Origin of the sequence: Pseudomonas paraeruginosa PA7, assembly GCF_000017205.1 — a bacterium.
Taxonomy (GTDB): Bacteria; Pseudomonadota; Gammaproteobacteria; order Pseudomonadales; family Pseudomonadaceae; genus Pseudomonas; species Pseudomonas paraeruginosa.
Genome location: NC_009656.1, coordinates 615,081 through 668,837 on the forward strand (window position 1 = coordinate 615,081; position 53,757 = coordinate 668,837).

Annotated in this window: 56 protein-coding genes and 1 pseudogene (2 of these 57 running past the window's edge); 34 read left to right on the forward strand and 23 right to left on the reverse strand. The window is 68.3% G+C overall.

Annotated elements, in window-relative coordinates; translation table 11 throughout:
- The 14 genes from PSPA7_RS02830 to PSPA7_RS02895 form a co-directional block, all read left to right on the forward strand.
- On the forward strand, positions 1-142 hold the 3' portion of the coding sequence (locus PSPA7_RS02830; RefSeq protein ID WP_003157984.1) for a 5-oxoprolinase subunit PxpA. 617 nt of this gene lie to the left of the window's left edge; 142 of the gene's 759 nt are visible here — the last part of the coding sequence; its start codon lies off the left edge, out of view; its stop codon occupies positions 140-142.
- Between the two features lie 64 nt (positions 143-206).
- Positions 207-455 (forward strand): acetyl-CoA carboxylase, encoded by a 249-nt coding sequence (locus tag PSPA7_RS02835; protein WP_003157983.1) that lies wholly within the window; start codon positions 207-209, stop codon positions 453-455.
- A gap of 10 nt (positions 456-465) precedes the next feature.
- Positions 466-1,839 carry an acetyl-CoA carboxylase biotin carboxylase subunit gene (locus PSPA7_RS02840; protein WP_012074066.1) on the forward strand — a complete coding sequence of 458 codons (1,374 nt, stop codon included), beginning with the start codon at positions 466-468 and terminating at the stop codon, positions 1,837-1,839.
- Position 1,840: 1 nt separating this feature from the next.
- Complete coding sequence (locus PSPA7_RS02845; RefSeq protein WP_012074067.1) at positions 1,841-2,719, forward strand: 5-oxoprolinase subunit B family protein; 879 nt, start codon at positions 1,841-1,843, stop codon at positions 2,717-2,719.
- A complete protein-coding gene (locus PSPA7_RS02850; protein WP_012074068.1) occupies positions 2,709-3,686 on the forward strand; it encodes a 5-oxoprolinase subunit C family protein in 978 nt (325 codons plus the stop codon). The genes PSPA7_RS02845 and PSPA7_RS02850 overlap by 11 nt, the downstream gene beginning before the upstream one ends.
- A 188-nt stretch (positions 3,687-3,874) precedes the next feature.
- Positions 3,875-4,933 (forward strand): biotin synthase BioB, encoded by a 1,059-nt coding sequence (bioB, locus tag PSPA7_RS02855; RefSeq protein WP_012074069.1) that lies wholly within the window; start codon positions 3,875-3,877, stop codon positions 4,931-4,933.
- Between the two features lie 105 nt (positions 4,934-5,038).
- Positions 5,039-6,244: an 8-amino-7-oxononanoate synthase gene (bioF, locus tag PSPA7_RS02860; RefSeq protein ID WP_012074070.1), complete on the forward strand. Its 1,206-nt coding sequence runs from the start codon at positions 5,039-5,041 to the stop codon at positions 6,242-6,244.
- Positions 6,237-6,959 (forward strand): alpha/beta fold hydrolase, encoded by a 723-nt coding sequence (locus PSPA7_RS02865; RefSeq protein WP_012074071.1) that lies wholly within the window; start codon positions 6,237-6,239, stop codon positions 6,957-6,959. The genes bioF and PSPA7_RS02865 overlap by 8 nt, the downstream gene beginning before the upstream one ends.
- The gene (gene bioC, locus PSPA7_RS02870) at positions 6,952-7,776 is read left to right on the forward strand and encodes a malonyl-ACP O-methyltransferase BioC (RefSeq protein WP_012074072.1); all 825 of its coding nucleotides are present in this window, start codon (positions 6,952-6,954) and stop codon (positions 7,774-7,776) included. The genes PSPA7_RS02865 and bioC overlap by 8 nt, the downstream gene beginning before the upstream one ends.
- Before the next feature lie 3 nt (positions 7,777-7,779).
- A complete protein-coding gene (gene bioD, locus PSPA7_RS02875; RefSeq protein WP_012074073.1) occupies positions 7,780-8,466 on the forward strand; it encodes a dethiobiotin synthase in 687 nt (228 codons plus the stop codon).
- A gap of 109 nt (positions 8,467-8,575) precedes the next feature.
- Positions 8,576-8,806, forward strand: coding sequence for a hypothetical protein (locus tag PSPA7_RS02880; protein WP_003153351.1), 231 nt, complete (start codon positions 8,576-8,578; stop codon positions 8,804-8,806).
- A 337-nt stretch (positions 8,807-9,143) separates the two neighbouring features.
- Positions 9,144-10,949 (forward strand): phenylacyl-CoA dehydrogenase, encoded by a 1,806-nt coding sequence (locus tag PSPA7_RS02885; RefSeq protein ID WP_003153352.1) that lies wholly within the window; start codon positions 9,144-9,146, stop codon positions 10,947-10,949.
- A gap of 212 nt (positions 10,950-11,161) precedes the next feature.
- Entirely contained in the window at positions 11,162-12,958 is a 1,797-nt protein-coding gene (locus PSPA7_RS02890; RefSeq protein WP_012074074.1) for an acyl-CoA dehydrogenase C-terminal domain-containing protein, read from the forward strand.
- Positions 12,959-13,229: 271 nt separating this feature from the next.
- Entirely contained in the window at positions 13,230-15,008 is a 1,779-nt protein-coding gene (locus PSPA7_RS02895; protein WP_012074076.1) for an acyl-CoA dehydrogenase C-terminal domain-containing protein, read from the forward strand.
- A 244-nt stretch (positions 15,009-15,252) separates the two neighbouring features.
- Here PSPA7_RS02895 and nirN read toward each other — a convergent pair whose 3' ends face one another.
- Genes nirN through nirS form a run of 11 tightly spaced genes read right to left on the reverse strand, consistent with a single transcriptional unit; the run spans position 15,253 to position 24,242 of the window.
- Positions 15,253-16,734, reverse strand: a complete 1,482-nt coding sequence (nirN, locus tag PSPA7_RS02900) for a dihydro-heme d1 dehydrogenase (protein WP_012074077.1) — start codon at positions 16,732-16,734, stop codon at positions 15,253-15,255.
- Positions 16,725-17,564, reverse strand: coding sequence for a uroporphyrinogen-III C-methyltransferase (cobA, locus tag PSPA7_RS02905; protein WP_012074078.1), 840 nt, complete (start codon positions 17,562-17,564; stop codon positions 16,725-16,727). Before cobA ends, nirN begins: the two co-directional genes overlap by 10 nt.
- A 10-nt stretch (positions 17,565-17,574) precedes the next feature.
- Positions 17,575-18,738 (reverse strand): heme d1 biosynthesis radical SAM protein NirJ, encoded by a 1,164-nt coding sequence (nirJ, locus tag PSPA7_RS02910; protein WP_012074079.1) that lies wholly within the window; start codon positions 18,736-18,738, stop codon positions 17,575-17,577.
- Positions 18,732-19,247, reverse strand: coding sequence for a siroheme decarboxylase subunit beta (gene ahbB, locus PSPA7_RS02915; protein WP_012074080.1), 516 nt, complete (start codon positions 19,245-19,247; stop codon positions 18,732-18,734). Before ahbB (PSPA7_RS02915) ends, nirJ begins: the two co-directional genes overlap by 7 nt.
- Positions 19,222-19,665, reverse strand: coding sequence for an Lrp/AsnC family transcriptional regulator (locus PSPA7_RS02920; protein ID WP_003157620.1), 444 nt, complete (start codon positions 19,663-19,665; stop codon positions 19,222-19,224). Before PSPA7_RS02920 ends, ahbB (PSPA7_RS02915) begins: the two co-directional genes overlap by 26 nt.
- Positions 19,658-20,182: a siroheme decarboxylase subunit beta gene (gene ahbB, locus PSPA7_RS02925; protein ID WP_003157621.1), complete on the reverse strand. Its 525-nt coding sequence runs from the start codon at positions 20,180-20,182 to the stop codon at positions 19,658-19,660. Before ahbB (PSPA7_RS02925) ends, PSPA7_RS02920 begins: the two co-directional genes overlap by 8 nt.
- Complete coding sequence (locus tag PSPA7_RS02930; RefSeq protein ID WP_003157622.1) at positions 20,179-20,631, reverse strand: AsnC family transcriptional regulator; 453 nt, start codon at positions 20,629-20,631, stop codon at positions 20,179-20,181. The genes ahbB (PSPA7_RS02925) and PSPA7_RS02930 overlap by 4 nt, the downstream gene beginning before the upstream one ends.
- An 8-nt stretch (positions 20,632-20,639) precedes the next feature.
- Entirely contained in the window at positions 20,640-21,818 is a 1,179-nt protein-coding gene (gene nirF, locus PSPA7_RS02935; protein ID WP_012074081.1) for a heme d1 biosynthesis protein NirF, read from the reverse strand.
- Complete coding sequence (gene nirC / locus PSPA7_RS02940; RefSeq protein ID WP_012074082.1) at positions 21,815-22,174, reverse strand: cytochrome c55X; 360 nt, start codon at positions 22,172-22,174, stop codon at positions 21,815-21,817. The genes nirF and nirC overlap by 4 nt, the downstream gene beginning before the upstream one ends.
- Positions 22,171-22,485, reverse strand: coding sequence for a cytochrome C-551 (gene nirM / locus PSPA7_RS02945; RefSeq protein WP_012074083.1), 315 nt, complete (start codon positions 22,483-22,485; stop codon positions 22,171-22,173). Before nirM ends, nirC begins: the two co-directional genes overlap by 4 nt.
- Positions 22,486-22,535: 50 nt before the next feature.
- A complete protein-coding gene (gene nirS / locus PSPA7_RS02950; RefSeq protein ID WP_012074084.1) occupies positions 22,536-24,242 on the reverse strand; it encodes a nitrite reductase in 1,707 nt (568 codons plus the stop codon).
- Positions 24,243-24,457: 215 nt separating this feature from the next.
- On the opposite strand from nirS, the gene nirQ reads away from it, so the two are divergent.
- The 6 genes from nirQ (at position 24,458) to PSPA7_RS02980 (ending at position 29,834) form a co-directional block, all read left to right on the forward strand.
- Entirely contained in the window at positions 24,458-25,240 is a 783-nt protein-coding gene (nirQ, locus tag PSPA7_RS02955; RefSeq protein ID WP_012074085.1) for a transcriptional regulator NirQ, read from the forward strand.
- 34 nt (positions 25,241-25,274) lie between these two features.
- Entirely contained in the window at positions 25,275-25,802 is a 528-nt protein-coding gene (locus PSPA7_RS02960; RefSeq protein ID WP_079262226.1) for a cytochrome c oxidase subunit 3, read from the forward strand.
- A gap of 7 nt (positions 25,803-25,809) precedes the next feature.
- Positions 25,810-26,067, forward strand: a complete 258-nt coding sequence (locus PSPA7_RS02965; RefSeq protein ID WP_003084879.1) for a cytochrome C oxidase subunit IV family protein — start codon at positions 25,810-25,812, stop codon at positions 26,065-26,067.
- Between the two features lie 89 nt (positions 26,068-26,156).
- Positions 26,157-26,597: a nitric oxide reductase subunit NorC gene (gene norC, locus PSPA7_RS02970; protein WP_003157079.1), complete on the forward strand. Its 441-nt coding sequence runs from the start codon at positions 26,157-26,159 to the stop codon at positions 26,595-26,597.
- A complete protein-coding gene (norB, locus tag PSPA7_RS02975) occupies positions 26,597-27,994 on the forward strand; it encodes a nitric-oxide reductase subunit NorB (RefSeq protein ID WP_003157077.1) in 1,398 nt (465 codons plus the stop codon). The genes norC and norB overlap by 1 nt, the downstream gene beginning before the upstream one ends.
- Before the next feature lies 1 nt (position 27,995).
- Positions 27,996-29,834, forward strand: a complete 1,839-nt coding sequence (locus PSPA7_RS02980; protein WP_012074087.1) for a nitric oxide reductase activation protein NorD — start codon at positions 27,996-27,998, stop codon at positions 29,832-29,834.
- Positions 29,835-29,840: 6 nt separating this feature from the next.
- Here the strand turns inward: PSPA7_RS02980 and PSPA7_RS02985 are convergent, their stop codons facing one another.
- The 3 genes from PSPA7_RS02985 to PSPA7_RS02995 all read right to left on the reverse strand — a co-directional run bounded on the left by PSPA7_RS02985 (position 29,841) and on the right by PSPA7_RS02995 (position 32,033).
- On the reverse strand, positions 29,841-30,035 hold the full coding sequence (locus PSPA7_RS02985; protein ID WP_012074088.1) for a hypothetical protein: 195 nt from the start codon (positions 30,033-30,035) through the stop codon (positions 29,841-29,843).
- Between the two features lie 83 nt (positions 30,036-30,118).
- Entirely contained in the window at positions 30,119-30,802 is a 684-nt protein-coding gene (gene dnr, locus PSPA7_RS02990; RefSeq protein ID WP_003157327.1) for a transcriptional regulator Dnr, read from the reverse strand.
- A gap of 352 nt (positions 30,803-31,154) precedes the next feature.
- Complete coding sequence (locus PSPA7_RS02995; protein ID WP_012074089.1) at positions 31,155-32,033, reverse strand: LysR family transcriptional regulator; 879 nt, start codon at positions 32,031-32,033, stop codon at positions 31,155-31,157.
- Positions 32,034-32,134: 101 nt separating this feature from the next.
- On the opposite strand from PSPA7_RS02995, the gene PSPA7_RS03000 reads away from it, so the two are divergent.
- From PSPA7_RS03000 to PSPA7_RS03015, 4 genes and pseudogenes are all read left to right on the forward strand, one after another.
- Positions 32,135-32,836 (forward strand): MOSC domain-containing protein, encoded by a 702-nt coding sequence (locus tag PSPA7_RS03000; RefSeq protein ID WP_012074090.1) that lies wholly within the window; start codon positions 32,135-32,137, stop codon positions 32,834-32,836.
- Positions 32,833-33,069 (forward strand): hypothetical protein, encoded by a 237-nt coding sequence (locus PSPA7_RS03005; protein ID WP_003157330.1) that lies wholly within the window; start codon positions 32,833-32,835, stop codon positions 33,067-33,069. The genes PSPA7_RS03000 and PSPA7_RS03005 overlap by 4 nt, the downstream gene beginning before the upstream one ends.
- On the forward strand, positions 33,062-34,258 hold the full coding sequence (locus tag PSPA7_RS03010) for an aspartate aminotransferase family protein (RefSeq protein ID WP_012074091.1): 1,197 nt from the start codon (positions 33,062-33,064) through the stop codon (positions 34,256-34,258). Before PSPA7_RS03005 ends, PSPA7_RS03010 begins: the two co-directional genes overlap by 8 nt.
- Positions 34,258-34,975: pseudogene (locus PSPA7_RS03015) on the forward strand (type 1 glutamine amidotransferase). Before PSPA7_RS03010 ends, PSPA7_RS03015 begins: the two are co-directional and overlap by 1 nt.
- A gap of 74 nt (positions 34,976-35,049) precedes the next feature.
- Here PSPA7_RS03015 and PSPA7_RS32340 read toward each other — a convergent pair.
- Entirely contained in the window at positions 35,050-35,313 is a 264-nt protein-coding gene (locus PSPA7_RS32340; RefSeq protein WP_012074094.1) for a DUF1652 domain-containing protein, read from the reverse strand.
- A 285-nt stretch (positions 35,314-35,598) separates the two neighbouring features.
- Between PSPA7_RS32340 and PSPA7_RS03025 the strand changes: the two genes are divergently transcribed.
- The 3 genes from PSPA7_RS03025 (at position 35,599) to PSPA7_RS03035 (ending at position 39,284) form a co-directional block, all read left to right on the forward strand.
- Positions 35,599-37,089, forward strand: coding sequence for a helix-turn-helix transcriptional regulator (locus tag PSPA7_RS03025; RefSeq protein WP_012074095.1), 1,491 nt, complete (start codon positions 35,599-35,601; stop codon positions 37,087-37,089).
- Between the two features lie 332 nt (positions 37,090-37,421).
- Positions 37,422-38,711: an NAD(P)/FAD-dependent oxidoreductase gene (locus PSPA7_RS03030; RefSeq protein ID WP_012074096.1), complete on the forward strand. Its 1,290-nt coding sequence runs from the start codon at positions 37,422-37,424 to the stop codon at positions 38,709-38,711.
- 18 nt (positions 38,712-38,729) lie between these two features.
- Positions 38,730-39,284: a helix-turn-helix domain-containing protein gene (locus PSPA7_RS03035; protein WP_012074097.1), complete on the forward strand. Its 555-nt coding sequence runs from the start codon at positions 38,730-38,732 to the stop codon at positions 39,282-39,284.
- A 148-nt stretch (positions 39,285-39,432) separates the two neighbouring features.
- Here PSPA7_RS03035 and PSPA7_RS03040 read toward each other — a convergent pair whose 3' ends face one another.
- The 3 genes from PSPA7_RS03040 to PSPA7_RS03050 form a co-directional block, all read right to left on the reverse strand.
- Positions 39,433-40,464: a TPM domain-containing protein gene (locus tag PSPA7_RS03040; RefSeq protein WP_012074098.1), complete on the reverse strand. Its 1,032-nt coding sequence runs from the start codon at positions 40,462-40,464 to the stop codon at positions 39,433-39,435.
- Between the two features lie 3 nt (positions 40,465-40,467).
- Complete coding sequence (locus PSPA7_RS03045; protein ID WP_003157094.1) at positions 40,468-41,076, reverse strand: LemA family protein; 609 nt, start codon at positions 41,074-41,076, stop codon at positions 40,468-40,470.
- An 87-nt stretch (positions 41,077-41,163) separates the two neighbouring features.
- Positions 41,164-41,673, reverse strand: coding sequence for a disulfide bond formation protein B (locus tag PSPA7_RS03050; RefSeq protein ID WP_003157093.1), 510 nt, complete (start codon positions 41,671-41,673; stop codon positions 41,164-41,166).
- A gap of 226 nt (positions 41,674-41,899) precedes the next feature.
- On the opposite strand from PSPA7_RS03050, the gene PSPA7_RS03055 reads away from it, so the two are divergent.
- The 3 genes from PSPA7_RS03055 to PSPA7_RS03065 all read left to right on the forward strand — a co-directional run bounded on the left by PSPA7_RS03055 (position 41,900) and on the right by PSPA7_RS03065 (position 43,753).
- Positions 41,900-42,730: an EamA family transporter gene (locus tag PSPA7_RS03055; RefSeq protein ID WP_003157092.1), complete on the forward strand. Its 831-nt coding sequence runs from the start codon at positions 41,900-41,902 to the stop codon at positions 42,728-42,730.
- Positions 42,731-42,795: 65 nt separating this feature from the next.
- Positions 42,796-43,182: an MAPEG family protein gene (locus tag PSPA7_RS03060; protein ID WP_003157091.1), complete on the forward strand. Its 387-nt coding sequence runs from the start codon at positions 42,796-42,798 to the stop codon at positions 43,180-43,182.
- Between the two features lie 112 nt (positions 43,183-43,294).
- Positions 43,295-43,753 carry a c-type cytochrome gene (locus tag PSPA7_RS03065; RefSeq protein WP_003157090.1) on the forward strand — a complete coding sequence of 153 codons (459 nt, stop codon included), beginning with the start codon at positions 43,295-43,297 and terminating at the stop codon, positions 43,751-43,753.
- A gap of 115 nt (positions 43,754-43,868) precedes the next feature.
- Here the strand turns inward: PSPA7_RS03065 and PSPA7_RS03070 are convergent, their stop codons facing one another.
- Positions 43,869-44,288: a DUF1090 domain-containing protein gene (locus tag PSPA7_RS03070; RefSeq protein WP_012074099.1), complete on the reverse strand. Its 420-nt coding sequence runs from the start codon at positions 44,286-44,288 to the stop codon at positions 43,869-43,871.
- A gap of 248 nt (positions 44,289-44,536) precedes the next feature.
- Here PSPA7_RS03070 and PSPA7_RS03075 point away from each other — a divergent pair, with 248 nt between their 5' ends.
- Positions 44,537-45,505 carry an extracellular catalytic domain type 1 short-chain-length polyhydroxyalkanoate depolymerase gene (locus tag PSPA7_RS03075; RefSeq protein WP_012074100.1) on the forward strand — a complete coding sequence of 323 codons (969 nt, stop codon included), beginning with the start codon at positions 44,537-44,539 and terminating at the stop codon, positions 45,503-45,505.
- Positions 45,506-45,508: 3 nt separating this feature from the next.
- Here PSPA7_RS03075 and PSPA7_RS03080 read toward each other — a convergent pair whose 3' ends face one another.
- Positions 45,509-46,252: a metallophosphoesterase gene (locus tag PSPA7_RS03080; protein WP_012074101.1), complete on the reverse strand. Its 744-nt coding sequence runs from the start codon at positions 46,250-46,252 to the stop codon at positions 45,509-45,511.
- Between the two features lie 204 nt (positions 46,253-46,456).
- On the opposite strand from PSPA7_RS03080, the gene PSPA7_RS03085 reads away from it, so the two are divergent.
- The gene (locus PSPA7_RS03085) at positions 46,457-47,761 is read left to right on the forward strand and encodes a ferredoxin reductase family protein (RefSeq protein WP_012074102.1); all 1,305 of its coding nucleotides are present in this window, start codon (positions 46,457-46,459) and stop codon (positions 47,759-47,761) included.
- Positions 47,762-47,818: 57 nt separating this feature from the next.
- On the opposite strand, the gene metK is transcribed toward PSPA7_RS03085, so the two are convergent.
- Together metK and PSPA7_RS03095 are read right to left on the reverse strand one after the other, a co-directional pair.
- Complete coding sequence (gene metK / locus PSPA7_RS03090; protein ID WP_003084948.1) at positions 47,819-49,009, reverse strand: methionine adenosyltransferase; 1,191 nt, start codon at positions 49,007-49,009, stop codon at positions 47,819-47,821.
- A 15-nt stretch (positions 49,010-49,024) separates the two neighbouring features.
- Positions 49,025-50,026, reverse strand: coding sequence for an ArsR/SmtB family transcription factor (locus PSPA7_RS03095; protein ID WP_023443089.1), 1,002 nt, complete (start codon positions 50,024-50,026; stop codon positions 49,025-49,027).
- A 245-nt stretch (positions 50,027-50,271) separates the two neighbouring features.
- Here PSPA7_RS03095 and tkt point away from each other — a divergent pair, with 245 nt between their 5' ends.
- Together tkt and PSPA7_RS03105 are read left to right on the forward strand one after the other, a co-directional pair.
- Entirely contained in the window at positions 50,272-52,269 is a 1,998-nt protein-coding gene (tkt, locus tag PSPA7_RS03100; protein WP_033999542.1) for a transketolase, read from the forward strand.
- On the forward strand, positions 52,269-53,333 hold the full coding sequence (locus PSPA7_RS03105; RefSeq protein ID WP_012074104.1) for a hypothetical protein: 1,065 nt from the start codon (positions 52,269-52,271) through the stop codon (positions 53,331-53,333). The genes tkt and PSPA7_RS03105 overlap by 1 nt, the downstream gene beginning before the upstream one ends.
- Here PSPA7_RS03105 and otnI read toward each other — a convergent pair.
- A protein-coding gene (gene otnI, locus PSPA7_RS03110) for a 2-oxo-tetronate isomerase (RefSeq protein WP_012074105.1) crosses the window boundary here: on the reverse strand, positions 53,314-53,757 show its 3' portion. It continues 354 nt past the right edge of the window; only the last 444 of its 798 coding nucleotides appear in the window; its start codon lies beyond the right edge, outside the window; it ends in the stop codon at positions 53,314-53,316. The two genes, PSPA7_RS03105 and otnI, sit on opposite strands and share 20 nt — an antisense overlap.

The following is a 53,757-nucleotide window of genomic DNA, read 5'->3' on the forward strand; positions in this document are numbered from 1 at the left end:
ACGCACCGTCGAGGGCGAGGACCTCGACATCGCCTTCGACTCGGTGTGCATCCACAGCGACACCCCCGGCGCCCTGGAACTGGTCGCCGGCACCCGCGCGCACCTGGAGGCGGCGGGCATCCGGATCAAGGCGCCGCGCTGAGCGCCCGTCCCGCGAACGGCTTTTTCTGCCATTTCCTACAACGTTCGAATAATGAGGATTCGTCATGGCCGAACATAACGTGCAGTCCCCCTTGCCCGGCACCTTCTATCGCAAGGCCAGCCCCGACGCGCCGCCCTACGCGGAAGTCGGGCAGGCGGTCGAGGCCGGCAGCGTGATCGGGCTGATCGAGGTGATGAAGCAGTTCTCCGAGGTGCAGGCCGGACAGGCTGGCGTGCTCCAGGCGTTCCGGGTGGCCGATGGCGAGGCCATCGAGCCGGGCCAGGTGCTGGCGGTAATCGCCAGCGCGGAATGAGGAGCCTGCCATGCACAAGCGACTGAACAAGCTGCTGGTGGCCAATCGTGGCGAGATCGCCGTGCGCATCGTCCGCGCCGCCCAGGCCCTGGGCATTCCCACGGTGGCGGTATGCAGCGAGGCGGATCGCGATTCGCTGGCCGCGCGGCTGGCCGACGAAGTACGCCTGATCGGCCCGGCGCGGGCCGACCAGAGTTACCTCGACAGCGAGGCGATTCTCGCGGCGGCGCGGGAGACCGGCGCCGACTCGATCCACCCCGGCTACGGCTTCCTGTCGGAAAACCCTGCCTTCGCCGAGGCGGTGCAGGCCGCCGGCCTGGTCTTCGTCGGCCCGGACGCGCAGACCATCCGTCGCATGGGCGACAAGGCCGAGGCGCGACGCACCGCGATGGCCGCCGGGGTGCCGGTGGTGCCGGGTTCGCCCGGCGAGCTGGACGACCTCGACGCGGCGCTGGCCTGCGCCGAAGAGGTCGGCTACCCGCTGTTGGTCAAGGCTTCCGCCGGCGGCGGCGGGCGTGGCATCCGCATCGCCCGCGACGCCGACGAACTGCGTCGGGAATTCCCCATCGCCCAGCGCGAGGCGCAGGCCGCCTTCGGTTCGCCGGCGGTGTACCTGGAGCGCTTCATCCGCCAGGCGCGGCACATCGAAGTGCAGATCCTCGGCGACGGCGAGCGCGTGGTGCATCTGTTCGAACGCGAATGCTCGCTGCAGCGGCGCCGCCAGAAGGTCTTCGAGGAGGCACCTTCGGCGGCGCTGGACGGGGCGCAGCGCCAGGCCCTCTGCGAGAGCGCCGTGCGCCTGGCGCAGAGTCTCGGCTATCGTGGCGCGGGCACCCTGGAATACCTGTTCGACGCGCACAGCGGCGAGTTCTTCTTCATCGAGATGAACACCCGTATCCAGGTCGAGCATCCGGTCAGCGAGATGGTCACCGGTATCGACCTGGTCCAGGCCATGCTGCGCATCGCCGCCGGCGAGGCGCTGCCCTGGCGCCAGGAAGAGATCCGCCTGAACGGCGCGGCGCTGGAGATGCGGATCAACGCCGAGGATCCGGCGCGCAATTTCTTCCCCAGCCCCGGCACCGTGGAGCGCCTGGCATGGCCGAAGGGCGAGGGCGTGCGGGTCGACAGCCACCTGTATCCCGGCTACCGGGTGCCGCCGTACTACGATTCGTTGCTGGCCAAGCTGATCGTCCACGGCCGCGACCGCAGCGAGGCGTTCACCCGCGCGCGCCAGGCGCTGGAGCGCACCGAACTGGCCGGCATGGCCACCACCCTGCCGCTGCATCGCTGGCTGCTCGCCGATGCGCGGGTGCAGGCCGCGCAGTTCGATACCGGCACCCTGGAAACCTGGCTCGCCGAGCGGGCCGTCGCCCTGGAGACCTGAGATGCACGCGAATATCCGCTACAGCTTCGGCGGCGACGAGCACCTGTTCGCCGAGGTCGCCGAGTCCATGTCGCTGGAAGCCTTCTTCCGCGGCATGGCGATCAGCCGCGCCATCGAGTCCCTGCAATTGCCCGGGGTGCTCGACGTATGCCTGGCCAACGCCTCGTTCCAGGTCCGCTTCGACCCCGACCGGCTGGCCCCGCAGGCGCTGCTGGAGACCGTGCGCGGACTGGAAGCGGAGGCGGTCGCCGCGCGCAGCATCGAGACGCGTATCGTCGAAGTGCCGGTGTTGTACAACGATCCCTGGACCCACGAGACCCTGATGCGTTTCCGCGACCGTCACCAGGACCCGACGTCCACCGACCTCGAGTACGCCGCGCGGATCAACGGCTATGCCGACGTCCAGGCGTTCATCCAGGCGCATAGCGGCACGCCCTGGTTCGTCTCGATGGTCGGTTTCGTCGCCGGCCTGCCGTTCATGTACCAGATGGTCGAGCGCGAGCGGCAGTTGCAGGTACCCAAGTACCTGCGGCCGCGCATCGACACGCCGAAGCTGACCCTCGGCCATGGTGGCTGCTTCGGTTGCATCTATTCGGTGCGCGGCGCCGGCGGCTACCAGATGTTCGGCGTGACTCCGGCGCCGATCTTCGATCCACGCCAGGGCCTGCCCTATCTCGCGGAGTCGATGGTGTTCTTCCGCGCTGGCGACATCGTCCAGTTCCGCCCCATCGAGCGGACCGAATACGAACGCATGGCGGCCGAAGTCGAAGCGGGCACATTCGACCTGCGCATCCGTCCGGTGAGTTTCGATCTCGACGCGTTCCTCGCCGATCCGCGAGGCTGCACGCAACGTCTGCAGGAGGTGCTGTATGTCGATTAAGGTGCTCAAGCCCGGCCTCGCCAGCTCGGTGCAGGACGCCGGCCGCGAAGGCTACTACCACCTGGGCATCCCGCCCTCCGGTGCGCTCGACCAGTACGCCCTGCGCGTGGCGAACCGGCTGGTGGGTAATTCCGCCGACGCGGCGGTGCTGGAGTTCGCCCTGATGGGCCCGCAACTGGAGTTCCAGCGCGACGCCCTGGTGGCGGTCAGCGGCGCGCGCATGCAGCCGCGTCTGGATGGCCAGGACATGCCGCTGGACACCTCGTTCCGCGTGCGTGCCGGGCAGGTCCTGGAGTTCGGCTATCCGACGGCGGGCGCGCGCGGCTATCTGGCGGTGGCGGGTGGCATCGACGTGCCGCTGGTACTTGGCAGTCGCTCCACCTATGGCTTGGGCGCCATCGGTGGCTACCTGGGGCGGCGGTTGCAAACCGACGACCTGCTGCCGCTGGGCGAGCCTCAGGCACAGGCGCGCGAGGGACTGGCACTGCCGCCCTCGCTGGGGCTGGCGCTGGAGAAAGAGGTGATCCTGCGGGTGGTTCCCGGCCTCTATTACCATCGACTGACCGCCGAGGCTGCCGAGCGCTTCTTCGCCGATACCTGGACGGTGGGCTCGGAGGCCGACCGTACCGGCTATCGCTACAAGGGCGGCCAGCCGCTGGCGTTCGAGCCCCGCGAGCAGCCGTTCGGCGCCGGTTCGGACCCCTCGAACATCGTCGACGCCTGCTATCCGATCGGCTCGATCCAGGTCCCGGGCGGGCTGGAGCCCATCGTCCTGCATCGCGACGCGGTGTCCGGCGGTGGCTACGCGATGATCGGCACGGTGATCAGCGCCGACCTCGACCTGATCGGCCAGTTGCAACCGAACAACCGGGCGCGTTTCGTTGCCGTTACCCTGGAACAGGCAATGCAAGCGCGGGCGCAATATCGGCAGCGGCTGAGGCGGCTGGAACTGATGGGGCAAGGCTAGGGCGAAAAGGCCCGGCGATGATGCCGGGCCTTCGCTGTTCAAATTGTGTTCATATGTCGACCTGTGACTTTACGAAGGTTGACAGCGACTCATGCTTACTTATCATGCCTCGAAAGCCTGAACAGCCGCGCCCGTGCCGTGGCGTCACCGAATAACGAGGCGCCACCAAGCGTCGAAGGAATCTCCCCATGAGCGCATCCGCAGCCGTCGCCACCCGCCACGATTGGTCCCTCGCCGAAGTCCGCGCGCTATTCGAACAGCCGTTCAACGACCTGCTGTTCCAGGCGCAGACGGTGCACCGCGCGTACTTCGACCCGAACCGCGTGCAGGTCTCGACGCTGCTCTCGATCAAGACCGGCGCCTGTCCCGAGGACTGCAAGTATTGCCCGCAGTCCGGCCACTACAACACCGGCCTGGACAAGGAAAAGCTGATGGAGGTGCAGAAGGTCCTGGAGGCGGCGGCCGAGGCCAAGGCCATCGGATCGACCCGCTTCTGCATGGGCGCGGCCTGGAAGCATCCTTCGGCCAAGGACATGCCCTATGTCCTGGAGATGGTCAAGGGCGTGAAGAGGCTCGGCCTGGAGACCTGCATGACCCTGGGCCGGCTGACCCAGGAACAGACCCAGGCGCTGGCCGACGCCGGCCTCGACTACTACAACCACAACCTGGACACCTCGCCGGAGTTCTACGGCAACATCATCACCACCCGTACCTACGGCGAGCGCCTGCAGACCCTGGCCTACGTGCGCGAGGCGGGGATGAAGATCTGCTCCGGCGGCATCCTCGGCATGGGCGAGTCGGTGGACGACCGCGCCGGCCTGCTGATCCAGCTGGCGAACCTGCCGGAGCACCCGGAGTCGGTGCCGATCAACATGCTGGTGAAGGTCAAGGGCACGCCCCTGGCGGAAGAGAAGGACGTCGATCCCTTCGACTTCATCCGCACCCTGGCGGTGGCCCGGATCATGATGCCGAAGTCCCACGTACGCCTGTCGGCCGGCCGCGAGCAGATGAACGAGCAGATGCAGGCGCTGGCCTTCATGGCCGGGGCCAACTCGATCTTCTACGGCGAGAAGCTGCTGACCACGAAGAACCCGCAGGCGGAGAAGGACATGCAGTTGTTCGCCCGGCTCGGCATCAAGCCGGAAGAGCGCGAAGAGCACGCCGACGAAGTGCACCAGGCGGCCATCGAGCAGGCGCTGGTGGAACAACGCGATTCGCAGCTGTTCTATAACGCCGCCTCCGCCTGACCATATTGGAAGGGAGGGCGCTGCCTTCCCTTCGTTGCAGCCGTTGATGTCGGCCCTGCGTGGACGGGCGCGCCCGCGTCCGTCCAGCAACACGAGCGACCTGCCATGTCCTTCGATCTCGCTTCCCGCCTTGCCGCCCGGCGCGCGGAAGACCTCTACCGCCAGCGACCGCTGCTGCAGTCGGCCCAGGGCCCGGACGTCGTGGTCGACGGCCAGCCGCTGCTGGCCTTCTGTTCCAACGACTACCTCGGCCTGGCCAGCCATCCCGAGGTGATCGCCGCGCTGCGCGCCGGCGCCGAGCGCTGGGGCGTCGGCGGTGGCGCCTCGCATCTGGTGGTCGGCCACAGCGGGCCGCACCACGAGCTGGAGCTGGCCCTCGCCGAATTCACCGGGCGGCCGCGCGCACTGCTGTTCTCCACCGGCTACATGGCCAACCTCGGCGCGGTCACCGCGCTGGTCGGCAAGGGCGACACGGTGCTGGAGGACCGCCTCAACCATGCTTCGCTGCTGGATGCCGGACTGCTTTCCGGGGCGCGCTTCTCGCGCTACCTGCATAACGACCCGGCGAGCCTCGCAGCGCGCCTGGACAAGGCCGAGGGCAATACCCTGGTGGTGACCGACGGGGTCTTCAGCATGGACGGCAATCTCGCCGACCTGCCGGCCCTGGCCGCCGTCGCGCAGGCCCGCGGCGCCTGGCTGATGGTCGACGACGCGCATGGCTTCGGCCCGCTGGGCGCCGCCGGCGGCGGCATCGTCGAACACTTCGGCCTCGGCCAGGAGCAGGTGCCGGTGCTGATCGGCACCCTCGGCAAAGGCTTCGGCACCGCCGGCGCCTTCGTCGCCGGCAGCGAGGAACTGATCGAGACCCTGGTCCAGTACGCACGGCCCTACATCTACACCACCAGCCAGCCTCCGGCGGTGGCCTGCGCCACCCTGAAGAGCCTGGAGCTGCTGCGCCGCGAAAGCTGGCGGCGGGAACACCTGGCGGCGCTGATCGCGCGTTTCCGCCGTGGCGCCGAAGCGCTCGGCCTGACCCTGATGGACAGCTTCACGCCGATCCAGCCGATCCTGGTCGGCGGCAGCCGCCAGGCCGTGGCCCTGGCCGACATGCTCCGCGCGCGCGGGATCATGGTCGGCGCGATCCGCCCGCCGACCGTGCCGGCCAACAGCGCGCGGCTGCGCGTCACGCTGTCCGCGGCGCATAGCGAGGCACAGGTCGACCGCTTGCTCGAAGCCCTCGGCGAAAGCTGGCGACAGCTGTCGTCTAGCCTTCTGGCAGAGATCGAAGCCGAGGAGGGAGACGATGCGTGACCACCTGATCCTGCTGCCGGGCTGGGGCCTGGGCAGCGCGCCGCTGGAACCGCTGCGCGACGCGCTGCACGAGCGCGAGCCACACCTGAACGTGCTGATCGAGCCGCTGCCGTCGCTGGCCGACGCCGCCGACTGGCTCGACGAACTCGACGACAACCTGCCGCGCGACAGCTGGCTGGCCGGTTGGTCGCTAGGTGGGATGCTCGCCAGCGAACTGGCGGCGCGGCGCGGCGATGACTGCCGGGGGCTGCTGACCCTGGCCAGCAACCCGTGCTTCCGTGTGCGCGAGGACTGGCCGAACGCGATGCCGGCGGAAACCTTCGAGGACTTCTTCGAGGCCTTCCTGCTCGAACCGCACCTGACCCGCAAGCGCTTCACCCTGCTGGTCAGCCAGGGCGCACGCGACCCGCGGACCCTGGCGCGGCAACTGCAGGTGGCGCTGCCGCAGCTGGAGCGCGAGGCGCTGGTCGCCGGCCTGCAGTTGCTCGGCCAACTGGATACCCGAGCCGCCCTGGAAAACTTCCGCGGGCCGCAATTGCACCTGTTCGCCGGGGCCGATGCGCTGGTGCCGGTGGCGGCCGCCGAGGCCCTGCTCGAGTGGCTGCCGGACGTCGAGGTCGCGACCCTGGCGGCCAGCCACGGCCTGCCGCTGGAATGCCCGGACGAGGTGGCCGGCGCGATCCTGAGATTCCTCCGCGAGGGTGACGATGCCTGACCTTTCCGCGCCGCTGCTGGCGCCCCATGGCGTTGCGGCGCTGCCCGACAAGCGCCAGGTCGCCGCGTCGTTTTCCCGCGCGGCGGCCAGCTACGACGCGGTGGCCGAACTCCAGCGCGGCGTTGGCGAGAGCCTGCTGGCTGCATTGCCGGAAGGCTTCGCGCCGCGCCGCTGGGTCGATCTCGGCTGCGGCACCGGCTACTTCAGCCGCGCCCTGGCGCAGCGCTTCGGCGGCGGCGAAGGCCTGGCCGTGGATATCGCCGAAGGCATGCTGCGACATGCCCGCGCGCGCGGCGGCGCCAGCCATTTCATCGGCGGCGACGCCGAGAGGCTGCCGTTGCGCGACGGCAGTTGCGACCTGCTGTTCTCCAGCCTGGCCATCCAGTGGTGCGCCGACCTCCCGGCGGTGCTCGCCGAGGCGCGACGGGTCCTGCGGCCGGGTGGCGTGCTGGCGTTCAGCAGCCTGTGCGTCGGGACCCTGGGCGAGTTGCGCGACAGCTGGCGGGTGGTGGACGGCTTCGTCCATGTCAATCGCTTCCGCGCCTTCGCCGACTATCTGCAACACGCCGCCGGCAGCGGCCTGCTACCGCTGGTCCTGCGCCATGAAGACCGCGTGCTGCATTTCCCCGACCTGCGCAGCCTGACCCACGAACTCAAGGCGCTGGGCGCGCACAACCTCAACCCCGGGCGCCCCGATGGCCTCACCGGGCGCCAGCGCATCCGCGCGCTGGTCGCCGCCTACGAGCGTTTCCGCCAGCCCGGAGGGCTGCCCGCCACCTACCGCGTCGTCTTCGGCGTGCTGCGCAAGGATTCCTGAACCATGCCGGCGTTTTTCGTCACCGGGACCGATACCGAGATCGGCAAGACCACCATTGCCGCCGGCCTGCTCCACGCGGCCCGGAGTGCCGGCCTGAGTACCGCCGCGGCGAAGCCGGTGGCGTCCGGCTGCGAAGCCACGGCGCAAGGCCTGCGCAATGGCGACGCGCTGGCGCTGCTCGGCGAGTGTTCGCTGGCGCTGGCCTACGAACAGGTCAATCCGCTGGCCTTCGAGCCGGCCATCGCCCCGCACCTGGCGGCGCGCGAGGCCGGCGTCGAGCTGAGCGCGGCGCGTCTGCACGACGCGGTGCGCGAGGTGCTGGCGCTGCGGGCCGATTTCACCCTGGTGGAAGGCGCCGGCGGCTGGCGGGTGCCGTTGCAGGGTCGCGAGAACCTGTCCGACCTGGCGCGCCTGCTGGGGCTGCCGGTGGTGCTGGTGGTCGGCGTGCGCCTGGGCTGCATCAACCATGCGCTGCTCAGCGCCGAGGCGATCCTTGGCGACGGCCTGGCGCTGGCCGGCTGGGTAGCGAACATCGTCGACCCGGCCACCTCGCGCCTGGAGGAGAACCTGGCGACCCTCGCCGAGCGCCTGCCGGCGCCCTGCCTGGGCCGCGTGCCGCGCCTGGCCGACGCCGGTCCGGCGGCGGTGGCCGCGCACCTCGACCTGCGCCCGCTGGGCATCGGGCTATAAACAGCCGGCCGCCCATAACCAACGGGCGGTACCCAGCGGCGGCCAAGTCTGCTTGAATAGAAGCCACTTGCTATCGCAGTGGCGCATGCGCGCCTCCAAGGAGTCGACGGTGGAAATCTCCGGCAACGCTTTCGTCAGTGGCCTGAACACGCTGCAGTCGGGTAGCGCCCGCGTCGCCCAGGCCGGCAGCGAGATCGCCCGCAATGCCGTCGAGGCCCGTTCGCCCCAGGCCGAGCAGATGCTCGAGCTGACCCGCGGCAAGCTCGAGGCGCAGAGTGGCGCGCGGGTCATCGAGGTGGCCGACGAGACCCTCGGTACGCTGATCGACACCCACGCCTGACCCTTCGCGGCCGACCGACGGCCGCGCCTACGCTTTTCCGACTGTCACCCGGCCGCTGCAGGCGCCTGCCGGGCGCTTTGCCATGGGCTTCACCGAACCAGGCGAAACCGCCCGGGATACCGGGGCGGCCAGCGATTTGCGGGCATGACCGGGCGGTCGGTTCGGATGCTTGACAAGGGATTGGCGTAAACGTATGTTTCAAACGCCTGTTTGAGAGTCGGGACGCATGAGTGCGTCCGGCAAAGGCGACCGGGAACGATCCCGTACTGCGACCGCAGACTCCTGGACATCCGTCCGGTCGCCGATTAACCAGAACCCTTCGTAGAGGTTGACTGCTATGCCTGATTACAAGGCCCCCTTGCGTGATATCCGTTTCGTTCGCGACGAGCTGCTGGGCTACGAAGCGCACTACCAGAGCCTGCCGGGCGCCGAAGACGCGACTCCCGACATGGTCAACGCCATCCTCGAGGAAGGTGCGAAGTTCTGCGAACAGGTGATCGCTCCGCTGAACCGCGTCGGCGACCTGGAGGGCTGCACCTGGAGCGCCGAGGGGGTGAAGACCCCGAGCGGCTTCAAGGAAGCCTACCAGCAGTTCGTCGAAGGCGGCTGGCCGAGCCTGGCCCATGACGTCGAGCACGGCGGCCAGGGCCTGCCGGAATCCCTCGGCCTGGCCATCAGCGAGATGGTCGGCCAGGCCAACTGGTCCTGGGGCATGTACCCGGGCCTGTCCCATGGCGCCATGAATACCCTGCACGCCCACGGCACCGCCGAGCAGCAGGCGACCTACCTGACCAAGCTGGTCTCCGGCGAGTGGACCGGCACCATGTGCCTGACCGAGCCGCACTGCGGCACCGACCTGGGCATGCTGCGCACCAAGGCCGAGCCGCAGGCCGACGGCAGCTACAAGGTCACCGGCACCAAGATCTTCATCTCCGCCGGTGAGCACGACATGGCCGACAACATCGTCCATATCGTCCTGGCCCGCCTGCCCGACGCTCCGCAGGGCACCAAGGGCATCTCGCTGTTCATCGTGCCGAAGTTCCTGCCCAACGCCGAAGGCAACGCCGGCGAGCGCAACGCGGTTTCCTGCGGCTCCATCGAGCACAAGATGGGCATCCACGGCAACGCCACCTGCGTGATGAACTTCGACGCCGCCACCGGCTTCCTGATCGGCCCGCCGAACAAGGGCCTGAACTGCATGTTCACCTTCATGAATACCGCTCGCCTGGGTACCGCGCTGCAAGGCCTGGCCCATGCCGAAGTCGGTTTCCAGGGCGGCATCGCCTATGCCCGCGAGCGTCTGCAGATGCGTTCGCTGACCGGGCCGAAGGCGCCCGAGAAGCCCGCCGACCCGATCATCGTGCATCCCGACGTGCGCCGCATGCTGCTGACCATGAAGGCCTTCGCCGAAGGCAACCGCGCGATGCTGTACTTCGCCGCCAAGCAGGTCGACATCGTCCAGCGCAGCCAGGACGAGGAGCAGAAGAAGGCCGCCGATTCGATGCTGGCCTTCCTCACCCCGATCGCCAAGGCGTTCATGACCGAAGTCGGCTTCGAGTCCGCCAACCACGGCGTGCAGATCTACGGCGGCCACGGGTTCATCGCCGAGCATGGCATGGAGCAGAACGTCCGCGACAGCCGCATCTCGATGCTGTACGAAGGCACCACCGGCGTTCAGGCCCTCGACCTGCTGGGGCGCAAGGTGCTGATGACCCAGGGCGAGGCACTGAAGGGCTTCACCAAGATCGTGCACAAGTTCTGCCAGGCCAACGAAGCCAACGAAGCCGTCAAGGAATTCGTCGCCCCGCTGGCGCAGCTGAACAAGGAGTGGGGCGACCTGACCATGAAGGTCGGCATGGCCGCCATGAAGGATCGCGAGGAAGTCGGCGCCGCTTCGGTGGACTACCTGATGTACTCCGGCTACGCCTGCCTGGCCTACTTCTGGGCCGACATGGCGCGCCTGGCCGCCGAGAAGCTGGCCGCCGGCACCGGCGAGGAAGCCTTCTACAAGGCCAAGCTGCAGACCGCGCGCTTCTACTTCCAGCGCATCCTGCCGCGTACCCGCGCCCACGTCGCCGCCATGCTGTCCGGCGCCAACAACCTGATGGAGATGGCCGAGGAAGATTTCGCCCTCGGTTACTGATGGCACGGGCCGCTGGCGGCCCGTTCCCCAGGCATGGAAGAGCCCGCCCTTCGGCGGGCTTTTTCATGCCCGCGTTCCGCTGCATCCTGGCTGCCCGACCTCGGGGTTATGGCGTTGCATTCAGCGTCCGCAGCGTGATTGTCGCCGCCTGCCCGGCGCAGTAGCTTCGAGGGATCCGCGCCTGCCGGGCGCCCCTGCCGAGGAGAACAGAGATGCCGGAATACAAGGCTCCGCTGCGCGATGTGCGCTTCCTGATCGATGACGTATTCGACTTCCATGGACACTACCAGGCGCTGGGCGCCAGCGATGCGACCCCGGACATGGTGGCGGCGATCCTCGAGGAGGGTTCGAAGTTCTGCGAGCAGGTGCTGGCGCCGCTGAACCGTTCCGGTGACGAAGAGGGCTGCCACTTCGACAACGGCGCGGTGACCACGCCCAAGGGTTTCAAGGAAGCCTATGCGCAGTACGTCGAGGGTGGCTGGAACGGTGTCGCCAGCGATCCCGCCTACGGCGGCCAGGGCCTGCCGCACTCGCTGGGACTGCTGCTCAGCGAGATGATCGGCGCCAGCAACGTCTCCTGGGGCATGTACCCGGGCCTGACCCGCGGTGCGATGTCGGCGATCCACGCCCACGGCAGCCAGGCGCAGAAGGACACCTACCTGCCGCGCATGACCGCCGGCACCTGGACCGGCACCATGTGCCTGACCGAGCCGCACTGTGGCACCGACCTGGGCATCATCAAGACCCGCGCGGTGCCGAACGCCGACGGCAGCCATTCGATCAGCGGGACGAAGATCTTCATCTCCGCCGGCGAGCACGACCTGAGCGAGAACATCGTCCACCTGGTGCTGGCCAAGCTGCCCGATGCGCCGGCCGGGACCAAGGGTATCTCGCTGTTCATCGTGCCGAAGTTCCTCCCCGACGCCGAAGGCAACGTGGGCGCGCGCAACGCGGTCTCCTGTGGCTCCATCGAGCACAAGATGGGGATCAAGGCCTCGGCCACCTGCGTGATGAACTTCGATGGCGCCACCGGTTACCTGATCGGCGAGCCGAACAAGGGCCTGCACTGCATGTTCACCATGATGAACCACGCCCGCCTGGGCACCGGCATGCAGGGCCTGTGCCTTGGCGAGACCAGCTACCAGGGCGCCGTGCGCTATGCCCGGGAGCGCTTGCAGATGCGCTCGCTGAGCGGGCCGAAGGCGCCGGACAAGCCGGCCGACCCGATCATCGTGCACCCCGACGTGCGGCGCATGCTGCTGACCATGAAGGCGTTCAACGAAGGCAACCGCGCGCTGGCCTACTTCACCGCCCAGTTGCTCGACACCGAGCACCTGTCGCAGGACGCCGCCGAGCGCGAGCGGGCCGCCGACCTGCTGGCCTTCCTGACGCCGATCTGCAAGGCCTTCATGACCGAGACCGGGCAAGAGGTGACCAACCTCGGCATGCAGGTCTACGGTGGTCACGGCTACATCCGCGAGTGGGGCATGGAGCAGTTGGTCCGCGATTGCCGCATCGCGCAGATCTACGAAGGCACCAACGGCATCCAGGCTCTGGACCTGCTCGGCCGCAAAGTACTGGGCAGCCAGGGCAAGCTGTTGCGCGGTTTCACCAAACTGGTCCACCAGTTGTGCCAGGCCCAGGCCGGGCACCCGCAACTGAAGGGACAGGTCGCGCAACTGGCGGCGCTGAACGCGCAGTGGGGCGAGCTGACCCAGCAGGTGGGTCTGGCGGCGATGAAGAATGCCGACGAAGTGGGCGCCGCCTCGGTGGACTACCTGATGTTCTCCGGCTACGTGACCCTTGCCTATTTCTGGCTGCGCATCGCCCTGGTGGCGCGCGAGAAGCTGGATGCCGGCAGCGGCGAGGCCGCGTTCCACGAAGCCAAGCTGGCCACCGCCGACTTCTACTTCAGTCGCCTGCTGCCGCGCACCGCGGCGCATGCCGCGGCGATCCAGGCCGGCGCGGCGGGCCTGATGAGCCTGTCGGCGGAGCAGTTTTCGCTCTAGCGGCTGCCGGGGCAGGGCGTGGCGCTGCTTGTCCCGGTTTTCCTGCCTTCATCGGGGCCGTCGTATTCCCGGTGAGCTCGCTCGAGCCCGCGAAAAGCGGGCTTTTTCATGCCTGTCGCATGGAAGACCGGCGTGGACTTATCGGTCACGACGTGACGCTACAAGTCCGAAATGTTGGTGGTGTAGACTCGGCCGCGGCACGTCTTTCGTGCCTCCATTTTGTTGCCGCTGGCCCCCGGCCGGCGATCGGTACGATCGAGGATTCCCCCACATGGCTGATTACAAAGCACCGCTGCGCGACATGCGCTTCGTCCTCAATGAGGTGTTCGAGGTTTCCCGGCTCTGGACGCAACTGCCGGCGCTGGCCGACGTGGTCGACGCCGAGACCGCCGCGGCGATCCTCGAAGAGGCCGGCAAGGTCACCGCCGGTACCATCGCCCCGCTGAACCGTCCGGGCGACGAGGAAGGCTGCCAGTGGAACGCGGGCGCGGTGAGCACCCCGGCCGGCTTCCCCGAGGCCTACCGGACCTACGCCGAAGGCGGCTGGGTCGGCGTCGGCGGCGATCCGGCCTACGGCGGCATGGGCATGCCCAAGGTGATCTCGGCGCAGGTCGAGGAACTGGTCAACTCGGCCAACCTGTCGTTCGGCCTGTACCCGATGCTGACCGCCGGCGCCTGCCTGGCGCTCAATGCCCATGCCAGCGACGAGCTGAAGGACAAGTACCTGCCGAACATGTACGCCGGCACCTGGGCCGGTTCCATGTGCCTGACCGAGCCGCATGCCGGCACCGACCTGGGCATCATCCGCACCAGGGCCGAGCCGCAGGCCGACGGCTCCTACAAGATCAGCGGGACCAAGATCTTCATCACCGGCGGCGAGCATGACCTGACCGAGAACATCATCCACCTGGTGCTGGCCAAGCTGCCCGACGCCCCGGCCGGGCCGAAGGGCATCTCGCTGTTCCTGGTGCCGAAGGTGCTGGTCAACGCCGACGGCTCGCTGGGCGAGAGGAACAGCCTGGGTTGCGGCTCCATCGAGCACAAGATGGGGATCAAGGCCTCGGCCACCTGCGTGATGAACTTCGACGGCGCCACCGGTTGGCTGGTGGGCGAGGTCAACAAGGGCCTGGCGGCGATGTTCACCATGATGAACTACGAGCGGCTGGGTGTCGGCATCCAGGGCCTGGCCACCGGCGAGCGCTCCTACCAGAGCGCCATCGAATATGCCCGCGAGCGTATCCAGAGCCGCGCGCCGACCGGCCCGGTGGCCAAGGACAAGGCCGCCGACCCGATCATCGTGCACCCCGACGTGCGCCGCATGCTGCTCACCATGAAGGCGCTGAACGAAGGCGGCCGCGCCTTCTCCAGCTACGTCGCGATGCAGCTGGACACCGCCAAGTACAGCGAAGACGCGGTCACCCGCAAGCGCGCGGAAGAACTGGTGGCGCTGCTGACCCCGGTGGCCAAGGCATTCCTCACCGACATGGGGCTGGAAACCACCCTCCATGGCCAGCAGATCTTCGGCGGCCACGGCTTCATCCGCGAATGGGGCCAGGAGCAACTGGTGCGCGACTGTCGCATCACCCAGATCTACGAAGGCACCAACGGCATCCAGGCGCTCGACCTGGTGGGACGCAAGGTGATCGGCAGCGGCGGCGCCTTCTCCCGTCACTTCACCGACGAGATCAAGGCCTTCGTCGCTTCCGCCGACGAGACCCTGGGCGAGTTCAGCAAGCCGCTGGCGGCCGCCGTGGAGAACCTGGAAGAGCTGACCGCCTGGCTGCTCGACCGCGCCAAGGGCAACCCCAACGAGATCGGCGCCGCGTCGGTCGAATACCTGCACGTGTTCGGCTATACGGCCTACGCCTACATGTGGGCGTTGATGGCGCGCACCGCGCTGGCCAAGCAGGGCGAGGACGACTTCTACGCCAGCAAGCTGGGTACCGCGCGCTTCTACTTCGCCCGCCTGCTGCCGCGCATCCATTCCCTGAGCGCCTCCGTGCGCGCCGGCAGCGAATCGCTGTACCTGCTGGACGCCGAGCAGTTCTGAGGCCTGGCGCCTGTGACGGAAAGCCCCGCGATGCGGGGCTTTTTTCTGGGCGCTGTGTGGTCGGCGGATAACGCCGTTGGCGTTATGCGCCCTACGGCTCCTCGCGCAGGGCGGATGGTAGGGCGAATAGCCGCTTGCGGTTATCCGCCATTCCCGTGGTTTTTCTCGTGCCGTGATGGGACAGGGTTGTCGCGGTTCGTCGCGGGGGAGGCGGAACCTCCGTGGATGGTGTCTCGCCCGCGCCTCAATGCGAGGTTCCCTCCGCATAGCCGATCTTGTTGCCGACGTTGTACTTGCCCGACGGCTTGTTCATCGGCAGTCGCTTCACTTCCTCCAGGCTGTGCGCGTCGTAGACCACCAGCGCGCCGTCGCGGTCCCAGACGCTGAGCAGGGCGTAGCGGCCGTCGCGGGTGAACTCGACGTGGCCGGCCACCTTGCCCGGGCTGGGGCGCAGGCGATGGGCGATTTCCAGGGTCTGCTTGTCGATCAGGAGGATCTCGTCGTGTTTCTTGCCAAGGAAGGTATCGGTCCAGGCGTAGGGCGAGTCGGCATGGCTGCGCATGAAGAAGCCGGGACCGTCGGTGGCGATTTCCTTCAACGGCTTCCAGTTTTGCAGGTCGATCACCGAGATCACCCCGCGGCTGATGTTCGGCGTGGCGAACACCCAGCGTCCGTCGCGCTTCCAGTAGATGCCCGAGCCGAGGTGCGGCATGCCCGACAGCGGGATCGAGGCGACCCGTGCGCCGCTGTCCAGCTCGATCACCTCGCCGCCCCTGGCCTGCCGCGAACTGCCCAGCAGGTAGCGGTAGTCGGGGCTGAAGGAGAAGTCGTCGAGGTAGTCGGCGACCGCCAGCCGTTTCGGCGCGACCGGCTTGCCGTTGGCATAGGGCAGCTCCCACAGCTCGTGGACGTCCTTCAGGGCGACCACGAAGCTGTGCCGTGGCGGTGCCGTGTATACCGCGCTGACCCGCGAGGGCTGGCCTTGCGCGTCGGCCGCCGGGAGTACTGCGACCAGCGACAGGTCGCGGGCGTCCAGCAGCACCAGGTTGCCGGGCAGGTAGTTGCCCACCAGCACCCAGCGCCCGTCGTCGCTGACCGCCAGGTTGCGCGTGTTGAGCCCGGCGCGGACCTCGGCGACCACCTCCAGGTTGTACAGGTCGTAGAGGGTCACCCAGCCGTCGCGCGAGGCGAAGTACACCAGGCGCCCGTCCGGGGAGAACTTTGGCCCGCCATGCAGGGCGTAGCGCGAGGGGAAGCGGGCGATGGGCGCGAAGCGATCGCCGTCGAGGATGCTCACGTGGTGGTCGCCGGATTCCACCACCACGAACAGGTTCAGCGGGTCGGCCTGGAAGCGCGGCGCGGCCGGCAGCGTGGCGAGGGGATGGGGTTGCACGCGGCTGGCGCGGATATCCTCCGCGCTCCAGCGCGGCGCGTGCGACGGCGCCTGGTAGAGATAGGCGACCAGGGCATCCGCACCGGTCTCGTCCAGCTGGCCGGCGAAACCGGCCATCTGGGTCGCCGGACGACCATGCAGGATCACCTCGCGGGCCTGCGCCGGCTTCAGGCGCGACAGGCTTTCCGGGAGCAGCGTCGGGCCGCTGCCGCCGAGCCGCTCGGCGCCGTGGCAGGCCTGGCAGTGCTGGCGGTAGAGCGCCTCTCCCCGGGGCTCGGCGGCCTGCGCCAGCGGGAGCAGGAGCAGGCCGAGGGCGAGGCCGGTCAGGCGCATGCGCTGGCCTCGCCGCTGCTCGCCGGGGCGGCGTTCAGGCACGACGGCCGCGGCATCTCGCGCTCGGCGAAAAGTCCGACCACCTGGCCGACGACGATCAGGGTCGGCGGTTGCAACTGGTAGCGCCGCGCCAGCGCCGGCAGTTCCGCGAGGGGGCCGCGGGTCACTTGCTGGCGCGCCTGGGTACCCTGGCTGACCAGCGCTGCCGGGTTGTCGCCGGGGAGGCCGTGCTCGACCAGGCGCGCGGCGATCTCGGCGAGGTTGCCCAGGCCCATGTAGAACACCAGGGTCTGCCTGCCGCGCGCCAGGCCGGTCCAGTCGAGGTCGAGGTGGCCATCGTTCTGCAGGTGGCCGGTGACGAAGGTGCAGGACTGGGCCAGGTCGCGGTGGGTCAGCGGGATGCCGGCGTAGGTACTGCAACCGGAGGCGGCGGTGACGCCGGGCACCACCTGGCAGTCGACGCCGGCTTCGAGCAGGCGCTCCAGCTCCTCGGCGCCGCGACCGAAGATGAACGGGTCGCCGCCCTTCAGGCGTACCACCCGGCGTTGCTGCCGGGCCAGGCGCACCAGCAGTTCGTTGATTTCTTCCTGCGGCAGGCTGTGGTGGCCGCAACGCTTGCCGACGTAGATGCGCTGGCAGCTTTCCGGCAGCAAGGCGACCAGCTCGCGGGCGACCAGGCGGTCGTAGACCACCACCTCGGCCTGTTGCAGCAGAGCCCAGGCGCGCAGGGTGAGCAGGCCCGGATCGCCGGGGCCGGCGCCGACCAGGGCGACGCTGCCGGCGGGGAAATCGACCTCGACGAGGGACGGAGGAATCACGGTAGTGTTCATGAGGCTTTCCTTAGACGGCATGCAGCGCGATGCGCTCGAGGCCGATTTCCTGATCGCTGAGGTAGCAGCCGGGGTCTTCGCCCCAGAGGTCGCCGCTGGCCCAGGCACGGGTGCGGGTGTTGCCGTTGCAGATGTCCAGCCAGCGGCACTGGGTGCAGCGCCCGCCCACCGGACGCGGATGCTGGCGCAGTTGCAGGAGCAGCGGGTCGGGGTGCTCGAACCAGAAGTCGGCGAAGCGCTGGCGGCGGATGTTGCCGACGCTGTGGTGCCACCAGTAGCTGTCCGGGTGCACCTCGCCGGTGTTGTCGATGTTGGCGATGCCCTCGCCCGAGGCGTTGCCGCCCCAGTCCAGCAGCAGCTCGCAGAGACGCGCCAGTCGCTGCGGGCGGCGGCGCCTGACCCAGTCGAGGAGAAGGATCGCGTCGGCGTCGTTGTTGCCGGTGACGAAGTCGCTGTCGCGACCTTGCCGGATGTCCTCGTCGGCCCGTTCGAAGAGCAGCGCGAGGGCCTCGCGGGTGCGCCGGTGATGGGCGTCGAGGGCGCGGCTGCGGCGGCCGCGGCCACTGTAGTTGAGGTGCGAGAGATAGAACTTCTGCACGTCGAGTTCGCGCATCAGGTCGAGCAGCGCCGGCAGTTGCGTGGCGTTCTCCTCGGTCAGGGTGGTGCGCATGCCGACGCGGATGTCCGCCTCGCGGCACAGGCGCATGGCCGCCAGCGCGGCGTCGAAGCTGCCCTGCTTCTGGCGGAAGCGGTCGTGGGTCTCGCGCAGGCCGTCGAGGCTGATGCCGACGTAGTCGAAGCGGGCCTCGGCGACGCGCTGGATGTTGCCCTCGTCGATCAGCGTGCCGTTGCTCGACAGCGCCACGAACATCCCGGCCTGGCGCGCATGGGCGGCGATCTCGAAGAGGTCCGGGTGCATCAGCGGTTCGCCGCCGGAGAGGATCAGCACGCGCACCCCGGCGGTGCGCAGGTCGTCGATGCCGCGAAGGATTTCCGCGGTCTCCAGCTCGCCACGGAAGTCGCTGTCGGCGGAGGTGGAATAACAGTGCTTGCAGGTCAGGTTGCAGCGCCGCAGCAGGTTCCAGATCACCACCGGGGCGCGCCTGCCGCCGGCGCGGCGCGGCGCCGGCGCGTCCCCGGCGAGGCTGCGCAGGTAATGGCTGATCCTCAGCATGGACGTTCCTCCTTCTGCGCCAGGCGCAGGCCGGTCTTCTTCAGGATGCGGCTGCTCACCAGCATCTCGTCGGCGCGACAGTCCTCGCCGAGGAGCAGGCGGATCTGCTGGCGGTAGCCTTCGATCTGCGCTTCGCTGCGGCCGTGAACCATGGCGAACAGGTTGTAGCGCCATTGCGGCAGACGACGCGGGCGGCGGTAGCAGTGGCTGACGAAGGACAGCCCGCCGACCAGCCGGCCGAGGCGTTCGATGCGCTCATCGGCGACGTCCCAGACGGTCATGCCGTTGTGCCGGTAGCCGAGGCGATAGTGGTTGGGCACCGCGGCGATGCGCCGGATCACCCCGGCGTCGCGCAGGCGCCTCAGCAGCGCCAGGGTCTCCGTCTCGCTCAGTTGCAGCTGCGCGGCGATCCACGCCCAGGGGTCGGCGACCAGCGGCAGGCCGGCCTGGGTCAGTTCGACCAGGCGGCGGGCGAGCAGGGCGTCAGAGGGGGAAATGCAGGCCGACATGGTAGGTCGCCTCCTTGGGTAGGTCGAGCACCGCCAGCCCGCTCTCGCGCTCCAGCCGCGCCAGGGTCTCGGCGACCTCCGCCGGGCTGTCGCAAGCGACCACGAACCACATGTTCAGGGCGTGCTCGCGGCGGTAGTTGTGGGCGACCTGCGGCCAGCCGGCGAGCAGCGCGGCGAGCTCTTCGAAACGCGCCTCCGGTACGCTCATGGCGGCCAGGGTGAAGGCGCCGCCGAGGGGCTCGATGTCGAACAGCGGACCGAAGCGGGTCAGGGTGCCGTCGTCGAGCAGGTCGTCGAGGCGGCGCAGGATGTCTTCCTCGCGGCAATCCAGTTCGCCGGCGAGCAGCGCATAGGGGTGCGGCTCCAGCGGCAGGCCGTGTTGCAGGCGGTTCAGCAGGCGCCGGTCGAACTCATCCATGGCGGCGCTCCAGGCCGGACGGCGGCGCGGTGTAGCGGCCGCCGCACTGCTTGTAGGCGCGCAGGCTGAACAGCCAGCGGTGCGGTGCCTGGCGCAGGTCGTGGCGCTCCAGCAGGGCCGCGATCTGGCGTTCCACTTCGCAGCGCTCGCGGCCGTGGATCATGCAGAACAGGTTGTATGGCCACATCGGCAGGCGACGCGGGCGGCGGTAGCAGAGCGAGACGATCGACTCGTGGGCGAGGGCGCGGCCGACGGCGTCGACCTCCGCGTCGGCGACATCGAGCACCAGCATGGCGTTGGCGGTATAGCCCAGGGCGCGGTGGTGGAGGATCACCCCGAAGCGGCGGAACAGGCCGTCTTCGTCCCAGCGGCGGACCTGTTCCAGCACTTCGTCTTCGCCGGCACCGATGCGTTCGGCGAGCACCCGATAGGGCCGGCTGGCCAGCGGCAGGCCCTGTTCCAGCAGGTAGCGCAGGTGTTGTCGCTGCGGCGCGGCGAGGGGTTCGACAGGTTTCATCGGCTGGCCTCCAGGGGAAACGCGAGGTCGATGCAGTAGGCTTCCTGCATCGGCAGGTCGAGAGGTTGCAGGCCGGTGTCGGCGGCGATCTCCGCCAGTACCCGGTCGAGTTGCGCGCGGTCGCCGGCGGTGAGCACGAACCACAGGTTGTAGTGGTGTTCGCGCTGGTAGTTGTGGTTCACCTCGGCGTATTGGCTGATGCGCTCGGCGACCCGTTGCAGACGTTCCTCGGGCACCGCCAGGGCAGCCAGGGTGCTGGCCCCGGCGCGCTGGTGGCGGAGCACCGGACCGACCCGTGACAGAGCGCCGTCGGCTTCCAGGCGACGCAGCCGTTCGAGCACCTCGGCTTCGCTGCAACCCAGGGTTTCGGCCATCCGCCGATAGGGTTCCGCGCAGATCGGCAGGCCTTTCTGGTAGCGGGCGAGGAGGCGGCGGGAGAGGTCGTCCATGGTGCCTCCTAGAGTCCGATGTGCTGGGCGCGGTGGCTGAAGAAGATGCCGCTCGGGCTGCGGGCCGGAAGGCTGCCGATGCGCTCCAGGCGGTACGGGTCCCAGACCTGCACCTGGTCGGCGTCGCGCACGGAGATCCAGACCTGGTCGCCGCGCCCGCTGAATTCCATGTGCAGTACGCCGGGGCCGGGGCGCAGGGTCTCGATCACCTCGTGGGTCTCGCTGTCGATGACCTGCACCTTGTCGTTGTCCGGGTAGGCGAAGTTGACCCAGATCTGCCGGTCGTCCGGGCGGGTCATGACGAACACCGGCTGGCCGGCGACATCGATGGCGTCGGTCTGCTTCCAGTCGCGCGCGTCGAGCACCAGCACCTGGTGATGGCCGACCGCCGGGACGAAGGCCTGGTCGCTGGCGATGGTCCAGCCCTCCAGGTGCGGCATCTTGTACACCGGCAGCTTGCGCTGGCCGCGGCCGTAGTCGCCGAGTACGCGCCTGACGCCGCGCTCCGGGTGCCAGAGGTCGAGCTGCGCCATGCCGTCCTCGCCGAACAGGCCGGCCATGTAGTAGCGCCCGTCGGGGCTGATGAGGGCGTCGTAGGGCTGCTTGCCGACATCGCGGAAGCGGGTCAGGCGCGGCGTGTCGCCCTGGCTGAAGTCGGCGATCCAGATCTCGCCGCTGTCGAACAGGCTGAACACGAAACGCTGCCCCGGCGCGTCGACCAGGCCGACCACCCGGGAGTTCCTGTCCTGGCCGGGGAGGCGGGTGGCGGGAATCTCGGCGACCAGCTCCAGGGTGCGGCTGTCGAACACCTTGACCCCGCCCGGCTCGTAGTTGGATACCGCGACCAGCCGACCGTCCTGGCTGATCGCTCCGCCGATGCTATTGCCGCCCTGGATCAGGCGCTTGTCGATGCGCTGGGCCAGCAGGTCGAGCCTGGTCAGGCCGCCGTCGCGACCGAACACGTAGGCGTAGCGCTGGTCGCGGGAGAACACCAAGGAGGCGTGGGACAGGTCGCCGAGGCCTTCGACCCGCGCCAGCGAGGTCTTCGCCGTGCCGTCGAGGATCTGCACGCTGCCGTCGGCGCGTTCGATCAGCACGCCGAGGTCGCCGCTGCCGCGCAAGGGCGGCTGCTGGCTACAGCCGGCGAGCAGGGCGAGGAAAAGCGGCGCGAGGGGACGCAGGTTCATGGGGCGATCTCTCCTTCGATCAGGCGGTCCACCAGCCAGCCGGCGTCGTCTTCGCTGAGCAGGCCGGCCCAGGGGGGCATCGGGGTTTGCGGGCGGCCCATGAGCACGGTGGCGACCAGCGGTTCGCGCGGCTTGCCGCGCAGGGCCTCGGGGGTCAGCGCCGGGCCGAGGCCGCCGGTCAGGCGCAGGCCGTGGCAGGAGCCGCAGTCCTGCAACAGCAGGTGACGCAACTGGGCCTGGCGACGGGCATCGGGATGCTCGTCGGCCAGGCCCGGAAGAGGACAGGCGAACGTCAGCGCGAGGGCCAGCCACAAAGCGTGGCTGGCGGCGCGCCGGAAGTCCGGAGGGGCGTTCATTTCTGCGACAGGACCCATTTCGCCAGGGTCTGCGCCTCGTCGTCGCTGACCGCGTTCGGCGGCATCGGGATCGGGCCCCAGACGCCCTGGCTGCCGTTCTTGATCCGCTGCGCGAGTTCCGCTTCGGCGCCGGCCTGGCCGGCGAACTTGGCGGCGACGTCCTTGTAGGCCGGGCCGACCATCTTGGTGTCGATCGCATGGCAGGCCACGCAGCCCTTGTTCTTGAACAGCACTTCGGGGGCTTCGGCCCAGGCGCCCTGGGCGAGCAGGGTGCCGGTGGCGAGCAGCGAAAGCAGTGCGTACGGTTTCATCACGGTTCCTCGTAGGGGGGAGCGTGCGGGGCGTGCCCCGCACGCGGGTCTCAGTACACGTCGTGCTGGGTGTTGTAGACGTTGAACTTGCCGGTCGGGGTGATCAGCCGCGGGTCCTTGACCACGGCCTTGAGCTTCAGGGTCTTGTCGTCCACCACCACCAGCGCGGAGCTGTCGTTCTTGCCGTTCCACACCGAGAACCAGACTTCGTCGCCGCGCTTGTTGTACTCGGGCTGCACCACCCGCTTGGCGCCTTCGCCGAGATCGGCCCATTCGGCGATCGGCAGCACCTGGTACTTGGCGTCGAGGTTCTTCAGGTCGAACACCGCGACGCTCTGGCTGATCCTGGCGTCGGGGTTGAAGGTGGTGTCGACGTAGAGGTGCGAGGACTTCGGATGGGTCTTGATGAACAGCGAGCCGCCGCCCTGGCCCTGTAGCTCGGCGACTTTCTTCCAGGCGTACTGCGGATGGTTCTTCGGATCGGTGCCGATCAGCGAGATGCTGCCGTCGCCCAGGTGGCTGGTGCTCCACACCGGGCCGTACTTGGGATGTACGAAGTTGGCGCCACGCCCCGGGTGCGGGGTCTTGCCGACGTCGACCAGGGCCGACAGGCGACGGTCCCTGGAGTCGATCACGGCAACCTTGTTGGAGTTGTTGGCGGCGGTCATGAAGTAGCGGTGGCTGCTGTCCCAGCCGCCGTCGTGGAGGAACGGCGCCGCGCCGATGCTGGTGATGGTGAGGTTGTCGATGTCCTTGTAGTTGACCAGCAGGACCTTGCCGGTCTCCTTCACGTTGACGATGAACTCGGGGTGCTCGTGGGAGGCGATGATCGCCGCCACGCGCGGTTCCGGGTGGTAGGTCTGGGTGTCCACGGTCATGCCGCGGGTGGAGACGATCTGCTTCGGTTCCAGGGTCTCGCCGTCCATGATCGCGAACTGTGGCGGCCAGTAGGCGCCGGCGATGGTGTAGCGGTCCTCGTAGCCCTTGAACTTGGAGCTTTCCACCGAGCGCGCCTCGATGCCGATCTTGATCTCGGCGACCTTGGTCGGCTCCTTGGCCCACAGGTCGATCATGTCGATCCGCGCGTCGCGGCCGATCACCAGCAGGTAGCGGCCGGAGGCGGACATCCGCGAGATGTGCACGGCATAGCCGGTATCGATGACCTTGACGATCTTCTTGCTGTCGCCGTCGACCAGGGCGATCTGCCCGGCGTCGCGCAGGGTCACCGAGAACAGGTTGGGCAGGTCGAGGTCGTTGAGCTGTTTCTTCGGCCGGTCCTCCGGCTTCACCAGCACCTTCCACGATTCGCGCATCTCCGGCATTCCCCACTCCGGCGGTTGCGGCGGGGTGTGCTGGATGTACTTGGCCATCAGGGTGATCTGTTCCTTGCTCAGCTCGCCGGAACTGCCCCAGTTCGGCATGCCCAGCGGGGTGCCGTAGGTGATCAGCGCTTCCAGGTATTGCTGGCCGCGTTGCTGGGTGATGTCCGGGGTCAGCGGCTTGCCGGTGGCGCCCTTGCGCAGGACGCCGTGGCAGCCGGCACAGCGTTGGAAGTAGATCTGCTTGGCCTCGTTGAACTCGCTTTCACTCATGTCGGGGGCACCGTTGGTGCGCACCACGTGAGCGGGATCGACGGCGGAAGCGGCACCCTGGTATTGCGCGGCTGCTTGCATGTCGTCCTTGGCGTGAGCGGTGGCCAGGCCCAGCAGCGTCAGCGAGGCGAGCAGGGTGCCCGCCAGTGGCTTGCCAAATGGCATGGTCTATCTCCTCAGGAGCCCTGCGAGGCGCTCCCTTAGCAGTGTTTTGGGGGTGGCTGCGTCGGGAACTCCCGGGAATTCATGGCGCGAAAGGATCATAGAAAGCAGGGTCTTTACCCTTGCTTGACCGGAATCAAGATTGCGGTGCTTTGCGCTTGTGGCACCTTCCAACTGTGAATAGCGTGCGGTCCTAATCCCTAGCGCAGGAGTAGGACATGCGGGACGCGATACCTTTCTACGAGGCCACCGGCCATGAGATCGACGTCTTCGAGCGCGCCTGGCGGCATGGCCTGCCGGTGCTGCTCAAGGGCCCCACCGGTTGCGGCAAGACCCGCTTCGTCCAGCACATGGCGCGGCGCCTGGAACTGCCGTTGTACAGCGTCGCCTGCCACGACGACCTGGGCGCCGCCGACCTGCTCGGGCGCCACCTGATCGGCGCCGACGGCACCTGGTGGCAGGACGGCCCGCTGACCCGCGCGGTGCGCGAAGGCGGTATCTGCTACCTGGACGAAGTGGTGGAGGCGCGCCAGGACACCACGGTCGCCATCCACCCGCTGGCCGACGACCGCCGCGAGCTGTACCTGGAGCGCACCGGCGAGACGTTGCAGGCGCCGCCTTCGTTCATGCTGGTGGTGTCCTACAACCCTGGCTACCAGAACCTGCTCAAGGGCCTGAAGCCCAGCACCCGGCAGCGCTTCGTCGCGTTGCGCTTCGACTACCCGGCGGCGCAGCAGGAGGCACGCATCCTGGTCGGCGAGAGCGGCTGCGCCGAGGTTCTGGCGCAGCGCCTGGTGCAGTTGGGCCAGGCGCTGCGGCGGCTGGAGCAGCACGACCTGGAGGAAGTCGCCTCGACCCGCCTGCTGATCTTCGCCGCGCGTCTCATCGGCGACGGCATGGACCCGCGCGAGGCGTGCCGGGTGGCGCTGGCCGAACCGCTCTCGGACGACCCGGCGACGGTGGCGGCGCTGATGGACATCGTCGATCTCCATGTCGGCTGATACCGTCGAGCGGCGCCTGCCCGGCGACCTGGCGATGTGGTTCTTCATCCTCGCCGAACTCAGCGTGTTCAGCCTGCTGCTGCTGGCCTTCGCCGGCGCCCAGGCCTGGCAGCCGGAGCTGTTCCGCGCCGGCCGGGGGCAACTGGACAGCCGCTGGGGCCTGATGCTGACCGTGGCCCTGCTCAGCTCCGGCTGGCTCGCCGCGCTGGCGGTGCACGCGGTGCGCCGCGGGCGGCCGCGCCAGGCGAGCGGCTGGTTGCTGGCGGCGCTGCTGCTGGCGCTGGTCTACGTCGGCCTGAAGCTGCACGAGTACGGGCGGCTCGCCGACCTCGGCCTGGACATCGAGCACGACACTTTCTTCACCCTCTACTGGTGCCTGACCGGCTTCCATTTCCTCCACGTCCTGCTCGGCCTGCTGATCCTCGGCTGGCTGGCGCAGGCCTGCTGGCGCCGGCGCCATACGCCGCAGGCCTGCTCGGGACTGGAATCGGGCGTGCTCTACTGGCACATGGTCGACCTGGTCTGGGTGCTGCTGTTCCCGCTGGTCTACGTCCTGCAATGAGGCGCCGATGCGAACCCTGACTCTCTGCTGGCTGGCGTTGCTGGCGCTGGCGGTGGCCGGCGTGCTGCTGGGCGGCGCCGGCGACTCTCCCTGGCTGCTGGCGGCGGTGCTGGCCTGCGCGGTGGCCAAGGGCTGGCTGATCGGCGAGCGCTTCATGGAACTGGCCCACGCCCCGGCGCTATGGCGCCGCCTGCTGCTGGCCTGGCCGCTGCTGATGGCCCTGGCGGTGGGCGCGGCGCTGTACCTGGCGCGGATGAATAACTGAGTAAATCGTTCGGGAATCTTGATTGCCATCAAGCGGGTTCGCCGCCGCCGCTTCCTAGAATCGCCGCACCACCCATTCCAGGAGGCCGCATGTCCGAGACCTTTACCAAAGGCATGGCCAGGAACATCTATTTCGGCGGGAGTGTGTTCTTCATCCTGTTGTTCCTGGCCCTGACCTACCACACCGAGAAGACCCTGCCCGAGCGCACCAACGAGGCCGCGATGAGCGAAGCGGTGGTGCGCGGCAAGCTGGTCTGGGAGCAGAACAACTGCGTCGGCTGCCACACCCTGCTCGGCGAGGGCGCCTACTTCGCGCCGGAGCTGGGCAACGTGGTCGGGCGGCGTGGCGGCGAGGAGGGCTTCAACACCTTCCTCCAGGCCTGGATGAAGATCCAGCCGCTGAACGTGCCGGGCCGCCGCGCCATGCCGCAGTTCCATCTCAGCGAAGGGCAGGTCGACGACCTGGCCGAGTTCCTCAAGTGGAGCTCGAAGATCGATACCAACCAATGGCCGCCGAACAAGGAGGGTTGATGATGTCGCCCAATGGCTCCCTGAAATTCGCCTCGCAGGCGGTCGCCAAACCCTACTTCGTGTTCGCCCTGGTCCTCTTCGTCGGGCAGATCCTGTTCGGCCTGATCATGGGCCTGCAGTACGTGGTCGGCGATTTCCTGTTCCCGGCGATCCCCTTCAACGTCGCGCGCATGGTGCACACCAACCTGCTGATCGTCTGGCTGCTGTTCGGCTTCATGGGCGCTGCCTACTACCTGGTGCCGGAGGAGAGCGACTGTGAGCTGTACAGCCCCAGGCTGGCCTGGATCCTGTTCTGGGTATTCGCCGCCGCCGGTGTGCTGACCGTCCTCGGCTACCTGCTGGTGCCCTATGCCGGCCTGGCCAGGCTCACCGGCAACGAACTGTGGCCGACCATGGGCCGCGAGTTCCTCGAACAGCCGACCATCAGCAAGGCGGGCATCGTGATCGTCGCCCTGGGCTTTCTGTTCAACGTCGGCATGACCGTGCTGCGCGGGCGCAAGACCGCCATCAGCATGGTCCTGATGACCGGCCTGATCGGCCTCGCCCTGCTGTTCCTGTTCTCCTTCTACAACCCGGAAAACCTCACCCGCGACAAGTTCTACTGGTGGTGGGTGGTGCACCTGTGGGTGGAAGGCGTGTGGGAGCTGATCATGGGTGCGATCCTCGCCTTCGTGCTGGTGAAGATCACCGGGGTCGACCGCGAGGTGATCGAGAAATGGCTCTACGTGATCATCGCCATGGCGCTGATCAGCGGCATCATCGGCACCGGCCACCACTACTTCTGGATCGGCGTGCCCGGCTACTGGCTGTGGCTCGGCTCGGTATTCTCGGCGCTGGAGCCGCTGCCGTTCTTCGCCATGGTGCTGTTCGCCTTCAACACCATCAACCGCCGCCGCCGCGACTATCCGAACCGCGCGGTCGCGCTGTGGGCCATGGGCACCACGGTGATGGCCTTCCTCGGCGCGGGAGTCTGGGGCTTCATGCACACCCTGGCGCCGGTGAACTACTACACCCACGGCACCCAGCTCACCGCCGCCCACGGCCACATGGCCTTCTATGGCGCCTACGCGATGATCGTGATGACCATCATCTCCTACGCCATGCCGCGCCTGCGCGGGATCGGCGAGGCGATGGACAACCGCTCGCAGGTCCTGGAGATGTGGGGCTTCTGGCTGATGACCGTGGCGATGGTGTTCATCACCCTGTTCCTATCCGCGGCCGGGGTGCTGCAGGTCTGGCTGCAACGGATGCCGGCGGACGGCGCGGCGATGACCTTCATGGCCACCCAGGACCAGCTGGCGATCTTCTACTGGCTGCGCGAAGGCGCCGGCGTGGTGTTCCTCATCGGCCTGGTCGCCTACCTGCTGAGCTTCCGGCGCGGCAAGGCGGCCGCCTGAGATGGCCTTCGCCGTCGAGCTGGAGGAATGGGTCGGCGCCCACTGGCACCGCTTCATCACCCGCCATGCCAGCGGCGAGTTCGAGGCGGCGCGGGTGACCCTGGAGAGCATGCGGCGTCCGCTCGGCATGCTCTTCCGGGCGCTCGGCGGCGCTCCGGGGGTAGCCCTCGAAGCGACCCCGGCGCGCCGCCTGCTGCTGCGCCGTACCTGGTTGCAGCGGGTCGCCGGGACCTGCGAGCAGGCCCCGGTGTCCTGGTTCAATGGCGACAGCCTGCGCCTGCCGGAGTCCTTGGCGGTATACCCGCAGGCCGAGCTCAACCGCGAACTGTATCGCTGGCTGGCGCTGCTGGCGGCCAGCGCCGGGCCGCTGCGGCACTGGGCGCAGGACAACCAGCGCTGGGCGCGGCAGTTGCTCGACGCCTATCCGGCGCTGCGCCCGCGCTATGCCCGGCTGGTCGCCGCGCATCTGCGCCAGCGCCCGTCGCTGGACGATTGCTCGGCGGCTGATGCCGAACTGGAAATCGCCCTGCGCCGCGCGCTTGCCGAGCCGGGCAGCGTCGAGCGCTTCCCGCGAGTCGAGCGGGCGCCCTGGCCGGTGCCGCTGTGGCTGTATCCCGGCGAGCGCTGGACGCCTTCCGCCAGCGCCGAGGACGGCGAGGAAGCGGCCGCCGGCGCCGGCAAGCGCCAGGTCGCCCGCAGCGGAGCGCGCAAGCGCGCCGAGCGCGTCGAGGAACGCGACAGCGAACGCAACCTGCTGCTGTTCCGCCTGGAAAGCCTGCTCAGTTGGTCGGAGCACCTGGCCCTGGACCGCTGTAGCGACGACGAGGACGACCCGGACGGCGCGCGCGTCGCCGAGGACCTCGACTACCTGTCGCTGTCGCGCCAGCGCACGCGGAAGGGCGGCGGCCTGCGCCTGGACCTCGACCTGCCGGCCGCCGACTACGATGACCTGCCGCTCGGCCCCGGGCTGAAGCTGCCCGAGTGGGACTATCGGCAGCAGCGCCTGCTGGCCGACCACGTGCTGCTGCAACCGCTGCGGCCGCGCGGCGCGGCCAGCGCCGGCCTGCCGGCGCATCTGGAGAAGACCGCGCTGCATCTGCGCCGTCAGTTCGCCTGCCTGCGCGACGGTCGCCAACGCCTGCGCCAGCGGCCACAGGGCGACGAGATCGACCTCGATGCCTGGCTCGACTTCCAGGTCGAGCGGCGGCGCGGAGGTTCCACCCAGCCAGGCCTGTTCCTCGAACAGCGGCCGCGCCGGCGCGACCTCGCCTGCCTGTTGCTGGCGGACCTGTCGATGTCCACCGAAGCCTACCTCGACGACCAGCGGCGGGTGATCGACAGCATCGTCGACAGCCTGCTGCTGTTCGGCGAGGCGTTGCAGGCGCTGGGCGACCCCTTCGCGCTGTACGGGTTTTCCTCGGTGCGCCGGCAGCAGGTGCGCTGGCAGGTGCTGAAGGATTTCGACGAAGGCTACGGCGGCGAGGTCCGCGGTCGCGTGCTGGCGCTTTCGCCGGGCTACTACACGCGGATGGGCGCGGCGATCCGCCGGGCCAGCCAGGTGCTCGGCGGGCAGCCGCAGAAGCGTCGCCTGCTGTTGCTGTTGAGCGACGGCAAGCCCAACGACCTGGACCGCTACGAGGGCCGCTACGGCATCGAGGACACCCGCCAGGCGGTGATCGAGGCGCGCAGCCAGGGGCTGGTGCCCTTCTGCATCACCATCGACAGGGAGGCGGCGGACTACCTGCCCTACCTGTTCGGCGCCGACGGCTTCGCGCTGGTCGGGCGCGCCGGGCAGTTGCCCGAGCGCCTGCTCCAGCTCTATCGGCGTCTGCGCCGCTGAGATGCTTCAGGGAACATCGCGCGGCAGCCAGAGCATCATGCCCAGGCAGAACAGCGCCAGCCCGGCGCAGAACCAGGCGAAGCGCCGCTGCCGGCGGCGCTGGAGCTGGCGCTGGGAAGCGCTGGGCAGCGGCATGCCGCACTGTTCGCAGGCGCTTTCCGCGCCTTCGGTTTCATGGAGGCAATACAGGCATTGGCGCATGGGCGTTCTCGCGGGCTCGACCCCTCCAGCTTGCCGGCCGACGGGCCGTTGCGCGCTTGATCGCGATCAAGCGGCGAGGCTGTTCACTCGAAGCACTCCAGGCGCTCGCGGTCGAGGATGCTGATCTCGCGGCCGTCGAGGCGGATGATGCCCTCGTCGCCGAGGCGGTGCATGATCCGCGAGAAGGTTTCCGGCTGGATCGATAGGTGCCCGGCCACCAGTTGCTTGGCCACCGGGATCTCCACCCGGCAGTTCTGCCCCGGCGCGTGGGCGGCGAGGGTCAGCAGGTAGCGCACCACGCGGTGGGTGGCGTTCTTCAGGGAAAGCGTCTCGATCTCGTCGATGCGCTGGTGCAGGCGGGTGCTGAGCTTGGCCAGCAGGGCCAGGGCCAGCGGTGTGTTGTCCTGCAACTGGCGCAGGTAGGCCTTGTTGGAGAAACGGAACAGCTGGCTGGGCACCACCGCCTGGGCGGTGGCCACGTAGTTCGGGGTGTCCATGAACATCATCGCCTCGGCGAAGGTGTTGCGCTCGCTGGTCACCTCGAGAATCTTCTCCTGGCCTTCCGGGGTCAGCCGGTAGATCTTCACGCAGCCGGAAATCAGGTAGTAGAAGGCGTGCGCCGGCTCGCCCTGGCGGAACACGTAGGCGCCCTTGTCCAGGTTGACCAGGTCGCTGCTGGCGAGCAACTCCTGGAGCTGGGCGGGTGAGAGCGGTTCGAACAGGTGGTGGCTCTGCAAGAGCTGCTGGTGGACGCGCTGGAATTCCATGCTGGGAAGGCTCGCGGTGATGAGGGGACTGCCCACTGTAGCGGGCGCGCTGCGGGTCATCTTGATGCACGGCAAGGCGGGGGCGACTGGCGCATGCCGTCGGTCCGGCGGGCGGAACTATTACAGCGTGTAAGCCAGGGCTTACAAACGCCGGTGGTTTTGGCTGCTTTCTCCTCCTCGCGGAGATGCGTAATCTTCAAACCGTCAGGACATTGCGCAGGAAGCGCCAAAGACAATACGGAAACTCAGGGAATCCACCACGGATGGTGGCGTAGCACGGATGTCAGGATAGAGGTCTGCAAAACCCCGCCCAAAAGGCGGGGTTTTTTATTGTCCCGGAAAAACCGCGCGCTCAGACCACCCCTTCCAGCAACGAGCGCAGCAGCTCGACGCTGGCGTGCTGGCGCTGCGCATCGCGGTAGACCAGGCCGACCTTCAGCGGGATGCGCGGTTCGCTCAGCGGCTTCCACAGCAGCCGCTGGTTCGAGTGCATCTGCCGCGCCTTGCCCGGCAGCACCGTGGCGAAGCGGGTCTGCGGCAGGCTGTCGAGGATCCCGCTCATGTGGTTGAGTTCCGCCTGCACCCGTGGCCGGCGGCCGATCGCGGCGAGCTGTTCCTGCCAGATCTGCCGGGCGCGAAATTCCTCGCCGAGCAGCAGCATCGGCAGTTCCGCAGCCTGGGCCAGGGAGACCTTGCGGAATTCCTTCAGGGGGTGTTCCTCGGGGATAACCAGCTGCAGTTCGTCCTCGTACAGCTCGACGCTGTGCAGGCCCGGCTGGCGCGGCGGCAGGAAGCCGATGCCGATGTCCAGGTTGCCGGTGAGCAGGCGCCGCTCGATGTCGATCCCCGACAGTTCGTAGATCTGCACCCGCAGGTGCGGCTGCGCGGCGTGCAGGCGTTCGACCATGTACGGCACCAGGCTGGCGTTGACCGTCTGCAGCACGCCGATCGCCAGGCTGCGCGGGGTCTGCCCGCGGAACACGCGCATCGCCTCGCGGGCCCGTTCCAGTCCTTCCAGCAGCGGTAGCGCATGGTTGTACAGGGTGTGCGCGGCGACGGTCGGCAGCAGGCGCTTGCCGCTGCGCTGGAACAGCGATACATCCAGGTTCTGCTCCAGTTGGCGGATCTGCTGGGAAAGCGCCGGCTGCGACAGGGCCAGGCGTTCGGCGGCGCGGCCGACGTGACCTTCCTCGTAGAGCGCGACGAAATAGCGGAGCTGGCGAAAATCCATAAGTGATTCTTATCGATGAAACTGGAAAATCGAAATGGAGTGGTTCCCGCGTGAGGCAATAGTCTAGCTGCATTGGCGGTACATCGGGTGGTCGCGGAGCAATGGAGCAGATAGTCGTAAACGGCGTTTTCATAGGTAAAGTCGAAGAAACCTGGGGCGGGTTGGTCAGCGCGATCGACAGGCTGCCGCTGGAGCGGGAATTCTGGCTGGGCCATGACGGCCTGCCCGGTGACGAACAGGCCGACATCCGCCATCACGGTGGCCTCGAGCGCGCGCTCCACCATTATCCCGCGGAGCACTACCGCTACTGGCGCAAACGTCATCCATTGCACAAATGGCAGCAGCCGGCGTTCGGCGAGAACATCTCCACCTACGGCGTCACCGAGGCCGAGGTCTGCATCGGCGACCAGTTCCACTGGGGCGACGCCCTGCTGGAGGTGAGCCAACCGCGTTCGCCCTGCTATCGCCAGGGCCAGCGCTGGAATCTCCCCGAATTGCCCGACGAACTGCAGAGCGGCGGTCGTTGTGGCTGGTTCTACCGGGTGCTGCGCAGCGGCATGGTGACCCCGCGGGACGAGCTGAAGCTGGTCCAGCGGCACTATCCGGAACTGACCGTCGCCCGCCTGTTGCAGTGCTATTTCGGCGATCCCCTGGAGCCACTCGGCCTGCGCCAGATGATGGCCTGCGATGCGCTTTCGCAGCGCTGGCGCAAGACCGCCGCGAAACGCCTGTCCAGCGGTCGGGTGGAAGACTGGGGGCCGCGCCTGCGCGGTCCGGCCTCTTGCCAGGAGCATGCGTCTTGAACGATTACCTGATCACCCTCAGCCAGGCCGGTCGGTTGCTGGCCCGCATGGAAGTCAGCGCCGCGCGCTTCGCCGAGGTGCGTGAACTGATGCGCCGGCGTTTTCCCAGCGAGGATGGCTTCGAACTGCGCTTCGAGACGCGCCGGGAAAGCCGCCGGGTACTGGAGCAGGGGCCGCGGGGCGTGCGCCTGCTGGCGGTGGAATATGCGACCGAGGAACTCATCGATGGCTGACGCGCTGGATAGCCTGCGCCTGATGCGCACCCAGGAACGCCCCGGGCAGGTGTTCGTCCGTGGCCAGGGTTCCTGGCTGTGGGACAGCGACGGGCGCGCCTTCCTCGACTTCACCCAGGGCCTGGCGGTGAACTGCCTGGGCCACAGTCCCAGCGTGCTGGTCCAGGCCCTGGCCCGGCAGGCGCGCGAACTGGTCAGCGCCGGTCCCGGGCTGCTCAACCAGCCGGTGCTGGCCCTGGCGCAGCGCCTGTGCCTGGCCACCGGCAGCGACCAGGCCTACTTCCTCACCAGCGGCGCCGAGGCCAACGAGGCGGCCATCGCCCTGGCGCGCAAGTGGGGCCGCCTGCACCGCGGTGGCGCGCAGCGCATCGTCACCACCACCAACGGTATCCATGGCCGCACCCTCGGTGCTCTCCCGGCCTCCGGCAAGCCTGCCTTGCAGGCGCCGCAGGAGCCCGGCCTGGCGGGTTTCGCCAGGGTGCCGTTCAACGACCTCGACGCCATGGCCGGCGCCATCGACGAGCAGACCGTGGCGGTGATGCTGGAGCCGGTGCAGGGCGACGCCGGGGTGATCCCGGCGACCCTCGACTACCTGCGCGGCATCGAACGCCTGTGCCGGCAGCGCGGCGTGCTGCTGATCCTCGACGAGGTGCAGACCGGCATCGGCCGCTGCGGCGCGTTGCTGGCGGAGGAACTGTACGGCGTGCGCGCCGACATCGTCACCCTCGGCAAGGGCCTTGGCGCCGGGGTGCCGCTGTCGGCCCTGCTGGCGCGCGGCAATGCCTGCTGTTTCGAGCCGGGCGACCAGCTCGGCACCCACCACGGCAACGCGCTGATGACCGCCGCGGGGCTGGCGGTGCTGAATACCGTGCTGGAGCCGGGCTTCCTGGAGCAGGTGCGCGAACAGGGGACCCACCTGCGCGACGGCCTGGCCCGCGTCGCCCGCCGCTACGGGCATGGCCCGCTGCGCGGCCAGGGCCTGTTCTGGGGCCTGCCGCTGATCGGCCAGCGCGCGCCGGCGGTGGTCCGCGCGGCGTTCGGCGAGGGGCTGCTGATCAATGCGCCGCAGCCGCACTGCCTGCGTTTCTCCCCGGCGCTGACCGTCAGCCGGGCCAACGTCGACGAGATGCTGCGGCGGCTGGAACGGGCCCTGGCCCGGGTCGCCAACCGCCACGAGGAGGTAGCCTGATGCGAGCCCTGGTCCTGCAACACGTTCCCTTCGAGGGCAGCGCGCGGATCGGCGACTGGATCGGTCGCCACTGCGCGCACGAACACGTCTGCTACCTCTACGCAGACGCCCGTCTGCCGGCGCTGGACAGCTTCGACCTGCTGGTGGTGATGGGGGGGGCCGATGAGCGTCCATGACGAAGCGGAGTACCCCTGGCTGGTAGCGGAGAAGCATTTGATCCGCGCGGCCCTGGACGCCGGCAAGAAGGTCCTCGGCATCTGCCTCGGCGCGCAGTTGCTGGCCCAGGCGCTGGGTGCCGCGGTACGCCCGGGACGCCAGGCGGAGATCGGCTGGTGGCCGTTGCACAGGTACAGCCAGGCACTAGGCTCGCCGCTGGGCGAGCGCCTGCCGGAACAGCTGATGGCGTTCCATTGGCATGGCGAGACCTTCGACCTGCCGGCCGGCAGCGTGCCGCTCTACGGCTCGGCGGCCTGTGCCAACCAGGGCTTCGTCTGGAACGAGCAGGCGATCGGCCTGCAATGCCACCTGGAAAGCACGCCGGAGAGCATCGAGGCGCTGCTCGAGGCCTGCCCGCAGGACCTGCTGCGGGAGGGGGCGGTACAGAGCGCCGGGAGGATCCGCCAGGGGGCCGCGCATTGTCGCGAGGTGGAGCCGGTGCTGTTCCAGTTGCTCGACTACCTGGCCGGTCGGCCGACGGAAAGCGCTCGCCGGACCTGACCGCCAGGAAGATTCCTCTGTCCTCGCATGCGCCTCCGGACGTCGTTTTGGTCCTGTGGGGCGCTTTTTTTATTCTAGGCGGCGTGCTTTCCCAGCCAGGGTTCCAACAGGGCCAGGTCCCGGCGCAGGCTTTCGGCGAACAGGTGCAGGCGGGTGGGGTTGTCCAGCTCGCCGGGCTGGATGCCGACGAAGGTGAAGGTTTCGTCGTGCTCGCGAGCGCTGACGTTGATACTGACGGTGCCGTCGTAGTGCATCCGGCACTGGCAGTCGTAGCCATCCAGCGCCTGGTTCAGGGTGCGCTGGATCTCGCCGAGATCGGGGTGCTTGTTCTTGCTCATCGCATCGCTCATGCAAGGGGATGGGGCTTTCTTCTCGTGCAGGGCGAGTCGGGGGAATGCGTCGACGACCTCGTCACCGAGGGGCGGCGTAGCCTCCCGGCCGGCGCGGCGTCTGGGCTTCCCGCCCGGACATTGCTTCCTGTATCGCCAGGGTAGGGGTGCCTCCGCTATCGTTTCGCGATGCAAATGCACTAGCGCGCCTAGTGCAATCGTCACGCGAGCGCGGCGCTGGCGGGCGGGCATCCTTTGCACCCCCGCAAAATCGCTCCAGCCAAGAGGAACAGCATGAACGACCAGGTACTGCGGACCCAGACCGACCGCCGCCAGTTGCAGCAGATCATCGCCGGCCTGACCGAGGGGGTGATCCTGGTCGAGCCCGACCAGCGCATCCTCTGGGCCAACGAGGCGGCCCTGGCGATGCATGGCGTCGATTCGCTGGCCGGGCTGGGCGCGGATATCGGCGAGTACCGCGAACGCTTCCGCCTGCGCTACCGCAACAACCATCCGTTGCAGGAAGGCCAGTACCCTGCCGAGCGCCTGGTGGCCGGCGAGTGCTTCAGCGACGTGGTGGTCGAGGTGTTTCCAGCCGACGCCGAGGACACCCGCTGGGTGCACCGCGTGCGTGGCCTGGTCCTGACCACCCCGGAGGACAAGCCCGACTGCCTGGTGCTGATCCTCCACGATGCCACCGAATGGGCCAGCGCCGAACAGCGCTTCGAGAAGACCTTCAACGCCAACCCGGCACCGGCGGTGATCTGCCGGCTGGGCGACTACCGCTACGTGAAGGTCAACGTCGGTTTCCTGGAAATGACCGGCTATGCCCGCGACCAGGTGATCGGCCGCTCGGTGTACGAACTGGACGTGCTCGACCAGGCCGAGCGCCGCGACCTGGCGGTGGAACGCCTGAGCGCCGGCGAGACGATCCCGCAGATGGAGGCGAGCCTGCGGGTGGCCGAAGGCGGGCGCAAGTGCGTGGTGGTCGCCGGACAGCCGATCGAGGTGGGCGAGGAGGCCTGCATGCTGTTCACCTTCACCGACCTCGAGCCGCGCAAGAAGGCCGAGGAGGCCCTGCGCAAGAGCGAGGAGCGCTTCGCCAAGGCGTTCCGCATGGCGCCGGTGCCGAGCCTGGTGCTGGGCGGCGACGACCTGCAGGCGCTGGACGTCAACCAGGCGTTCGGCGAGACCTTCGGCTACCCGGCCGAGGAGCTGCTCGGCGAGTCCACCATCGCCGGCGGCCTGTGGCTGGATGGCGGCGGCGAACGCCTGCGCGAGCTGCTCGGCCACAGCGGCAGCGTGCGCAACGTGCAGTTGCGTTTGCAGCACAAGGACCGCAATGGCCTCGACTGCCTGGTCTCGGCCGAGGCGGTAAGCCTCAACGAACAGGATTGCGTGCTGGTGGCGCTGCTCGACATCAGCGACCGCCGGCGTACCGAGATGGAACTGGTGCATGCCATCGAGACGGTGATGCAGGACACCTCGTGGTTCAGCCGCACCCTGATCGAGAAGCTGGCCAACGTGCGTCGCGCCAACGCCCCGGGTACCGGCGCCGAACTGGCCGACCTGACGGCGCGCGAGCGTGAGGTGTTCGACCTGATCTGCCAGGGCCTGGCGGACAAGGAAATCGCCAAGGAGCTGGGCCTGGCGCCGAACACCGTGCGCAACCACGTGGCGACCATCTACGCCAAGCTCGACGTGCACAGTCGCGGCGAGGCCATCGTCTGGGCCCGCGAGCGCGGCTTCGCGCCGGAGCCGCGCAACGGCAACGGGCGCAAGTGAAGAGGGTACGAATGCACCAGCGCGCCTGGTGCATTCGTACCTGTCGCCCGTCGCCGCCAGCGCCGAGACTGGCCGCGCACGCCCGGCATGCCCCCGCCCGTGGTCGTGCACCTTTTCTCCGCGGCGCGAGCCGCGCCGTCCGCACGTCTGTTCCCCTCGCCAGTTTCGCTCTGGCGGGGGCTTCCCGCCTCCTTTCGAATATTTGCCCCTCTGCCTTTGCTGGTGCGCGACGGCATTCTGCCGGCCGTTTGCGAATGCTCGGGACTGGTTTCGTGAAATTTTAAGTGTTATTTTTCATGAAAAATAACCAATATAATTTCACGGAGGTCGCCATGTTCCTGCAATCCCACGAGCACGTCGGCACTTATTACGCCGCCGCCAATCCCGAACTGATCCAGCCGCGCACGGCGCTGGAGGGCGACCTCGATTGCGAGGTGCTGGTGGTCGGCGCCGGCTTCAGCGGCCTGCACACCGCGCTGCGGCTGGTGGAAGGCGGGCGCAAGGTCTGTGTCATCGAGGCCAGCCGGGTCGCCTGGGCGGCTTCCGGGCGCAACGGCGGACAGGCGCTGCCAGGCTGGTCCAGCGACCTGCCGCCGCTGGAGGCCGACCTCGGCTATGAAGGCGCGCGGCGCCTCTGGGACGGCATGCTCTGGGCGGCCGGCGAGATGCGCGAGCTGCCGCGGCGGCACGGATTCGACTGTGACTATCGGGTTGGCCATCTGTGGACGGCGATCCTGCCGCGCCGGGTCGGCCTGCTCTATGACTGGCAGGCCGAGGCCAATCGCCGCTGGGGCTACGAAGGGCTGCGCTTTGTACCGAAGGCCGAGCTGCCCGAGTGGATCGCCAGCGAACGCTATCTCGCCGGCCTCTATGACCCGCACGCGGCGCACCTGAACCCGCTGAAGCTGGCGTTCGGCCTGGCCGCCGCCATCGAGCGCGCCGGCGGGCGCCTCCACGAGCGGACCCGGGCCCTGAGCTACCGCGAGGAGGGCGACGGCTACCGGGTCCGCACCGAGCGCGGCGAGATACGCTGCGCGGCGCTGGTGCTGGCCTGCAACGCTTATATCGACGGGCTGGATCGCGAGCTGTCGCAACGGATGCTGCCGGTGGGCACCTACCAGGTCGCCACCGCGCCGCTCGGCGAGGAACGGGCGAAGTCGCTGCTGCCGCGCAACTGTTGCGTGACCGACAACCAGTTCGTCCTCGACTACTTCCGCCTGACCCCGGACCACCGCCTGCTGTTCGGCGGCGGTTGCACCTACCTGGGCGGCATGCCCGACGACATCCGCGCCGCCACCCGGCCCTACCTCGAACGGGTGTTCCCGCAGTTGCGCGGGGTGGAGCTGGAATACGCCTGGGGCGGGCATATCGACTGCAGCATGCGGCGTACCCCGGACATCGGCCGACAGGGCAACCGCTACTGGTTGCAGGGCTATTCCGGGCATGGCGTGCTGCCGAGCCTGGCGGCGGCCAGGGCGGTCAGCGACGCGTTGCTCGGCGACGACGAGACCCTGGCGCTGTACCAGCGCCTGCGCAATCCGAAGTTTCCCGGCGGCCAGCGCTTCGCCGCGCCGCTGGAAGCCCTGGGCAAAGCGTATTACCGTTTGCGCGACCTGTTCTGAGAGGGGCCTGGAGCCGAAATGACCGAGGTAGCCGACGACCTGGCGCAGATCGCCAGCCTGGTGCGCGAACTGCGCAAGCGCAAGGGCATGACCCTGCAGGCGCTGGCCGACGGCATCCGCCGCTCGGTGGGCTTCGTTTCCCAGGTCGAGCGCGGCCTGTCGCGGCCGGCGGTGGACGATCTGGTAGCGATCAGCCAGGTGCTCGGGGTGCCGGCGACCTATTTCTTCTGCTCGCCGAAGACCCAGGCCTCGCCCTGGGTGACCCGTCCGGACGAGCGCCGGACCCTGGCCTACGCCCGCGGCGCCAGCGACAACCTGGTGTCGCCGCGCCTGGGCGGCGCCTTCTTCATGCTCGAGACCTGCCTGGAGCCAGGCGCCGACAGCGGCGAACGCGACCTGCTGGACAGCTCGGAGCAGGGCGGCTACGTGCTCGAGGGCGAGCTGACCCTGTGGCTGGAGGACGAGGAACTGCGTCTGCGCGCCGGCGACGGCTTCCAGCTTCCCAGCCGCATGCGCAGTCGCTATGCCAACCGCAGCCAGGCGCCGGTGCGGGTGTTGTGGGTGTACGCCTGAGGCCCGACGAGCTATCCGCTGTGTCCGTTCCCGCGGGCGGGAAGGGGCCGGGGAGAGCGCAGAGGCCTTTGCGCCGCGAACGGTTCCGCCGTCAGCGACAGGTCCGCCCCATGAAAAAAGCCCGGGACACGAGCCCCGGGCTTTCCTGTCACCAGCGCCCGGAAGCGCCGCCGCCGCCGCTGGAACCGCCACCGCCGCGGAAGATGCCGCCACCGCCACCGCCGCTGCCGCCGCTCCCACCGCCGCCGCCACGGCTGCTGAGGATGGCGCTGAGGATGGCCATCAGCACTTCGCCGGGAAGCAGGAACAGGGCGTAGATGAACAGGGTCGGTGCCAGCACGCCGAGACTGTCGTCCGCCGCGCGGTCTACGTTCTGCCACAGGCCCATGCTCAACAGCCAGGCCAGGCCGGCGACCGCTGCGCTGCAGAGCAGGAAGCGGCCGATGCTGCGCCGGCGCATCCACTGCAGTGGCAGCAGGCGGCCGAGCAGGGCCACGGCGAGCAGCACCGCCACATAGACGCCGAGATATACCGGGTTGTCCCAGAGCTGTCCGCTCAGGCCGCTCTTCTTCTTCGGCTGCGCCGGGGTGCTGTCATACATCGATCCTTCTTCGATCGGTTTCGGCAGCGCCCGCGGCGGCGTGGCCTCGGGAATCGCCGGCAAGGCGTCGAGGGGCGCGCTGGCAGCGCTATCCGGGTTCTTCTCGGCATCGATCAGTTGTACCAGGCTATCCACGCCGGCCTGGATGCCGCCATAGAAGTTGCCCTGGCGGAACTGCGGGGTGATCTGCTCGCTGATGATCCGTCCTGCCTGGACGTCGGTGATGGCACCTTCCAGGCCGTAGCCGACCTCGATGCGCAGGGCGCGGTCGTTCTTCGCCACCAGCAGCAGGACGCCGTCGTCGACCTTCTTCTGGCCCAGCTTCCATTTCTCGAAGGTGCGCACCGCGTACTCCTCGATGGACTCGTCGCCGGTGGTCGGGACCAGCAGCACCGCGACCTGCGCGCCGCTCTTGGTTTCCAGGGCGGCGAGCTGTTGCTCCAGGTGCTGGCGCTGATCGCCGGAAAGGGTCGCGGTGAGGTCGGTGACCCGCGCCGTCAGCGCGGGTATCGGCGGCACATCGGCCCAGGCGACCAGGCTGGCGAGCAGCAGCCCGGCAGCCAGTAGCAGCCGGCGCATGGCTTACTGCGCCGGTTGCGGATTGCCGAAGTCGACCTTCGGCGCGGTGGAGATCGCCGCTTCGTTTTCCACGCTGAAGTTCGCCTTGGGCTTGTAGCCGAACAGCTTGGCGGTGATCACGCCGGGGAACTGGCGCAGCAGCACGTTGTATTCCTGCACCGACTTGACGTAGCGGCCACGGGCCACGGTGATGCGGTTCTCGGTGCCTTCCAGCTGGGTCAGCAGGTCCTTGAACAGGCCGTCGGCCTTCAGCTGTGGGTAGTTCTCGGTGACCACCAGCAGACGCGAGAGCGCCGAGCTCAGTTCACCCTGGGCCTTCTGGAAGCGCTGCACGGCCTGTTCGTCGTCCAGCTGGTCGGCGTTCAGCTGCACGCTGCCGACCTTGGCCCGGGCCTCGGTGACCTGGGTCAGCACCGACGCCTCGTGGGAGGCATAGCCCTTCACCGTGCTGACCAGGTTGGGTACCAGGTCGGCGCGCCGCTGATACTGGTTCAGTACTTCCGACCAGGCGGCTTTCACCTGTTCGTCGCCGGCTTGCATGGCGTTGTAGCCGCAGCCGCTGAGCAGCAGGGCGAGGAAGGGGAGGAGGGCATTTCTGAGGAATCGAGGCATGGTGTTACTCATCCGGGTTGAGAAAGCTCGATTGTAGACCAGCCAATGGCCAGCACGTTCCTTGTGCCGGCACGGATATCGGCAGTGTCAGGCGGTGCGGCGGCCGAGCACCAGCTTGGCCGCCAGGGCCAGCAGGCAGAACACGAACAGCGCCAGCGACCAGACCGCCATCGACTGGCCGAGCAGGGTCCAGACCACCTCGCCGCACAGCCCCTCGGGCTGGAAGACCTGCGGCAGCCAGGTATCCAGCGGTATCCATTCGGGGAAGCCCATGAACATCTTGCAACTGCCCATACCCTGGGCGGCGAGTTTCTCTTCCGCGACCAGCGACCAGGCGTGATAGATCCCGCCCAGGCTGGCGGCGAACATGCCCAGCGCAGCGACGCCACCGGCGAACCGCGAGCGCGGGGCGAGGCTGCCGACGATCCCGGCGAACACCAGGCCGAGCACGTCCAGGCGAATGAAGATGCACAGCGAGCAGGGCGCGAAACCGCGCACATGCTGGAGATAGAGGACGAAGGCGAGGATCAGCAGGCCGCCGACGGCGACCGCGGGCCAGAACAAACGATTGTCGAAGGGCTTGAGAAGAGCGCTCAAGGCAGGGATTCCTGTGTCGTTGAAAGGGAGGCCGGGCCGGCACTGTGCGGCGCTGGCCGATGGTAGTCCATCAGGATTGTCCGAAGATTAAGCCGTTGGCCTGGCAATGTCTGCTGCGTGTTTCTCCGCTTTCCTAGGAGCTTTCAGGAAAAAACGCCGCAACGGGGCGAGCATTTAGAGGCGCCGGCGGGATAGACTGTTTTGGTCTATACCAATAAGGCCGATCATGCTCGCCACCAGCCTGGTGCTGTGCGCCGCCGTCCTCCACGCCACCTGGAACACCCTGGTCAAGTTCAGCAGCGATCGCCTGCTGGTGGTGGCCTGCATGGACGTGGTCGGGGTGCTCTGCGCCGTCCTCCTATTGCCCTTCGTCAGCCTGCCGCCGGCCGAGGTCTGGCCCTGGCTGCTCGGCGCCACCGTCCTGCAGTTGCTCTACCGGGTGCTGCTGATCGAGGCCTACAAGGTCGGCGACCTGGGCCTGGTCTATCCGCTGATGCGCGGGCTGTCGCCGCTGGTGGTGCTCGGCCTGACCCTGGCATTCGGCGGCGAGCAGCTCGGCGGCCGGCAGATCCTCGGCATCCTGCTGATCCCCTTCGGCATGCTCTGCCTGCTCTGGGGCGGCGGCGGCTCGCGCCTGCCCTGGCGGACCCTGCCGGTGGTGCTGCTGATCGGCCTGTGCATCGGCGGCTACACCTGGAGCGACGGCAATGCGCTGAAGCGCTGGCCGCTGGCGCTGGACTACCTGGTCTGGCTGACGCTGCTTTCCGGCCTGCCGTTCCCGCTGCTCGCCGCTGGCGCGCGAACCCGCGCCTTCGTGCGCTTCTGGGCGCTGGAATGGAAGCTCGGCCTGGCGGTCGGGGTCTGCGTGCTGGCCAGCTACGGCCTGGTGCTATGGGCCATGCAGCTGGGCTCGATCGCCGAGGCGGCGGCGCTGCGCGAGACCAGCGTGCTGCTGGCGGTGCTGTTCGGCATGCGCTTCCTCAAGGAGCCGTTCGGCCTGCCGCGCCTGCTGGCCTGCGGCCTGGTGCTGGCCGGAATGCTGCTGATGAAGCTGTGAGCCGGTCCTTTACAGAACCGGCGGCACCAGCTTGAGTTGCAGTTCCATTACGACAAGGAGCTACCATGACCATCGCCTTCTGGTGCGTGCTGATCGCGATCTTCCTGCCTTACGTCTGTACCTCCATCGCCAAGTTCGGCGGGGAGGGCTATGGCGCTCGGGCCAACGCCGATCCACGGGCGTTCCTAGGTTCGCTCGCAGGCTTTCGCCGGCGTGCCAACAATGCCCAGTTGAACGCTTTCGAGGTGACCCCGGCGTTCGCCGCGGCGGTGATCATCGCCCATCTGGTCGGCAACGCTTCGCAGGCGACCCTGGATAGCCTGGCCATTGCCTGGATCACCAGTCGCCTGCTCTATGTCATCTGCTACCTCGCCGACTGGGGGCCGCTGCGCTCGCTGGTCTGGTTCGCCGGCATGCTGCTCATCGCCGCCTTCTTCGTGGTTTCCGCCTGAGCAGCCCGCTGCGGCCTATGGCCGCAGTGCGGGCGTGCGGCTCTGGATCAATCGGCGGTCGCGGCGGATAATCCGCCGCTTCCGTGATCGACCCTGAAAAAAGAGCCTTGCCATGAAGCTGAAGTCCCTGCTCGTCGTGCTGCTGGCCGGCGTCGCCCTGAGCGGCTGTCACCGTATGGATCCCAATTCGCCCGAGGCCAAGCGCCAGGCGATCTTCAAGGAAATGCTACGGACCAGCGAGGACATGGGCGGGATGCTCCGCGGACGCCTGCCCTTCGACGCCGAGAAATTCCGCGCCGGTTCGGCGAAGCTGCACGAACTGGCCGACCAGCCCTGGCAGTACTTCCCCAGTCCCAAGGCCGGCGAGGAGGGTGAGGACACCCGCGCCAAGGACGAGGTCTGGCAGCGCCAGCAGGAATTCAAGGGTGCCACCCAGGTGTTCATCGACGCGATGAACCGCCTGCAGGACAACACCCGCCAGGCCACCCCAACCCCGGACGGGGTGCGCAAGGACTTCGCCGCGGTGGAAGACGCCTGCGAAGCCTGCCACAAGAAATTCCGCGCGCTCTGAGGCCGAACCGGTCATCGCCCGCGCGCAAGGGGCAATGCCCGGCGGATAACGCCGTGGGCGTTATCCGCCCTACGTGGAAGGGGCGAGGCGCAGGGCGGTGGGCGGCACCTGTGTCCTACTGCGCCTGGGCCTGTTCCAGGCCTTTCTTGGCCTCTTCCAGTTCGGCGCGGGCCTCGGCCAGCTTGGCCTTGCGCTTCTCGATCTTCTCCGGATCGCCCTTGCCCATGGCCTTGCGCAGGTCCTTCTCGCGTTCGCTGACCTCGCGCTCGCTGTCGATCACCTTCTGCTTGTTCTCGCGCAGCAGGCCGGCTTCGGTGCAATGCGCCTTGACCTCGGCGAGGGCCTTTTCCAGGCCGGCCACCTGGCCTTCGTTGGCGAACGAGCGGGCGGTTTCCAGCTTCGCCTCGATCGCGGCCTGCTTGGCGGCGCAGCCGGTGAGCGGGGCGCCGCCCTTGGCGCCCGGCTGGGCGGCGAACAGCGGCAGGGACACGGCGAGCAGCAGGCCGGCCAGCGGCAGTGAAGGACGAATGGACATGACGGGTCTCCTTGATCGAACGGCCGGCGCGACTGCCGGGCGGCGGCTCGGTCGGGCCTCCTGGCAGGCGCGGGGTGCGGATGGCAGCCGGCGCGGCAAAGGCGCAAGTGTGCCAGCAATCGGCATGGATGTGGTTGTCCGGGAGCAAAGTCCGGTGTCCCGGGGTCTCTGAAGAAGGACCGGATTCCGCGCGTTCGTCGGCAACCCGGCCTAATGTTGTCCGCAGAGGCCGAGAACGGAGAACCGCGATGCGCACGTTGATCCGCCTGGTTCGCACGCTGATCCTGCTGTTGGTCCTGGCACTGCTCGCCGGCGCCTGGTGGTGGCTGCAGGACGAGACCCTGCGCACTCCCGCGCTGGCCGGCTATAGCGAGGATTCGAGCCTGAAGGTCGCGGGTCTGCGCCGGCATTACTTGCTCTACGTGCCGCCGGGCGTGCCCGAAGGCGCGCCGTTGCTGGTGGTGCTGCATGGCTCCCGGGGCGATGGCGCGCAGATGCGCCGCATCAGCGGCTACGGCTTCGATCGACTGGCGGCGCAAGAAGGCTTCCTGGTGGCCTACCCGGACGGCTTCGAGGGCCACTGGAACGACTGCCGCAAGGCCGCCAGCTACTCGGCGCGGCTGCGTGACGTCGACGACGTGGCTTTCCTCCGCGCGCTGGTTGCGCGGCTGGCCCAGGAATACCGTGTCGATCCGCAGCGGGTATATGTGACCGGCTACTCCAATGGCGGCCAGATGGCTTTCCGCCTGGCCGCCGAAGCGCCGGGGTTGCCGGCGGCAATCGCAGCGGTGGCGGCGAGCCTGCCGACCATGGAGAACGATGCCTGCCGGCCGCTCGAGCGGCCGACCGCGGTGTTGCTGATCAACGGCACGCGCGATCCGATCAATCCCTATCTCGGCGGCAAGGTCAGCCTGTTCGGCTTCGGCGACCGTGGCGCGGTACGCTCGACCCTCGACTCGGCACGCTGGTGGGCCAGCCTGAACGGCCTCGCCGCGCAGCCTGACGTGGCGCCGCTGACCCGTCCCGGCCCGGTCTGGACCGAGCGCCAGCGCTGGCAGGAAGGTGGCCATCCGCCGGTGGAACTGCTCAGCGTGCATGGTGGCGGCCACGTGCTGGCGCAGCCGGACTATCGCTTCCCGCGGATCCTCGGCAAGAGCGACCCGGAACTGGACGCGCCAGCGGAAATCTGGCGCTTCTTCAGCCAGTTGCCGCGCTGAGGCTCAGACCTCGAAGACGAACTCCGGACGGAACCCGCCTTTCTCGTGGGGATAGCCGCCCGGATTGGCCAGCACCCGTGCCTCGCCGATGCGGTAGTCGAGGGCGTCATGGACGTGGCCGTGCAGCCAGTAGTCGGCCTGCGCCACCAGTTCGTCGAGGTTGGAAGCGAAGGCTGGCGACAGCGGACTGTCGACGAACTGCGGCGGAATCGACCGTGCACTGGGCGCGTGGTGGCTGACCACCAGGGTCGGGCCGGCGTGGGGTCGCGCCAGCTGTTCGGCGAGCCAGTCGCGCGAGGCGCGGTGCAGGGCGATGCTCTGTTCGGGGGTGAAGTCGCCGCCGAACCAGTCGATGCAACTGAAGTCCGGCATCGATTGCAGGGCCAGTTCATGGGCGGGCGCATAGCCGGCCGTGCCGTGGAGCTGGAAATCGGTCCACAGGGTGGCGCCGAGGAAGCGCGCCGGGCCGATCCGTACTTCGTCGTTTTCCAAGAAGTGGATCTCCAGCGCACGGGCGATATTGCGCATCGCCTGGGTCAGGTCGGTCATTTCCGAAGAGTAGAACTCATGGTTGCCGGCGACATAGACGATCTCACTGTGGGCGAAGGTCTCGCGGGCCCAGTGCAGGCCTTCCAGGTGGCTGTGGATATCGCCGGCCAGCACCACCACGTCCGCCTCCACCTCCGGCAACTGGCGACGGCCATCGAAATGTTCGTGATGCAGGTCGGACAGCAGGCGGATCTTCATGGCACGGCTCGGCGGTGGACGCGGCGGCCCAGCATAGCGCCGCCCCTCCCGGGGTTGAAGGCCGGCAACGATTGACGCAGGTCATTGCGCTGCGGGAAAGCTTCGCCGCTTACGTCAATTCCCTCACTAAGTTAAGGGACAATTAAGACTGGGCGCGCAGGGTTCAGGCCAGTGATTCGCGCGTTCTGTTCAGGAGTTGTGCCTATGAAACTGCTGTGGGGAGTCCTTGCCGCCGCGCTGGCGGCCTGGGGCCTGACGCTGGCCATCGATCCGCCGGCGAGCCTGGATATCTGGGTGGTGCGCAAGCAGGCGATCCTGCTTACCGGGGTAGCGTCCTTCGCCCTGATGTCGTTGATCATGCTGCTGGCGGTACGCCCGACCTGGCTGGAGAAGCCGCTGGACGGGCTCGACCGCATGTACCGCCTGCACAAGTGGGCGGGCATCCTGGCCATCGTCCTCGGCCTGTTGCATTACCTGCTGGAGCTGGGCGGTCCCTTGCTGGCGAGCATCGTCGCCAAGCCGGCCAAGGGGCCCCGGGTGGAAACCTTCCTCGATGTGTTCCGCGGTTCGGCCAAGGACCTCGGCGAATGGTCGGCGTGGATTCTCGGCGGGATGCTGCTGATCACCCTCTGGCAGCGTTTCCCGTACCACCTCTGGCGCCATGTGCACAAGGCATTGGCATTGGTCTACCTGGTGCTGGCCTTCCATTCCGTGGTGCTCGCTCCGGCCAGCTACTGGAGCCAGCCGGCCGGCTGGCTGGTGGCGGCGTGCGCCTTGCTCGGTTCGGCCTGTGCACTGCTGTCCTTGAGCGGACGGATCGGGCGCGCGCGCCGCCATGCGGGTGTGGTCACCGCCGTCGAGCGGCGTGGCGAAAGCCTGCTCGAGGTGACCTGCCGGCTGCAGGGCGACTGGTCGCACAGAGCCGGGCAGTTCGCCTTCCTCACCTGCGACCGCCTGGAGGGCGCCCATCCGTTCACCATCGCCAGCGCCGACCACGGTTGCGGCGAGGTGCGTTTCAGCATCAAGGCGTTGGGCGACTACACCCGGCGCCTGCAGGCCAACCTGGACGTCGGCGCCAGGGTCGAGGTGGAGGGGCCGTACGGCTGCTTCGACTTCCGCCGTGGCCTGGCCGGGCGGCAGGTCTGGGTCGCCGCCGGGATCGGCGTGACGCCGTTCATCGCCTGGCTGGAGTCGCTGCAGGCCGCGCCGGAAAGCGCGCCGTCGGTGGAACTGCACTATTGCGTGCGCAATTCCCAGGAGGCGCTGTTCGCCGGGCGCTTGCGCGAACTTTGCGAACGCCTGCCCAGCGTGGCCCTGCACATTCGCTACAGCGACGAGCAGGGCAAGCCGCAGGCGGCGCAGCTGGGCATGTTGAAGAACGCCGAAGGGCGCTGGCCGAGCGTCTGGTTCTGCGGCCCGCAGGGCCTGGCCGACAGTCTGCGCCGGGAATTGCGCCGGCAGGGCATGCCGCTGCGGCTGTTCCACCAGGAGGCCTTCCGCATGCGCTGAGCCTGCCGGAAACGAAAAAGCCCCGCCGAAGCGGGGCTTCTTTCATCGCGCGGTCGCTTACAGACCAGCGGCGTCGCGCAGGAGAGCGGCCTTGTCGGTCTTCTCCCAGGTGAACGCGGTGAAGGTATCGCCGTCCACGGTCAGCTCGAACGGATGACGGCCGAAGTGGCCGTAGGCCGCGGTCGGCTGGTACATCGGGTGGAGCAGGTCGAGCATCTTGGTGATCGCGTACGGGCGCAGGTCGAAGTGCTCGCGGACCAGTTGCACGATCTTCTCGTCGCTGACCTTGCCGGTGCCGAAGGTGTTGATCGAGATCGAGGTCGGCTGGGCCACGCCGATGGCGTAGGAAACCTGGATCTCGCAACGCTCGGCGAGGCCGGCGGCGACGATGTTCTTCGCCACGTAGCGGCCGGCGTAGGCGGCGGAGCGGTCGACCTTGGACGGGTCCTTGCCGGAGAACGCGCCGCCGCCGTGGCGGGCCATGCCGCCGTAGGAGTCGACGATGATCTTGCGCCCGGTCAGGCCGCAGTCGCCGACCGGGCCGCCGATCACGAAGTTGCCGGTCGGGTTGATGTGGAACTGGGTGTCCTTGTGCAGCAGCTCGGCCGGCAGCACCTGCTTGATGATCAGCTCCATCACGCCGTCGCGCAGGTCGTTATAGGAGACCTCCGGGTTGTGCTGGGTGGACAGCACCACCGCGTCGATGCCGACCACCTTGCCGCCTTCGTAGCGGCAGGTCACCTGGGACTTGGCATCCGGGCGCAGCCATGGCAGCAGGCCGGACTTGCGCGCCTCGGCCTGGCGCTCGACCAGGCGGTGGGAGAAGCAGATCGGCGCCGGCATCAGCACGTCGGTCTCGTTGCTGGCGTAGCCGAACATCAGGCCCTGGTCGCCGGCGCCCTGGTCTTCCGGCTTGGCCCGGTCGACGCCCTGGTTGATGTCCACCGACTGCTTGCCGATGATGTTCAGCACGCCGCAGGTGGCGCCATCGAAGCCGACGTCGGAGCTGTCGTAGCCGATGTCGATGATGACCTTGCGCACCAGCTCTTCCAGGTCGACCCAGGCGGAGGTGGTGACTTCACCGGCGATGATCGCCACGCCGGTCTTGACCAGGGTCTCGCATGCCACGCGAGCGTATTTGTCCTTGGCGATGATGGCGTCCAGCACCGCGTCGGAGATCTGGTCCGCGATCTTGTCCGGATGGCCTTCGGACACGGATTCGGAGGTGAAAACGGAATATTCGCTCATCAATCGGTTCCTACATTACCGGTGGGTGAGGCGGCTTTCGGATGCATCCCTGGCGAAATGCCGGACCTGGATCTGGAAGCCATTGCGTAAACCAATGTAAAGACTCTCGCCGGGCGTGAGCCCCGCGGCGTCGGCCCACTGGGCCAGGTCCTCCTGTTCGAAACCCAACCAGAGGTCGCCGCAGGCCTCCCTGGCCCAGCCCTGGTCGTGCCGGCACAAGTCCGTCACCAGCAGGCTGCCGCCCGGATGGACCAGGCGGGCCAACTGTTTCAGCGCCTCCGCCGGCGCGGCGAAGTGGTGCAGGACCATGTTCAGCACCACGCAATCGGCCGGTTCGGCGGAGTCCTGCAGGGCATCGGCCAATTCCAGGCGGACGTTGCCCAATCCTTCTTCCTTGCAGCGCTGGCGCGCCAGCTCCAGCATCGCCGCGCTGTTGTCCAGCGCCGTGACCTGGCGGAAACGCCTGGCGAGTTCCGGCAGGAACCCGCCGTCCCCCGGGCCGACCTCCAGCGCCGTGGCGCCGGGGGCGAAGGCCAGTGCGTCGAGCAAGGCCAACACGCTCTCACGGTATTGCGGCAGTCCTGCGATCAGGTCCTGCTGCGCCTGGAACTTGTCCGCCGCGCGGGCGAAGAAATCCTGGCTGACCGCCGCGCGCTGGGCGTGTACGGCATCGATGCGCGCCCGCACGTCGTCGGGTAGTACCCGTTCGTCCACTTCCTCCAGCAGCGCCGCATGCAGCGCGCCGCCGGTGCGTTCGACCAGCGGCAGCGAGCGCCGGTAGAAGATCGCGTTGCCCTCGCGGCGCGTCGCCACCAGCCCGGCCTGGGCCAGCACCTTGAGATGGTGGCTCATGCCCGACTGGCCGATGGCGAAGATCTGCGCCAGCTCCAGCACGCCGAACGAATCGTTGGCCAGGGCGCGCAGCACGTTCAGCCGCAGCGAGTCGCCAGCGGCCTTGCACAGCGCGGCGAGCGGGTCGTAGTCGTCTGGTCGTATCGAAGGCACGCGAAGGCTCATGGAGGCGCAGTCTAGTACCGGGTCCGGACCCCGGCAATGCCTGTATCAAAAATTTTTGATATTGATGACGGGTGGCCGTCGCGCAATTGCAATCGGCCTGCGCCAGGCTTCTGGCAAAACCGGTCGGCAGCGACATACTGTCCCCCTGCCGATCTGTCATTGCCCCCTGGGCCTTCGGTGGGCGAAAATGGCGCCCTTTTTTTCACTCCTGGTCCTCGACCAGCAACCCCCGTAGGAGAATTGCGATGCCCAGCCGTCGTGAGCGAGCCAATGCCATCCGTGCACTGAGCATGGATGCCGTGCAGAAAGCCAACAGCGGCCACCCGGGCGCCCCGATGGGCATGGCCGATATCGCCGAGGTCCTCTGGCGCGACTACATGCAGCACAACCCGAGCAACCCGCAGTGGGCCAACCGCGACCGCTTCGTGCTGTCCAACGGCCACGGCTCGATGCTGATCTACTCCCTGCTGCACCTCACCGGGTACGACCTCGGCATCGAGGACCTGAAGAACTTCCGCCAGCTCAACTCGCGCACCCCGGGTCACCCGGAATACGGCTACACCGCCGGCGTCGAGACCACCACCGGTCCGCTCGGCCAGGGCATCGCCAATGCGGTGGGCATGGCGCTGGCGGAGAAGGTCCTGGCCGCCCAGTTCAACCGCGACGGCCACGCGGTGGTCGACCACTACACCTACGCCTTCCTCGGCGACGGTTGCATGATGGAAGGCATTTCCCATGAGGTCGCCTCGCTGGCCGGCACCCTGCGCCTGAACAAGCTGATCGCCTTCTACGACGACAACGGCATCTCCATCGACGGCGAGGTCCACGGCTGGTTCACCGACGACACCCCGAAGCGCTTCGAGGCCTACGGCTGGCAGGTGATCCGCAATGTCGACGGGCATGACGCCGACGAGATCAAGACCGCCATCGATACCGCGCGCAAGAGCGACCAGCCGACCCTGATCTGCTGCAAGACCGTGATCGGCTTCGGCTCGCCGAACAAGCAGGGCAAGGAAGAGTGCCACGGCGCGCCGCTGGGCGCCGACGAGATCGCCGCGACCCGCGCCGCGCTGGGCTGGGAGCACGGTCCGTTCGAGATCCCGGCGCAGATCTACGCCGAGTGGGACGCCAGGGAAACCGGCGCCGCCCAGGAAGCCGAGTGGAACAAGCGTTTCGCCGCCTACCAGGCCGCCCATCCGGAACTGGCCGCCGAACTGCTGCGCCGCCTGAAGGGCGAGCTGCCGGCCGACTTCGCCGAGAAGGCCGCTGCCTACGTCGCCGATGTCGCCAACAAGGGCGAGACCATCGCCAGCCGCAAGGCCAGCCAGAACGCGCTGAACGCCTTCGGCCCGCTGCTGCCGGAGCTGCTCGGCGGTTCCGCCGACCTGGCCGGCTCCAACCTGACCCTGTGGAAGGGCTGTAAGGGCGTCAGCGCTGACGACGCCGCCGGCAACTACGTGTTCTACGGCGTGCGCGAGTTCGGCATGAGCGCGATCATGAACGGCGTCGCCCTGCACGGCGGTTTCATTCCCTACGGCGCGACCTTCCTGATCTTCATGGAGTACGCGCGCAACGCCGTGCGCATGTCCGCCCTGATGAAGCAGCGCGTGCTCTACGTGTTCACCCATGACTCCATCGGCCTCGGCGAGGACGGCCCGACCCACCAGCCGATCGAGCAACTGGCCAGCCTGCGCCTGACCCCGAACCTGGACACCTGGCGCCCGGCCGATGCGGTCGAGTCGGCGGTGGCCTGGAAGCATGCCATCGAGCGTGCCGACGGTCCGTCCGCGCTGATCTTCTCCCGCCAGAACCTGCCGCATCAGGCGCGCGACGTCGCCCAGGTGACCGACATCGCGCGCGGCGGCTACGTACTGAAGGACTGCGCCGGCGAGCCGGAACTGATCCTGATCGCCACCGGTTCGGAAGTCGGCCTGGCCGTGCAGGCCTACGACAAGCTCAGCGAGCAGGGCCGCAAGGTCCGCGTGGTGTCGATGCCGTGCACCAGCGTCTACGAGCAGCAGGACGAGTCCTACAAGCAGTCCGTGTTGCCGGTGGAAGTCGGCGCGCGCATCGCCATCGAGGCCGCCCATGCCGACTACTGGTACAAGTACGTCGGTCTCGACGGGCGCATCATCGGCATGACCAGCTTCGGCGAGTCGGCGCCGGCCCCGGCGCTGTTCGAGCACTTCGGCTTCACCCTGGACAACGTCCTGGCGGTGGCCGAGGAACTGCTGGAAGACTGATGCACAGGCTCTACTGGCGGGACCTCGAAAGCCCCGCCAATGGCGAATGGCTGGGCCTCGCGGTCCAGGTGGAGGGCGCCCATCGGGCGCCCTCTTGCGTTCACCTGCAATCCGGCGGCCAGGGCCGCATCCGCCTGGTGCGTGGCGATCAGCCGCTGCTCTGGGGCACCCAGTTGCCGTGCCACGACGGCATCTGGCTGGTGAAGAGCCTGGCCGTGGCGAGCCCGGAACAGGCCAGCGTGCCGCCCATCGACTCGCCAACCCTGGAATCGTTGCGCGGCCTGCGCGGCGAGGCCCGCTACAAGGCCTGGAGCCGGCATTTCGTCGAGGCCCTGCGCGCCAGCCCGGGCAGTTGCCTGGAGGCCGGGCGCTGGTTGCTGCGCCTGTCGCTCGCCGAGCAGGCGCCCGCCTGGCAGCCGTCGCAGAGCCACGATCCGCGCGAGCGGGTGCTGGAGCGCTGGCGCTACCGCAGTGTAGGGCGCGACGCACTGTTGCCGGACTGGCGCTTCCACAGCCTGGAGAAGGTTCTCGACGACGACTGGGTGCAGTGGCTCGACTGGTGGGGGCGCGACAACGACGCGCTGATCGCCCTGCGCCGGGTCGAGGACGACGAGGGACGGGTCAAGTGGTGGCGCAAGAAGGCCCGCGAAGGCGAGCTGCCGCCGGTGCTGGCGCTGCGCCTGAACTGCCTGGACGCCTGCGTGATCCTCGACGGCCACTGCCGGTTGCGCGCCGGCCTGCTGGAGAACGTCGCGCCGGAGATCCTGGTGCTCTGCGCCTACGACGAGCAGCCGATGCCGGTGGATACGGCGCAGCGCGAGCGGGTGCTGCAATCGCTGGCGCAGCGGGTCGACGCGCCGGTGCGCCGCGGCCGCCGGCCGCTGAGCGGCGAGCAACTGAACGAAGTGCTGCTGCGCCTGTTCGACGACCGTCCCTGGCCGCGCGTGCTGACCCATGCCCGCGCGGTGCTGAAGGAAGAGCAGTGGTGCGCGGAAGTGCGCGACTGGCTGGCCGCCCACGACCGCCTGGACGCGCTGGAGCCGATCATCCGTCGCGTCGAGTAGCGCGCCAGCGCCGCAGCCATTCCAGGCCCGCCGAGGTGTCGCCGCGCGGGCGGTACTCGCAGCCGATCCAGCCCCGGTAGCCGAGCCGGTCGAGCAGCTCGAACAGGTAGGGATAATTCACTTCGTTGTCGCCATCCGGCTCGTGGCGGTCGGGCACCCCGGCGATCTGGACATGGCCGACATTGCCGATGTCGCGGCGCAGGGTGGTGGCCAGGTCGCCCTCGACGATCTGGCAGTGGTAGCAGTCGAACTGCACTTTCAGGTTGTCCGCGCCGACCTCGCGGCAGATGGCCTGGGCGTCGTCCTGGCGGGTGAGGAAGAAGCCCGGCATGTCGCGGTTGTTGATCGGTTCGATGAGCACCGTCAGCCCGGCGCCGGCGGCCTCGCGGGCGGCATGGGCGAGGTTGTCGAGGTAGGTCTCGCG

What these genes read in the sequence shown, in the direction of transcription:
- PSPA7_RS02835 (WP_003157983.1), top strand. Translation starts at nt 207, where the DNA reads ATGGCCGAACATAACGTGCAGTCCCCCTTGCCCGGCACCTTCTATCGC.
- PSPA7_RS02840 (WP_012074066.1), top strand. Translation starts at nt 466, where the DNA reads ATGCACAAGCGACTGAACAAGCTGCTGGTGGCCAATCGTGGCGAGATC.
- PSPA7_RS02845 (WP_012074067.1), top strand. Translation starts at nt 1,841, where the DNA reads ATGCACGCGAATATCCGCTACAGCTTCGGCGGCGACGAGCACCTGTTC.
- PSPA7_RS02850 (WP_012074068.1), top strand. Translation starts at nt 2,709, where the DNA reads ATGTCGATTAAGGTGCTCAAGCCCGGCCTCGCCAGCTCGGTGCAGGAC.
- bioB (WP_012074069.1), top strand. Translation starts at nt 3,875, where the DNA reads ATGAGCGCATCCGCAGCCGTCGCCACCCGCCACGATTGGTCCCTCGCC.
- bioF (WP_012074070.1), top strand. Translation starts at nt 5,039, where the DNA reads ATGTCCTTCGATCTCGCTTCCCGCCTTGCCGCCCGGCGCGCGGAAGAC.
- PSPA7_RS02865 (WP_012074071.1), top strand. Translation starts at nt 6,237, where the DNA reads ATGCGTGACCACCTGATCCTGCTGCCGGGCTGGGGCCTGGGCAGCGCG.
- bioC (WP_012074072.1), top strand. Translation starts at nt 6,952, where the DNA reads ATGCCTGACCTTTCCGCGCCGCTGCTGGCGCCCCATGGCGTTGCGGCG.
- bioD (WP_012074073.1), top strand. Translation starts at nt 7,780, where the DNA reads ATGCCGGCGTTTTTCGTCACCGGGACCGATACCGAGATCGGCAAGACC.
- PSPA7_RS02885 (WP_003153352.1), top strand. Translation starts at nt 9,144, where the DNA reads ATGCCTGATTACAAGGCCCCCTTGCGTGATATCCGTTTCGTTCGCGAC.
- PSPA7_RS02890 (WP_012074074.1), top strand. Translation starts at nt 11,162, where the DNA reads ATGCCGGAATACAAGGCTCCGCTGCGCGATGTGCGCTTCCTGATCGAT.
- PSPA7_RS02895 (WP_012074076.1), top strand. Translation starts at nt 13,230, where the DNA reads ATGGCTGATTACAAAGCACCGCTGCGCGACATGCGCTTCGTCCTCAAT.
- nirN (WP_012074077.1), bottom strand. Translation starts at nt 16,734, where the DNA reads ATGCGCCTGACCGGCCTCGCCCTCGGCCTGCTCCTGCTCCCGCTGGCG.
- cobA (WP_012074078.1), bottom strand. Translation starts at nt 17,564, where the DNA reads ATGAACACTACCGTGATTCCTCCGTCCCTCGTCGAGGTCGATTTCCCC.
- nirJ (WP_012074079.1), bottom strand. Translation starts at nt 18,738, where the DNA reads ATGCTGAGGATCAGCCATTACCTGCGCAGCCTCGCCGGGGACGCGCCG.
- ahbB (WP_012074080.1), bottom strand. Translation starts at nt 19,247, where the DNA reads ATGTCGGCCTGCATTTCCCCCTCTGACGCCCTGCTCGCCCGCCGCCTG.
- PSPA7_RS02920 (WP_003157620.1), bottom strand. Translation starts at nt 19,665, where the DNA reads ATGGATGAGTTCGACCGGCGCCTGCTGAACCGCCTGCAACACGGCCTG.
- ahbB (WP_003157621.1), bottom strand. Translation starts at nt 20,182, where the DNA reads ATGAAACCTGTCGAACCCCTCGCCGCGCCGCAGCGACAACACCTGCGC.
- PSPA7_RS02930 (WP_003157622.1), bottom strand. Translation starts at nt 20,631, where the DNA reads ATGGACGACCTCTCCCGCCGCCTCCTCGCCCGCTACCAGAAAGGCCTG.
- nirF (WP_012074081.1), bottom strand. Translation starts at nt 21,818, where the DNA reads ATGAACCTGCGTCCCCTCGCGCCGCTTTTCCTCGCCCTGCTCGCCGGC.
- nirC (WP_012074082.1), bottom strand. Translation starts at nt 22,174, where the DNA reads ATGAACGCCCCTCCGGACTTCCGGCGCGCCGCCAGCCACGCTTTGTGG.
- nirM (WP_012074083.1), bottom strand. Translation starts at nt 22,485, where the DNA reads ATGAAACCGTACGCACTGCTTTCGCTGCTCGCCACCGGCACCCTGCTC.
- nirS (WP_012074084.1), bottom strand. Translation starts at nt 24,242, where the DNA reads ATGCCATTTGGCAAGCCACTGGCGGGCACCCTGCTCGCCTCGCTGACG.
- nirQ (WP_012074085.1), top strand. Translation starts at nt 24,458, where the DNA reads ATGCGGGACGCGATACCTTTCTACGAGGCCACCGGCCATGAGATCGAC.
- PSPA7_RS02960 (WP_079262226.1), top strand. Translation starts at nt 25,275, where the DNA reads ATGTGGTTCTTCATCCTCGCCGAACTCAGCGTGTTCAGCCTGCTGCTG.
- PSPA7_RS02965 (WP_003084879.1), top strand. Translation starts at nt 25,810, where the DNA reads ATGCGAACCCTGACTCTCTGCTGGCTGGCGTTGCTGGCGCTGGCGGTG.
- norC (WP_003157079.1), top strand. Translation starts at nt 26,157, where the DNA reads ATGTCCGAGACCTTTACCAAAGGCATGGCCAGGAACATCTATTTCGGC.
- norB (WP_003157077.1), top strand. Translation starts at nt 26,597, where the DNA reads ATGATGTCGCCCAATGGCTCCCTGAAATTCGCCTCGCAGGCGGTCGCC.
- PSPA7_RS02980 (WP_012074087.1), top strand. Translation starts at nt 27,996, where the DNA reads ATGGCCTTCGCCGTCGAGCTGGAGGAATGGGTCGGCGCCCACTGGCAC.
- PSPA7_RS02985 (WP_012074088.1), bottom strand. Translation starts at nt 30,035, where the DNA reads ATGCGCCAATGCCTGTATTGCCTCCATGAAACCGAAGGCGCGGAAAGC.
- dnr (WP_003157327.1), bottom strand. Translation starts at nt 30,802, where the DNA reads ATGGAATTCCAGCGCGTCCACCAGCAGCTCTTGCAGAGCCACCACCTG.
- PSPA7_RS02995 (WP_012074089.1), bottom strand. Translation starts at nt 32,033, where the DNA reads ATGGATTTTCGCCAGCTCCGCTATTTCGTCGCGCTCTACGAGGAAGGT.
- PSPA7_RS03000 (WP_012074090.1), top strand. Translation starts at nt 32,135, where the DNA reads ATGGAGCAGATAGTCGTAAACGGCGTTTTCATAGGTAAAGTCGAAGAA.
- PSPA7_RS03010 (WP_012074091.1), top strand. Translation starts at nt 33,062, where the DNA reads ATGGCTGACGCGCTGGATAGCCTGCGCCTGATGCGCACCCAGGAACGC.
- PSPA7_RS32340 (WP_012074094.1), bottom strand. Translation starts at nt 35,313, where the DNA reads ATGAGCAAGAACAAGCACCCCGATCTCGGCGAGATCCAGCGCACCCTG.
- PSPA7_RS03025 (WP_012074095.1), top strand. Translation starts at nt 35,599, where the DNA reads ATGAACGACCAGGTACTGCGGACCCAGACCGACCGCCGCCAGTTGCAG.
- PSPA7_RS03030 (WP_012074096.1), top strand. Translation starts at nt 37,422, where the DNA reads ATGTTCCTGCAATCCCACGAGCACGTCGGCACTTATTACGCCGCCGCC.
- PSPA7_RS03035 (WP_012074097.1), top strand. Translation starts at nt 38,730, where the DNA reads ATGACCGAGGTAGCCGACGACCTGGCGCAGATCGCCAGCCTGGTGCGC.
- PSPA7_RS03040 (WP_012074098.1), bottom strand. Translation starts at nt 40,464, where the DNA reads ATGCGCCGGCTGCTACTGGCTGCCGGGCTGCTGCTCGCCAGCCTGGTC.
- PSPA7_RS03045 (WP_003157094.1), bottom strand. Translation starts at nt 41,076, where the DNA reads ATGCCTCGATTCCTCAGAAATGCCCTCCTCCCCTTCCTCGCCCTGCTG.
- PSPA7_RS03055 (WP_003157092.1), top strand. Translation starts at nt 41,900, where the DNA reads ATGCTCGCCACCAGCCTGGTGCTGTGCGCCGCCGTCCTCCACGCCACC.
- PSPA7_RS03060 (WP_003157091.1), top strand. Translation starts at nt 42,796, where the DNA reads ATGACCATCGCCTTCTGGTGCGTGCTGATCGCGATCTTCCTGCCTTAC.
- PSPA7_RS03065 (WP_003157090.1), top strand. Translation starts at nt 43,295, where the DNA reads ATGAAGCTGAAGTCCCTGCTCGTCGTGCTGCTGGCCGGCGTCGCCCTG.
- PSPA7_RS03070 (WP_012074099.1), bottom strand. Translation starts at nt 44,288, where the DNA reads ATGTCCATTCGTCCTTCACTGCCGCTGGCCGGCCTGCTGCTCGCCGTG.
- PSPA7_RS03075 (WP_012074100.1), top strand. Translation starts at nt 44,537, where the DNA reads ATGCGCACGTTGATCCGCCTGGTTCGCACGCTGATCCTGCTGTTGGTC.
- PSPA7_RS03080 (WP_012074101.1), bottom strand. Translation starts at nt 46,252, where the DNA reads ATGAAGATCCGCCTGCTGTCCGACCTGCATCACGAACATTTCGATGGC.
- PSPA7_RS03085 (WP_012074102.1), top strand. Translation starts at nt 46,457, where the DNA reads ATGAAACTGCTGTGGGGAGTCCTTGCCGCCGCGCTGGCGGCCTGGGGC.
- metK (WP_003084948.1), bottom strand. Translation starts at nt 49,009, where the DNA reads ATGAGCGAATATTCCGTTTTCACCTCCGAATCCGTGTCCGAAGGCCAT.
- PSPA7_RS03095 (WP_023443089.1), bottom strand. Translation starts at nt 50,026, where the DNA reads ATGAGCCTTCGCGTGCCTTCGATACGACCAGACGACTACGACCCGCTC.
- tkt (WP_033999542.1), top strand. Translation starts at nt 50,272, where the DNA reads ATGCCCAGCCGTCGTGAGCGAGCCAATGCCATCCGTGCACTGAGCATG.
- PSPA7_RS03105 (WP_012074104.1), top strand. Translation starts at nt 52,269, where the DNA reads ATGCACAGGCTCTACTGGCGGGACCTCGAAAGCCCCGCCAATGGCGAA.